The sequence below is a fragment of the Prosthecobacter gellanilyticus genome, assembly GCF_007992435.1.
GTDB classification, from domain to species: Bacteria; Verrucomicrobiota; Verrucomicrobiia; order Verrucomicrobiales; family Verrucomicrobiaceae; genus Prosthecobacter; species Prosthecobacter gellanilyticus.
This window is the reverse complement of sequence record NZ_BKAG01000058.1, coordinates 1-43,382: the sequence shown is the minus strand read 5'-3', so window position 1 is coordinate 43,382 and position 43,382 is coordinate 1. Positions and strand designations below refer to the sequence as shown.

The following is a 43,382-nucleotide window of genomic DNA, read 5'->3' as shown; positions in this document are numbered from 1 at the left end:
GGACGCTCCGCGACTTCGGCACCAAATACGAACGGCGTGGTCCGGGGACCACGCCGTTGATTTTGAAATTAAATTTCGTTAGGTGAGAGGGGGATTATTCCTCGCCTTTCCAGGAGCCGAAGCTGGCGCCGGACTCGATCCACTTCTTGATGAGGGCCTGCTTGTCGGCGGCGATGCGGTCGCCCTTGCCTTCAGGAGGCATGGCCATGTCGTCAGAGTCTGGAAGAGCCATGGTCTTGAGGAGCCAGGAGGCGTCGGGCTTGCCAGCGACGACGTTTTCATTCGGGTATTCTTTGCCACCCTTCATGATCAAGGCAGCGCCATCGAGACGAAGGCCGCCTTTGGGCTTCTTGATCTTGCCGTTGTCTTCTTTTTCCTTCTCGTGGCACTTGAAGCAGTTCTCCTTCAGGATGGGGAGGATTTGCTTTTCAAAGTCGACAGCGTCCTGGGCGGTGGCGACGTTCACGGTGAAGGCAGCGGCGATGGCAGCGAGTGTGATTTTCGTTTTCATTGGGTGGGTGGATTTGAATTTTGTTCTCGGCGCGTGATTTGGTCAAGCACGAGGAAGCTCCATCTCGACGATCAAACCGTGCGGTTCATTCGAACTTAAGCTGGCGCTGCCTCCACAAGTTTCTACACAGGTCTTTACGATGGCGAGCCCCAAACCGCTGCCACCGGTTTGACGATCGCGGCTGGTATCGACACGATAGAAGGGCTCAAACAAGCGTGGAAGGCTCTCCGGCGGGACACCGGGGCCGTTGTCGGCAATGCGCAGGCGGATGAGATCACCACGGCGAGAGGCGGTGACTTCGATGTCGCTTTCCGGGGCGTGCAGACGGGCATTGCGGAGGATGTTGCCGATGGCGCGACGCAGGAGATCTGGGATGCAGCGCACGACGAGATCCGCAGAAACAGTGACGCGGAGCTTTTGTGCGGGAATGGCTTCAGTGCCAGCGACTTCATCAATGAGCGAGAGCAGCGGGACGTTCTCCGCGGGCTTCGCGGCGGAGGCGATGGTGGTCCTGGAGAAGGAAAGCAACTCGTGAACCAGCGCGGACATCTGGCGCAGTTCATCACGTGCATCGGCGAGACGAAGCGCATCGGTATCGGTGAGGCGCTCCTCAAGGATACCGAGACTCATTTCCATTCTGGCCATGGGACTGCAGAGCTCATGGGCGATGTCGCCGAGGAATCGCTTTTGGCCGCGCACGATGCCATCGAGCTGAGCGGCCATCTGGTTCACGGCGTGGGAAAGACGGCCGAGTTCATCACTGCGGTTTTCAGGCACGCGGACATCAAACTGACCACGGGCGATCTGCTCGGTGGCGTGCATGTTGGCCCGGACACTGCGGGTGATGCCGCTGACGAAGGGCAGCCAGAGCAAGGCAGACACGGCCATGGCTCCGAAGAGAGCAAGGAACCAGGGTTTCACATCAAAGAAAAGACCGCCGCCAGTGATGCGATCTGTGACGATCATGAGGATGAGGGGGCCGTCACGGCGATTCCAACCGGGAACGAGCGGGAGGCGGATGCCGGTGTAGTAGACGGGCGGTGTGCCCACGGGCAGCATGAAGGTGCCGAGCTTCACCGGCATGATGGTATTCAGCTCGTCAAAGCGCGGGCCGTCATCCGGGCCTGGAGGAGGACCGATGCCGAGGGGGAAGTCACGCCCGAAGAGAAGGGCCTCAAGGTCATCGCGCGGCGGAGGTGGAGGTGGTCGATCTCCATCTGGCGGCTCATTCCCATCGCGTGGCGGCGGACGGTGAGCCAGCTCAGGGTGCATGTCGGCAAGCAGGCGCTGAACGTTGTCTGGCATCTCCACCTCGGCTCCAGCGATGCGGCGCGCAGGAACTGTGGCGATCAAGGCCTTCACGCCATGGCGTTCGCCGAAACCTTTGAGCATCGGGTCCCAATCCGCACGCTTCATGGTGCTGATGACGGCGTGCATCTCACGGCCGATGGTCTGGAGGCGGTCACCGACGATGCCGCCGAGCGCGCCCTGCATGCCTTCACGAAACTGCCACTGCAGCACGAACCAGAATGCCCCGGCAAGCACGAGGACATTCACCAGCAACCAAAGAAGGATGCGGGAGTAGAGATTAAAAAAGCGGCGGGGCATGGAGGCTGAATGCCTCTCAAGCTACTCCGCCGCTCGAGGGTGTTGCAAGAAGCAGGACTAATTATTCCTGTAGCAGCACGAAAACACCCATTTTGTTACCCACCACGACGTCCATCTTGCCGTCCTTGTTCACGTCGCCTGGGGTGACTTCGGTGCCGACACCGCTGGCGTCGTCGATGAGATGCGGGATGAAGTCGGCGCCGCCTTTGCCATCGCGCTTGATCTCGAACCAGTAGAGGACAGGAGCGGCCATGGGCTCGTCATCCTTCAGCGGGCCGTGGGCCCAGCGACGCTTGCCAGTGACGAGGTCCAGGACGCCGTCGCCATTGATATCAGCGAGCTGCATGGCGTGGAGCTGGCTGAACTTCACACCAACTTTGCTCTCCTCCACGGTGGCGCCCATGAGGTCATGACGCTCAAAGGTGCCGTCTTTCTTCTGCTCGAACCAGCCGAGGCCGTAGCCGTGGGCGTCGTAGCTGCTGATGACGTCGTTGAGCTTATCGCCATTCACATCATAGACGAGAATGAAGCTGCCGCCGCGCATGCCTTCCTTGGTGAAGAGCGCGGGGTGGAACTCCCAGTCGCTGTCCTGGGTGGTGTCTGCGGGCTGCTCGCGCCAGCCTTCCTTGTCGAGGATGTCGGGGCGGCCATCGCCATTCACATCGCCGAAGCCATAACCATGAGTGTAGCGGAAGTATTTCTTGTCGTTGTCATCGCTGACGGGGGTGATGGGGCGGAAGCGGGCCTTGCCGAAGGGGTTCTTCCAGTCGATCTCGGCATAACCGAGACGGCCGCCTTTGGAGGGCTGGGCGCCGCTGCTGGTGTGGCAGATGATCTCGGGTTTGCCATCGCCATTCATGTCACCCAGCGTGGGGGATTCGTTGTCGGTGATGTCAAAGATGGTGTGGCGGGTCCAGTCGCCACCTTTGCCCTGCGGGTTTTCAAAGACCCAGGTTTCCTTGCCGGGCCAGGAGAAGGCCAGGATGTCATGCCAGCCATCGCCATTGAAGTCGTAGGTGTAGGTGAGGAAGAAGTCGCTGTAGGTCTTCGCGGCGTCATAAGGCTCCTTTTCGAACTTCGGGGCGAAGCTGATGCGCTCTTTGAACTCCGGGCCTTTCCAGATGAAGCGGCCGGAGCAGATGTCGTTGTGACCATCGTGATCGAAGTCGGCGAAGTGGGCACCTTCGGCCACGAACTCATTGGAGAGGGTGATCTTCTTGAACTTGATGTCGGCTGCCGGAGACAAGGCGGCGGCGAGGGCGAGGAAAGGCAGGATGAGACGCATGGCGTGAGGTTGGGGAAAACAGAACAACCCCACTCAGCGCGATATTGCTTTCGGAGACAAGAAAAAGCTGTGGCTCAATCGCGTGACAAAACAGAGGTCGGCAGAGAGCGGAACAGAAGCGGACAAGAGTGTCCGCACTCCCCTCGACGTGGGCGCGAATGAAGAGACTGGAGTGAGGTCACATCAACACTGCGTTCGCGACGGCTGCGGATTCGGAGATCCGCGCTCCGTTGGCCGTGCAGACGGCGCCCCATTTTACTCTACTTTACGCGCTTCCAGACTTCCTGCCAGGGGTTGCCCTGGCCGATGAGGGTGAGGCGGTCGGAGTCGAGCTTGAAGGTGAATGTGAAGGTGCGGCCGATGAGGTCGGAGGAGCTGGAGTTGGCGTATTCGACGTGCTCGGCATAGGAATCACCATTGACGGTGAAAGTGCCGCCGTGGCGGACGAGGATGTGGCCGGTTTCGGCATCGGCCTGGGTGACGAGCCAGCGCTTGCCGCTGATGACTTTGATGCCGGCACCCTTCTCCGGAGTGTCCGGGGCTTCGCCGGGTTTGCCGAGCATGACCCAGGTGCCGGTGAGATCAGCGGAGGTGGGTTTGGAGTCCTGCGCGAGGGCGGTGAGGCTGAAGACGATGAAGAAAAAGGTGAGGCAGGTTTTCATGGCGGGACTTCAGGATTTCGAGGAGGTGGCGAGGCGCGAGAGCAGGCGGCGGAAGGAGTCCAGGACGATCTCAGACATTTTCCTCTGGGATTCCTGGGCGAGATCGAACTGGATCATCTGCTCCGGGGTGAGGATGTCTTTGGCGAGGATGATCTCATCACTCAACGGAGGGAGGATGCCGGCATCGTGGCTGACTTTGAGGACCAGAGAGTCATCTGCGGGGCCGGTGGGTTCAGCGGAAGCGCGGGCCGTGAGGGCTGCATGCAGACGATCTTTCTGCGCGGATTCGAGGCTGATGACGTCTTCAATGACACGCAGGGAGGAGTTCACCCTGTCCTCGATGCTGCGCTCGCGGGCTCGCTGAGAGGCACGGCGCCATGCTTCGGACCGATCATTGCCGAGGGCTTCGAGCATGGCTTCATCGAGCGCAGCCCTGGCAGCGGCGACGCCTGCTTGATAGGCCTCTGGGGACAAGCCGCCGTGGACGCGTGCTTCAGCCCGGGCGATGATCTTGGGCATGGCGAGCCGCCTCACGGCCGAGACCTCGGCAGGAGTCCAGTCGAGGACGCGCTGCCACCTGGAAATCTCGAGCTCGGCATCATTGCGGCTGAGTTCACGTTTCAGTTCGGGCTGCCGTGCCTTCAACTCGGACTCGAAGCGCTGCACGATCTGGGGCGGAGGTTCGCTGAGAACTGGCGCTGAGCCAGGCGGTGGCTGGACAGGTTTCGCTGATGTCTTCGCGGCCGAAGAGTGGGAAGAGGCTGGCTTCGCGGAGGGTGCGGGCGAGGCATGAAGCACGTCCCGCCGATGCAGGTAGAAGGCGGCACCAAGCAGCAGGATGAGCAGGGCTGGAAGGTGGGGCTTCATTGGGCCGGAATGGATTGAAGATGATCGAGAAGCAGCTTCAAACCGAGAGGCTTGAGCTCTTCATGGACGTCATGAACCATCTTTTGGTTAAGCTGGAGAACGCGGAGCTGATCCGCCGTGAGCACGGTGGCGAGCAGGTCCTGGTCCTCATGCATGGCGACCTCGGCACGCTGGAGGGCAACATTAAAATTCGCCTGGTGCTGAAAGCCTTCGCGGACCTGCTTAAGGGCGGTGCTCGCAAAGGTTTGGAAGAGGGCTTCCTTCTGATCCTCCGTCATGTCGATGGCCTCGGTGAAGTGCGCGAGAGTGCGGGCGGCAGCGCTTTCCGCAAAGGCGATCTCCTGCCCGGCCATCCAGGTTTCAAAGGCCTTGGCCTGGTCTTCGGGAAAGTTTGCCCGGACATACTTCACGCAGGACTCCTGAGGCGTCTTCACGCCAGGATGAGTCGTTGCATTGCCCTTGTCATCGAAGGTCGGCATGACGATCTCGCGCTTCATGAACTCGGTGTAGGCGATACGCTGGGCATCGGTCCAGCCGAGTGCTCCGGCGGTTTTCAAGGCCTGCTGCGAGACGGTCGTGGTGAGGATGAGACGGAGGAATTTATCCTGAAACTCTTCACTCACCGTCTCTCCCGAGGTGGCAGCCGAGCCGAAGGTCGCAGGCATGACAGCCGAGCCTGAATGATCCGCAGCGTTTTGAGGTTTGGGCCGAGCGACGCTGCTGGAAGTCGATGGGATCGGAGCGGTGAGTTCCTGATGAATCACGGGAATCACGACGAGAGCGAGAGCTGCCGCGGCGGAGAGGACGGCTTTCGTCGTGCTGGAGAGCGTGGCGAGGGTGGTCCCGGCCGTGGTGGCTTTGGGGAGTGTGCTTGCCAGCATGCGTGCGGCGACGGCGAGGGCAGCGATACCTGCGGTGGCGGAGGAGGAAGTAGGGACCAAGGTTGCGCCAAGACCTGCAGTGAGGGCAGTGGCCGGGACGATGATTCCGCGACGTTTCAAGGCAGTGCTAAGGCGGTCGATGGCGCGGCCTGCCTGCTGGCGGAGGGCTGCATCACTGCGGCCGAGACGTTCGGCGAGATGCTTGAAGCTGGCGCCTTCGTAGAAGCGCAGGAAGATGAGCTCGCGGTCGGTTTCCTGAAGATCATTCAGAGCGGCATCAAGCACGGGAAGAGCCTCGTGCAGCGGATCCTCCGCGGAGGATGAGGTGAAGGAAGTCGTGGTCATCTCAGCGGCATAGGCTTCGTGTTTGCTGTCAGTGCGCCATTGCTGACGGATGAAGCGTTTGGCCTGAGTGGCGGCCACGCGATGCAGCCAGGCACCGAGAGAGGTCACGCCAGTGAGAGCAGCGGCACGGCGGGCGAGCTCGGCAAAGACGATCTGCGCCACGTCCTCCGCCCCCTGCCCTGCCACGCGACCCGCCACGGCGCGCACCATGGTGGCGTGACGGCCGACGAGCTGCTCGAAGGCGCGGAGATCCCGATGCTCGGCATAGGCGCGGAGCAGCACCGCGTCATCGGCTTCGGGAGAAGAGGTGGGATTCGTCTGCATCACGGAAATTGTTCCCGCCCGGCATCTTATGTGACAGAAAAGATGTGGGGGAAGGAATTTCCGAAGATCTATGGGGGAAGAGCGTTCCGACGTGGCCAGTTCAGTCCGGAGTAGAAACGTCCACGCTAAAACTCAGATCAGTTTTGCGTTTGGGGGTTCACCAAAAGTGGGTTTGGCACGATCAGGTGAACGGCAATGAAACCACAAACATCACACGAGTAATTCATTCGCACCTCCACCTCAGGCTGATCAAGTTTCGCCGGGAAGAAGAGTCCGATCTTCTGAGCATTCGGCACGCCAGTGATCATGCCCGAATTCGGTGGTCGATCGATCCTGCCAGTATAGACAACTTTTGGATCTTCGGGAACGTAGCGAGCGCTCATTGGAATCACCTCAACCAGGGTGATCTTATTGGCCAATAGAAGTGCCTCCGGCAAGTTATCCGGGGTATGCGCTGCTTTTGCCACGGGATCTGCAAAAGGCCGCACATACTTCACGACAAAGTCCTCGGTGATGCTCTCGGCTGCAATCTCGCGGTCTGTTTTAGGTGGCACGGGGGCGCACGAAACGACCCAACCCATCGCCGCAAAACAGAGAAGTAGTTTACCTCGACTCATCGTGAAGCCGCCATGCTCAGCGGCCGGATGGGCTGACTCGGACAAATTTGAATCTCGCTTGATCGGGCCGTTTGTAATCGAGGCGAATGTTCGAGATCGTCAGGTACTTGTCGCCCTGCAATTGGAGGGTGCCGATGGGCCTTTTGAACTTGGGCATCTCATTTCCACCTTCGACACGCAGCACGAGAGCGCCGTCCTTCAGCGAGTAGTTCCCAAAGTAGTCCTTGTAGGTGCCCCAGGGTTTGAAAGTCACGGAGAACCCACCTTTGTGCAGGTGCAGTTCCTGAATCTGACGCCCTGAACCACCCACCTCCCTCCAATAACCATGCTCCGGCTGGGTGTGTTTATAGCCTGCGTAAGGATTGTCTGCGGTGGGGCCAGGTTGCGCGCATCCGGCCAGCGTCAACGCGCTGGCAAGCATCAGGAGCAGATAGGATTTTCGGAGCATAGGTTTTCTCAAAGTGGTATGAAGCTAGCAGAAGGGCATCCTGCGGGACAAGCTCCAAGATCGACTTAGCGAATACGTCCTGCCATCCTACTAAGGTGGCAGATGAGGTGATAGCATCTGGCCAGCATGAGGCTTCGGGAAGAATTTCCAACTTCACCGCTGCAAGGGTATCCGGGCGCGCCACGTTGACTGCCTCCCCATGATCCGATCTGTCCTCCCTGCCCTGCTGTGCACCAGCGTCCTAGCCCTCTCCGCCCTCCAAGTCCGCGCCCATGAGGCTGGCAAGCAGATGGCCGAGGTGGCGAACCTCCTCCTGTCCGTGCTCACCCCCGAGCAGAAAGCCAAGGCAACCTTCAAGTTTGACGATGAAGAGCGCATCAACTGGCATTTCATCCCGCGTGAGCGCAAGGGCCTGCCGCTGAAGGAAATGACGCCTCAGCAGGAGCTGCTGGCGCATGCGCTGCTGAACACCGGCCTGGGTTTCCGAGGCGCAGCGAAGGCGGTGACCATCATGTCCCTGGAAGAAGTGCTGTGGCAGATGGAAGGCGCGAAGGCTCCGGATGAAGCAGGCAAGGCCGCGGTGCGTGCGAAGCGTGATCCTGAGCAGTATTTCGTGAGCATCTTTGGCACGCCTGAGATGAAGGGCACCTGGGGCTGGCGCATTGAGGGGCATCACCTGTCCCTGAACTTCACGATCCAGGACGGCCAGCTTCTGCGTGCCTCGCCGACCTTCTTTGGCACAAATCCGGGTGAGGTGCGTCAGGGTAATCTGATGGGCCTGCGTGTGCTGGGCAAGGAAGAGGATCTGGGTCGTGAGCTGGTGAAGAGCCTGAATGATGAGCAGTGGAAGAAGGCGCTCTTTGATGCTGTGGCTCCGAAGGAGATGATCACCGCCGCTGAGAAGCGCGTGAATCCGCTGAAGCCTGAAGGGGTGTCCAATGCGGACATGACCGCTGAGCAGAAGGCGAAGCTGAAGGAGATCATCACTGAGTATACGGACCGCGTGCGTCCAGAGATCGCCGCTGAGCTTTGGGCGGAGATCGACAAGAGCCCGGTGTTCTTTGCCTGGGCTGGTGGCAAGGAGCGCGGCGAGCCGCACTACTACCGTGTGCAGGGCGCAAGCTTCCTGATCGAGTATGACAACGTGCAGGGCGAGGCGAACCATCCGCACAGCGTGTTCCGCAGCTTTGAAGGCGACTTTGGCCGTGACATCCTGGCTGAGCACCACAAGGAAGCGCACGGGAAGTAAGAGTGCGCTGATTTATTTTTTGTTATGCGAAAGGGGGCTGACGTGAGTCAGTCCCCTTTTTTGTGGGGATGTGGGAGTTCGGAGATTTGGCGTGTTTGCAACGCTTCTCGCGCCCTTCCAGGGCGCGAACCTAGCAGCGAATGCGGTTCGTCGAAATCCAGGGGTTCCGCTGCACCGCTTCGCGGTTTCGCTCCACCCCTGGCTACCTGCTGGCGAGCCTCCGGCTCGCGAGACGGATGAGGCGATGCTGCATCGTTTGTTAGTCCAATGACGATCTGATCATGGGGATGATCTATTTGTGGCGATGCCGTGCTCTTTGTGACGGCATTGACGGCTCACTCCGAGGGTTCCATGGTGGCGTGCATGGAGCGGTTGCTTTCCTTCATGCGGGGATCGGCGCCGTAGTTCTCGATCTGATCAACCCGGAGCTCGGCGAGCTCCTTGTGACAGGTGGCGACGATGACGCGGCCGCTTTCATCCACCTCACAGGCCATCTTGTAAGACACCTTGATTCCATAGCCAAAAATGGCGGTGAGCATCTCCACCACATAGGCATAGGTGTGCAGATCGTCATCATGCAGGATGACGTGATACGGCGGTTCGAGCTCAGGCTGAATCTGAACCTGAGTCTTCGGCTGGGCAGGCCTGGGTGCCACCAGCGGTCCGGCCCCTTTCGGGAAGGACACGGCAGAGTGCAGAGGCGCAATCGTCATAGGCGCATCATGTACCCAAAATGAGCCGTCCTCAAGGGCAAGGAGGCCCGAGCTTTAGATCAGCTCTCCTCCCGGCTCACTTCAGCTCGTGGACTTCGGCGTCCTTCTGCTGGGCGAGTGTTTTGATGAGCTGGGCGGCGGGTTGATAGGGTCTGGGGAAGGCAAACTCCAGCAACTGGGCGGCGTGGTCGAAATCTCCGAGTTCCCGGCAGATCTCGGCGGCGGTGAGGCGCTGGTTGGCGTTTGATTCATCCAGCAGGCGGAGAAGCTTTTGAAGATTCTCACGGTCCTTCAGGATGTCGGCTTCGCCATGGCGGACGGGATCGTTCGTGGCCCACCAGAGGCGCATGCGGACGTAACGTTCCTTTTCTTCGGTGGATGCCTCACCGCTGGCGAGCAACTGCTGAAGATCCTGCAGAGAAGGTTCATTGGCGAAGGGCACGCCCGGGAATTCGTTCGAGTCTCCCCAGGGCACCTCGGTGGCGACTTCCTCGCACTCGTCTGTCCAAAACAGCTCACCGCTCTGAGGGTGCCGGCGCAGCCAGCTATCGTCCGGCATGAGCGGGGCCACACGCTTGCCATCCGTCCAGAAACGGGCACCGGCAGTGCTGCCTGAATTCAGCGACTCGATCTTCACGAGCGAACCACTGCGTGTGGTTTTCAATACTTTGTTAGGTCCAGGTGTCATGGAAGGTCAGCGGGTGGATGGACAAGCGGGTTCGCGAACCCTCTTGTGTGACTAAATATTTAACGAACACGCGGACTAGGCACTTAAGACTTTGTCATTAATTCGTGATTCCTGAGCGGGAGGTTCGTTTCATCCGGAGGTGGAGTGGATCTCCCATCCCACGCTGAAGCGTGAACAACGTACTCTACCTCAGTTCAGCGAAGCCGCAAAAGACGGCGGAACTCTCGGGGGGACGAACGGGGAGGGGCTGGTCGTTATCCAGATGGTCGCGGCAGATGGTGAAGAAGTCTGCCTCAGTGCTGACGCGGCGGATGCGGAACTCGAACTGGCCATCATCAATGCCGGTGGTGATGTAGACCATGTAGCGCTTCATCTTCTGCACATGTTTGGTGCGGTCCGGATGCGGATGGAAGACGGCGGTGTGCTCGTAGAGCAGATGGATGTACTCCAGGAGGTCGCGGCGTGAGGGCCAGGGCGCCTGGGTGCCTTCCCAATGGGCGCGCATCTGGGAGAAGATCCAGGGATGGCGGATGGCGCCGCGGCCGATCATGAGGCCGGCGGCCTGGGTCTGGCGCAGGTAGGAGAGGCCGGTGGGCACGTCGACGACATTGCCATTCGCAATAACGGGGCAAGGCATGGCGTGCACGGCCGTGGCCACGCATTCGGGATGCACCGGGGTCTTGTAGGCATCCTTCACGGTGCGGCCGTGGATGGTGAGCATCTGGATGTCATGCTTCAGGAAGACCTCCAGAAGGCGGGGGAACTCCGTTTTGTCCGTGAAACCGACACGGCATTTGACGGTGAAACGGCCCTGAATGGCACCGCGGAGGGCGCGGAGGATTTCATCGACACGGTCCGGCTGGCGGAGGAGACCGCCGCCGGCATCCTTGCGGCACACAACGGGGGCCGGGCAGCCGAGATTGAGGTCGATGCCTGCAACGGGGTATTTTTCCAGCAGCTTGGCGTTGCGGACCAAGGCGGGCACATCCTGCCCGATCATCTGGGCGATCACCGGGCGGCCTGTCTCGTTCTCCGTGATGGAACGCAGGATGGAGGGGTCCAGGGTGGAGTCTGGCGTGATGCGGAAGTACTCCGTCACGTAGAGGTCAGGGCCGCCATAGCGGGCCATGAGCCGCATGAACGGCAGGTCCGTGACGTCCTGCATGGGGGCGAGGACGAGGGCTGGGCGGTTCTCTGGCAGCAGCAGCATGAGACGATATCAATCAACAAACAAGCCCCGTCCTGACGCGCAGGGCGGGGCTGGCTTGAAAAAAGAAAGGGCTGAGGACTACTCCTGAGCGGCGATGGTCAGCACCTGACGGCCTTTGTAGTAGCCGCAGGATGGGCAGGCCACGTGACCTGGAACGGACGTGCCGCACTCAGGACAGGTCTTCAAGGAAGGGGCGCGCCAGCGGTTGGCTCCCTGACGGAGACGTTGACGGCACTTGGATTGACGGCGTTTCGGATTGGCCATGTTCTGGGAAGGGGGGCGCTAGTTTTTCAGATTATCGAGGGCGGACCAAACTCCTTTGCCCGTGCCAGGCGTCTCAGGCGCCAAGGGAGATTCAGTGGCATCGAAACGACCTTCGGCAGGACAGTCGCGCGGATCAACGTTACCATCTTCACAGCGCGGGAAGTTTGGAAGGGTGAGCAGAATGTCTTCCCTTATAGCGTCTGTCAAGTCGATGATGCCTTCCTTTTCAATTGGCACCTCGGTCACGTAGTCAGGGATGTCGACGCGCTGGCGGTAGCGCTCGAGACAGCGACCGCACTCAAGGCTGAATTCGGCCTCCACGGAGCCGGTGATGACGAGGTTCTCGTCATCACGGATGACCTGGAGGTCATAGGTGAGCGGGGATTCGGCGCGGGCGGTGTCCGTCTCCGGAAGCGCAAAGAAGGAGGCTAGCTCCGTGCCCTGAAGCTGCTTGCCATCTCCTGGGAGGTGGCGGAGGTCGATGTGGAAAGGATTCATAACGTGAAATAGCTGGGAGGACTTTACCCATCAATCGGGAGCCTCGTCCAATAAAACCCGGCCCCCGAATCCTGTATTCAACGCCCCAAACACAGGAAGGGATCTTTTTTCCAAACAATGCGGGAAAGATCCGTTACAGAATAAGTGACCCTCTCCTTAGGTCTATCTCCCCCTATGAAATCACTCTTTGTGACCCTCCTGATCCTGGGTGCCGCTTTCCTCGGTTACGATTACTTCCTGGCCCGCCCCTGGGACCGGGTGGTTTTTGAGAAAGGCCCCCGCCCTGCCACCGGTCCGTCTGCGCTGCCGACGCACACGATCGAGGACGACGGCCCGGCCCCGGGAACGACTCCCACGGCCCCTGCGGATGCTTCCGTGGCCAAGACGGATGCGCCGAAGAGTGATGAGAAAAAGGCCGATGACTGGCAGCCTACGATCCCGAAGATCCCGACGAATGAGTTTGTGGTGCCGACGATCCCGACAGCAGAGGCGGTGACGAAGAACTGGACGATGATCCCGAAGCAGGCCTTCCCGCGCCCGGTGGTGCTGAAGAAGGATGTGGTGGTGAAGATGAGCGTGGGTGGATCCACCCTGCGCGCGGGCGCCACGGCCCAGGCCATGGCCGCGGAAAATGGCACCCTGGTCATCGCTCCCACGGTGACCTCGCCAGCACGCGGCACGATCCCGGTGATGGACACGGATTTTCCGGAACAGATCCAGAAGGCCTACGCGAAGTGGAAGGTGGAGCGCATCGAGCAACTGCGGCAGGCCTGGGTGAATGCGAAGACCCGCATCACCGAGCCCGGGAAGGACAACAGCACGATGTCCAACGGCCAAGGCGTGGGCTTTGACGCGGCAGGCAAGCCGAAGCAGAACTCCGATGGCAGCTACAATCTGCTGCTGGCGGTGATCTCCACCGGACGAGTGACCGATGTGGATCCCAAGAAAGTCACGCACTGGAGCCTGCCAAGGCAGGACACGATCGATGGCAAGCCAACGTGGGTGGTGGATGTGACCTACTCCACAAGCACGATCTTTGGCCTGATGGATGTGCCGAGTCATGCGCACATCCGGGATAACCAATTGATCCGCTGGATCTATGATTCGGGCGAGCCCGTGCCGTAAAGTTGGTTAATCCTCCGGGGCTTGATGGAGCAAGCGGATGCCGAAGCGACCGAATTCTGACGGATGAAAAAGGTCTACTTCGCCATCTTTCGCAGCTCTTTGCGCGACAGAGGCTTCGGCGCGGTCGATGGATAGGCTGCGCCGAACTCGCCAAAGGGCTGCTTGAGCGGGGCAAGCACCTCTTTGAGCTTTGCCTTCATGTCAGCGAGCAGCGCCGCATTCGCGGGATCAGCCGCCACATTTTTGGTGTCCTGAGGAGCCGGGCCGCCGCCGATCTCGAACAACTGGTCCGCGTCGAACTGAAAGGGAAAGTCGTCGATGGACTTCATGTAGTTGTTTCCCTGCGTGTGCCAGCGCCATGAGTTCCGGGCGAACTTCCACTGTTCAGGCGTGAGCGTTTTTTTGAACTTCTCGAAGAACTGCTCCGCCTTTGGTGTCATGTGCGGGAAGACTCCGGTGCGCTCCACTTCATCAATCCTGGCCTGCACATCAGGCGGATAGCGGAGGGCGACGTATTTCCATTTGTCAGTAACGACCGCGCGCGTGTGGCCGTTTTCCAGCATCAGGCCATCCCGCCACGGTGCGTCCGCGTCAGCGAGCACGGGCAGGATGGTGCGGCCATCGAGGATCATGCCCGTGGGTGGCGTGATGCCGCAGGCGTCGAAGATCGTGGGAGCGAAGTCCGTGTTTGCGACAATGCGGTCGCAGACGGAACCTGGCTTGAAATGCTGCGGCCACATCATCAGCAAGGGCACACGTGCGCCGCCTTCATAGAGCGTTTCCTTGCCGCGCTGGTTGTTGTCAGAGAAGACCACGAGCAGCGTGTTATCGAGCAGCTTGAGTTCTTCGAGTCGATTCACCACGGCACCAATGCCGCAGTCGAGCCAGTGCATGCCAAACTGCTGTGCGGTCTCTGCGCCGGCGGCTTTCGCGGTGTCATAGATCACTTTGCGTGAGGGCATGGGCACCTTCGGTGCTTCGGGCAGCAGACCGCCCTCGGTCACGCGGCCGTATTTTGCGTAGTCTTCCAGCAAAAGCTGAGGTTTGATCGGCAGATGCAGGAGATGCGTGGAGAGATAGAGGAAGAAGGGTTCCTTCTGGCTTTGGTCGATGAAGTCCAGCGCGCCTTTCACCTCGGCTTCCATGTTGTGATCGTAGTTGGTGCCGTGAAGTTCCACGCCCTTGAACTGTGATGAGCGGAAGTCCAGCGGAGCGGCGACGTAGTCGAACCCACGCTCCTTGATGCGCCCGGTCAGCCAGGCGCTGCGCTGCTTGAGCCAGCCATCCGCCTCCGCCCCGAAGACATCGCCGTCTTTACCGGGGAAGCGGCCATATTTCTCTGCCTCGAGATGATATTTGCCGACGAAGCCCGTGCGGTAGCCGGCCTGGTGCATCACATTGGGCAGGTTCGGCAAATCTGTCTCCAGCACGGCGTGGCCACCGGCCTCGTCCTCCTCGGCTGCGGCGGCATCAGCACCGGCCGGGCGAGCGCGTGAGGCGTAGCGGCCGCTCAGACAGGTGTAGCGGCTGGGCACGCACAGCGGCGTGACGGCATAGGCCCGCGTGAACTTCACGCCACGCTCGGCGATACGATCCATATGCGGTGTGAGACTGGTGCCGCCGTAACATTTGCCCATGTAGCCAAAGTCCACATTATCAATGACGATGAAGACCACATTGGGAGGCGGTGGCGCTGCCGCGAATGACGAGTGACCCGTCACGCAGGTCCAGAGGAAGGCGATGGCGGACAGGCATTGTTTCATGAGTTTCAAAGAGCGCTCAGGCAGATGCATCGTGCCTCCCAAACGCCGGCAACCTGCCGAAAAATCACCATCCATGTTTTTGTTCAGCGCTGACATGGGTGTCCGGCAGTCACGAGTCGGGATAGACCCCATGTCGCGGGAGGTGGCTTCTGCGCACACTACGGTCATGATCACGCGCCGACTTCCAACCTTCTCGATGGCGACCTTGCTGGCCATCTTTGTCTCCTGTGCAGCCTGGGCCGAAGAAACGAAGAGCAAGGAGGTGACTCCACGCACGCAGGCAGGTATAGAGGCCGCGACGCGACTGCAGGTGTTCCTGGATCGTGCGGAGTTCGCTCCGGGGAAGATCGATGGGCGCTACGGGGAGTTCACGGTGAAGGCGCTGCAGCTTTTCCGCCAGTCACATGGGGAGGAGATGAAGCAGCCCGAGAAGCCAGACGGTGCGCCGGATGTGAGCGGGCTGGATCTGGCGAGTGTGGAGCCGCTTTTCACCGACTACACCGTGGTGGAGGCTGACTTAAAGGGACTGGGGGCGGTGCCTGAAAGCGTGCCTGCGCAGGCGAAGCTGAAGGCGCTGTCCTATGAAACGGCAGCGGAGCTCATCGCGGAGAAGTTTCACATGGATGTGGATTTTCTCGGCGAGCTAAACCCAGGCAAGACCAAGGACATCAAGGTAGGTGACAAGCTCCGCGTGGTGAATGTGGAGCCCTTTGACCTCGGCGCGGTGAAGGATCTGAAGCCAGGCAGTGAGCTGGGGGCGAATGACATCGAGGACGAGGGCAAGGGCAAGGATGAGCCGGTGACGACGAAGACGGCGGTGAAGGTGGATACGAAGAGCAATATGCTGAGCGTGCTGGAAGACGGGAAGCTGATCGCGGCGTATCCGGTGACGATTGGTTCGGAACAGACGGAGTCACCGGTGGGTGACTGGAAGGTGCGCGGTGTGGCGAAGATGCCTAACTTCCGTTATGACAAGAAGATGCTGAGCAAGGGTGAGCGCAGTGACCAGTTTCACATGCTTAAGCCAGGTCCGAACAATCCGGTGGGGGTGGTGTGGATCGCGCTGAACAAAAAGGGCATCGGCCTGCACGGCACGAACTCACCGGATGCCATCGGGCGTTCCGCCAGTCATGGCTGCGTGCGGCTGGCGAACTGGGATGTGGTGCGCCTGGCCGCGAAGGTGAAGGCCGGGGTGCCGGTGGCGATTCATTGACCGGGATGGGCCATGTCCTGCGGATTCCGCTGATTTTCAGCAAAGAAAAGGTGCCCCTCGTTCGCTATAGGGGGATTACCAACCATGCTGCGAAGTCTCTCTTTCGTCTTCCTTGCCGCCAGCCTGCTCCATGCGCAGGAGGCGGACCGCCAAAACTACAAGTCGCCCTATTCGGTGAAGTTCAGCTTCCCGGAGGAGGAATTGGTGGGGGATCTGGCGAAGGGGCCGCGCAGTGAATCGAAGAACCAAGCGGAGGTGCCCTATGCGGAATGGTATGATGCTTCGAAGCAGGGGCGCTGGGGTTACTGGGGGCCTTCCGCCAAGCACTATGATCCACCGGCGGGGTTTGCCTCGAAGAGCGCGGACTGGCTGCGTGAGCGGGTGATCGCCACAGGGCTGAAGTTCACAAGCTACAGCTACCAGCATCATCATGTGCCGGACTGGGAGCCGCCTGCGGACTGGCCGAAGGATGCTGAACAAAAAACGCCGGCGGCCAAGGGGCTGGACTGCAGCAACTTCACGGCATTCGTTTACAACCTGGCAATGGGCATCAAGCCGACGGGCGCGATCGGTGACCAGGCGGAACTCACGACGATGCCTGGCCCGGGCAAAGGACGGAACATTCCGGTGAAGAGGATCGAGCTGCCGGCGGATCATGCGGACTATGAAAAGACGCTGATGACGGGTGATCTGCTCTATGTGAAAAGCAGCCGCGGCAATGTGAGCCATGTGGTGATCTGGGTGGGCAAGATCGGCCAGGCGCCGGAGAGTGTGCCGCTGATCCTGGACAGCACGGGCACGGGACTCAAGGACAGCAACGGCGTGCTCATTCCGGATGGCATCTATCTGCGCCCCTTCCGCCCGACGACCTGGTATTTCCGACAGGCCAGCCATGCGCTGCGCATCATCCCCGACGGTCAGGACAAGGACAAGAAAGCCACGCGATGAAACCTACTTCCCTTTTGCTCATTCCCCTTTGCATCGCTGCTGCGAACACAGCGACAGCACGTGATGCGGAGACCTCCACGGACAAGGATCGCGTGGATTTCCTAACCATCGTTGATACCAAATTCGCCAGCTGGGATGCAGATACGGATGGTGAGCTGGAGCGCGGTGAACTGGACAAGCTGGTGGCGGATCGTGAGATCCTGGGGGATCAGGCGGCTGCCGTGGCGGCGCTGAAGCGGGCTTCACGCTACAAGAAGATCGAGCTGCCGAAGTTCACGGCAAAGGCGATCCATGAACTGGCGGAGAAGAAGCCTGCGAAAGACTGGCCGAACCTGGCCGCGATGTATGCGAGCGGTGTGAAGCGCCTGGCGAAGGTGCAGCAGCGTGTGCTGTTTGCCTCTGGCAAGCCAAGGCTGGAGACGGTGCATCAGGGACCGATGGGGAACTGCTTCAGCCTGGCACCGCTGGGGGCGATCGCGCAGGGAAGGCCCGAGTACATCGTGGATGAGATGATCAAGCCGCTGCCGGACAACCGCTATGAGGTGAAGCTGGGCAAGAAGAAGGTGACCGTGGATGCCCCGACGGATGCGGAGCTGGCGATGACGGCGGGCAATGAGTCTGACGGCATCTGGGTGAATGTGTATGAGAAGGCGGCTGGTGAGGCGCACAATGAGCTGAAGCCCGAGGAAAAGCGCGAGAGCACGGGTCTGGATGCGCTGAGCAAAGGTGGCAGCGCGGGCACTCAGCTGGCGTTCATCACCGGGCATGAGATGTATCGGCTCTCCTGCAAATTCGCGAAGGAGGAGAAGATCTCGAAAGAGGAGTTTGATCAGAAGCTGAACGAGATTCGCGAGGCACTGAAGTCCGCCACGAAGGAGAAGCGGCTGATGACCTGCGGCACGGTGAAGGCCACGATCCCGGGCATCACGCCCGGTCATGCCTACGCGGTGCTGAGCTATGACGCCGAGAAGGATCTGATCCGTGTGTGGAATCCGCATGGTGACACGCGCACGATCAAGGGTGAGCCGGGGCCGGCGAATGGGTACCCAATGACGGACGGGGTGTTTGACATGCCGCTGCCGGTCTTCGTGAAGGAGTTTGCCGGACTGGCTTTTGAGATTCTGCCGAAGTCTTGAGGCTTTGGGGAGGACGGAGGCTTTCAGCGAACCTTCGAAACGCTTTGTTGGTTAGGCAGTTCGTGCGCTTTTACGGCGGTTCCCGGTCGCTTCGCGACCTTCACAGCCGAGGTTCACCAACGTCTTTAGAACGTGAGGTGCCACGCTTTTGAAAAGCGCGCTTATAGGTCCAGCATGTCTTCCATCACGCGCTTGGGGATGGCGCCGACTTCGCGGCGGATCTCCCTGCCGTCTTTGAAGGTGATGAAGGTGGGAATGCTCCTGACGGCGTGCTGATTGGAGGCGCCGGGCTGGTCGTCGATATTGATGCGCACGACGCGGGCCTTCGTGCCGATCTCGCGCGAGAACTCCTCGACCAAGGGGCTGACTTTTTTGCACGGCGGACACCAGTCAGCGTAAAACTCGACCAGCACGGGCACTTTGGAGGTGTTCAGCGTCCACAGGAGGGAGCCGCCATTCTCGGACCTACTGGAAGGGCCGGTGGGGAGGGAGGTATCAATCATGATCCAGCCCCCCCACGCGATGAGGCCCGTCACGGCCCACATTCCAATATTTCCAGAATTCATAGCTACATAATTCCAGAAGAGGTCCTTTTAACCAAGGTGGGAGTTGTAACGGTTTTCTAAGATTTTAGCCAGGAATGGGCACCCATAGCTGGGCTTGGAAATAGTCCGAACCCCTTACTTGATTCCCTTTTTCTTGATCTCAGCTCAACTCAGATTCTGGGACATCCAGGTGCGCATGAGATCGAGGGCCCGGGCGCGGTGGCTGAGCTGGTTTTTCACCTCGGGGCTGAGGACGCCGAAGGTATCGGCGAAGCCATCGGGCTGGAAGAGGGAGTCGTAGCCGAAGCCGCCGCTGCCCTGCTCGGTGAGGCGGAGCTGGCCTTCGACCGTGCCGTGAGTGACGTGGAGGGCCTTGCCATCCAGCGCGAGGACGAGGCAGCACCGGAAACGACCGGGGAAGGTGGCAGGAGGGAGTTTGCTGAGCTCGGCTTTCAAGCGGGTGCGGTTGTCGGCATCCGTGGCATCAGGGCCGGCATAGCGGGCGGAGTAGACGCCAGGCTCGCCATGGAGGGCATCGACCTCCAGACCGGAGTCATCAGCGATCACGTAGAGGCCGGGGAGAGCGGTGCTGGCGGCCTCGGCTTTGAGGATGGCATTCGCCTCGAAGGTGGTGCCGGTCTCCTCCGGCAATGTCACGTGAGGATGTGCGCGCAGGCCCTGCACGTCCCACGGCGCGCCGAGCATGGCGGCGACTTCCTGGACTTTGTGAGCGTTCGAGGTGGCGAAGATGAGGGCGGGCATGATGAAGAACAGATGATGGGGAGATGCGGTGGCACAAATCCAAATCTGTGTTTTCTCCATCGCTGCCGCTGCTTCGTATCTCCCCTGCCCTCTCATGCCGTCTCTGCTAACCGTCACACATCGCCAAGGTATTTATCTGCCGGAGCCTGACCTGTGGCTGGATCCGCACTTTCCGGTGAAGCGCGCCTTCATCTCGCATGCTCATGCGGATCATGTGGCGCGGCATGCGATGACTTTTTGCTCGGAGCTGACCCTTCATCTGATGAAGGAGCGCTATGGACTGAACAAGGACGCGGTCTTTCATGCGCTGCCGATGCGTGAGGTGCATGAGGTGGACGGATGGGAAATGCGGCTGCTGCCGGCTGGTCACATTCTTGGTTCGGCGATGCTGCACCTAACCCGGAAGAGTGATGGCGCGACGCTGCTCTACACGGGGGACTACAAGCTGAGGCAGGGTTTGAGCTCGGAGAAGTGTGAGCTGCTGGAGGCAGACACGCTGATCATGGAGACAACCTTTGGCCTGCCGCAGTTTCATTTCCCACCGATCGCGGAGGTGATCGCGCAGATGCTGAAGTTTGTGCGTGAGACGCTGGAGGACGGTGGCATTCCTGTGCTGCAGGGATACTCGCTGGGCAAGGCGCAGGAGATCCTGTGCGCGCTGAACGAGGCGGGGTATCCGGTGATGCTGCACAAGGCCGTGTGGGAGATGACGGAGGCCGTGAAGGATGTGCTGGGCAAGGTGCCGGAGTACAAGCTCTTTGATGCGGCGCATGCGAAGGGGCATGTGCTGCTGTTTCCACCGAGCAACAGGAAGTCTCTTGCGCTGAAAAAGCTGAAGGTCTGCCGCACGGCGATGATGACGGGCTGGGCGATGCAGCCGGGAGCGCGGTATCGCTATCAAGTGGATGAGATTTTTCCGTTGAGTGATCATGCGGACTATCCGGAGCTGCTGGATACCGTGCAGATGGTGAAGCCGAAGCGGGTGTATCTGGTGCACGGGTACACGCAGGAGTTCGCCGCGGATCTGCGCGCGCTGGGGTATGAGGCGTGGACGCTGGAGAAGGCGGACCAGATGGAGCTTCTTTTTGGCGAATCGCGTGCGACGAGCTCGAGCGAGCCTGTGGACATGATGACCGTTTCGTCTCTTGCAGATGCGGAGCACGCCGGGTTTTCGCAGTGGGCGGCGGTTTGCGCGAAGACGGCAGAAGAGTCCTCGAGGCTGAAGAAGATCGAGGTGCTGTCCACATATCTGCGCGGACTGCCCGAGGAGGATCTCATCAAGGCCACGCGGTATTGCTCAGGCATGACGAGTGATCCGGCGGCGGGCGAGGTGCCGCTGAACACAGGCTGGTCGCTGATCCGGCGTGCGCTGCAGATGGTGAGCGGGGTGAGTGATGTGGAGTATCGTGCCATCTCGCGCAGCCAGGCGGACACGGGGCGCACGGCCTATCTGGTGCTGCAACGCGCAGCGCTGAAACCGCAGGCGGTGTCGTTGGAAGAGATCGCGGTGCTCTTTGACGGATTGAGACATGCGAGCAGCCAGGTGGCACGGGTGGATCTACTGCGAGAGACGCTGATGAAGCTCTCCGCGCATGATGGATCCTGGCTGGTGCGGCTGATGACCAGTGAGCTGCGCATGGGCTCCAAGGAAGGCTTGATCGAGGAGGCGGTGGCCGCGGCCTTTGACCAGAAGGCAGATGATGTGCGCGAGGCGGCGATGCTGTGTGGCGATATCGGCCGCGCGGCGAGCCTGGCGAAGGCGGGAAATTTGGAGGAGGCCAAGCCGAGGGTGTTTGTACCGATCAAGATGATGCTGGCTTCACCGGAGGAGACGGCGAACGGGATCTGGGTGAGGATGACTGAGGGTGAGGCAGGTGCGGTGGATGCTGCAGTGGCGGATGGGGAGGTCGTGTTTGAAGCAGAGGGGCAAGTGGAGGTATCGGACCGTCTTGAAGATACTGGAGCTTTGGAGACTTCGACGAGACAGGTTACAAACCTGTCCCACTCTGTTTGGGTGGAGGACAAGTATGATGGGATCCGGGCGCAGGTGCACAAGGTGGGAGAGCGGGTGGAGATTTTCAGCCGGGATCTGAAGCCGCTGGGCGGGCAGTTTCCGGAGGTGGTGCGTGCGGCACAGGGCCTGAAGGCGGATGTGATTTTGGATGGAGAGATCATCGCGTATGCCGAGGGGAAGAAGCTGACGTTCTTTGATCTGCAGAAGCGCCTGGGACGGAAGGATCAGGGAGATCTGTTCCTGGCGAGTGACATCACCGTCAGGTATGTGGTGTTTGACCTGCTGTGGCTGAACGGCGATTCCCTGCTGGAAAGTTCGTTAGCGGATCGGAGGGCTGCCCTGGAGATGCTGATGATGCCGGAGGGCATGGGCTTGATCGTGGTGGAGAAGGCGGCGAACGCGGAGGAGATCGAGGCGCTGTTCATGGCGGCGCGCCGGCGTGGGAATGAAGGGCTGATCGTGAAGGATCCGGCGAGCGCCTACAGTCCCGGACGACGCGGCAAGGCCTGGCTGAAGCTGAAGAAGGCTTTTGCGACGCTGGATGTGGTGGTGGTCAAAGCCGAGCAAGGCCATGGGAAGAGATCCCATGTGCTGAGTGACTACACGTTTGCCGTGCAGGATGAGAACGGAGTGCTGCGGGTGATTGGCAAGGCTTACAGCGGGCTGACGGATGCCGAGATCGAGGAACTGACGGAGCACTTCACAGCGAACACGCTGGAGGAGAATGGGCGTGTGAGGTCGGTGGTGCCAGACACGGTGCTGGAGATCGCGTTTGATTCGATCCAGGCGAGTTCACGACATGACAGTGGTCTCGCGATGCGGTTCCCGCGAATCAAGGCGATCCGCAAGGACAAGACGCCTGCAGAGATCGATACGCTGGCCTATGCGCGGAAGCTGGCGGGAGTGTGAGGCCGCTGCGCTCGCCGATTCAAAATGACATTCTTTTCGAGAACTGGTCTAAGCGAGAGCGGGCACCGATTCCATGTGCTCGACAAACCATTGGGAGGCGGCTTCGGCGACGAGTTCAAGCGCCCCGGGCTCGCTGAAGAGGTGTGAGGCGCCGGGAATGATGCGGAGCTCGGTCTCGCAGCGCATCTCAGCGCGCGCCTGCTCGTTCAATCTTGTGCCCCCCTCGTCTTTTTCTCCGACGATGAGCAGTGTGGGTGACATCACTTCCGCCAGTGATTCATCACCCGCGAGATCAGGCCGCCCCCCACGTGAGACGACAGCGGCGATTCTGTCTGCCTGCTGGGCGGCGACCTGCACGGCCACAGCGGATCCAGTGCTGCTGCCGAAGAAGCCGAGCGGCAACGCGGCCAGTTGCGGCTGGCAGTCCGCCCATGTGCAGGCATCCTCCAGACGATCCGCTAGAAGCGGGATGTCAAAACGATGCTGCCGGGAGGAGGAGTGGTCCTCCTCCTCTTCCTCGGTCAGAAGGTCGATGAGCAGCGTGGCCAGGGATGCTTCATGCAGGACCTCGGCGACATAGCGGTTACGCGGGCTGATGCGGCTACTGCCACTGCCATAGGCGAAGATGACCAACCCGACCGGGTCGTCGGGCAGACGTAGCGTGGCCTGGATGAATTTGCCATGACGGCAGCAAATGCAGATTTCAGAACTCATAGGGTGCAAGAATAGGTTTCTGGAAGTTCTTCCTTCGCCCTAGAAAGGATCGACGGGGAGACCGGCGACCGCCGCAGGCCGAAGCACGGCTCATCCAACCGCTCACGCCGGTTCGATGCCACTGCCAAAGCTTGTGCCCAAGATGTCAGGGGGGAAGACACTGCCACTCCGAGCATTCGGCGCGGAGACGCGCTGTGGGTGGGTGTTTCCTGCCAGGGTTTTCCCTGATTTGGGGATACGGGGGATGAGGGAGGGAGCCTAACAAACAATTATTCCTGAGAGAGACTGCTGCTTTTGAGACGAGGACGCTGTCCAAAGGGGCCTCTTGGGTCAGTTGGACGGAAGCGGGTTTCGGGCAGTGTGATGGGCCCGGGAAAGGGCTCTTCTCTTGATGAACACATCTGCATCTACTGAATTTGAAGCGATGCTGGCATCCGAAGCTGTGTCGACGATGACGCTGATCTCGAATGAGGCTCGCCGAGCGAGGACCGCGCCTCGGACTGCGGACCGCTTGCCTTTCGCTGGGTCTTCGTTACCGGGGCCTCCAGGACGCGGACACCGACTGGGGGAGAGACGACACCTCGGTCGAGGGAGATCCAGGTGAATCCGACCAGATCCAAGTTGGTTTCACCGTCCCTATCCAAGGCCTCGGACGGCAAGGAAGTGGACGGTCTTCCGTCAAAGCATCGGGCTGCGGGCGCATGGGGCTCAACTTTCGGAGAAAAGTTGGTAACGTTCGCCGATCCAACCGGTATTTACCTGTTAAGAAAACAAGTCCTACGTTCAATGAACTAAAGCCAAGAACTGCCAGGAAGGACCATCAATACCCTACAAATATCGTAAGCAAATAAATGTCTTGCTACGAAAGAAGCTATTTGTTAAAATTATAACCATGAGCGAAATTCCATTTTCTCATAAGGTCGAGGCAGAGGACGGAGATCCCCTGCTCAAACAACCCTGCGGCTTTACCGTGAAGGCTGCGGTCCTGGACAACCGCCGCAGGCTCATCATCGAAGGCTGGTTTCATGCAGCCGCGCGTGATGCCGAAGGGGGGACCCTGTCCCCGTTCCTACCCCGTCAGTTCCCTTTTGAGAATGATGGGGAAGAGATCGACGGCGCGTGTTTGCTTCAGTTCGAACGCGGGACGTTCCCGATTACGCAGGCGTTTTATTGTGCCAATACTCACCACGTCAACATCACTCGAGAAATCCCCCAGAAACTGCACCGAACGCCGCGACACATGGTTTAGGGAAGACCGGAGGAGTGAGGGAATCCGAGTGAATCCGACCTGATCCAGGCTCTTTTTTCACAGGAGCATTGGAGATTTGGAGATATTGGGGCGCGGGCGTTCTTCCAAGGAGCGAGGGGTGGCGCTCAGTGCATTCAATTTGGGAAACCAGCTTCGTGAGGCGCACTCAGCGAATCCAAGTCAATCCAACCTGATCCAGGTTATTTGAGCCCATCAAGCTCGATGATAGCCACACTCATCCTCAGTTCAGCACATGGCTTTCTTCATCTCGGCGATCAGTTGATCGGTGGTCCACTGATTGCCGTCGAAGACGCGCTGGATGCGGCCTTGGGCATCAATGACGATGGTGCGGAGGTTGTGGTCGATCAGGCCGTCCTTCTGGCTGACCATGAGACCGAAGCGTGAGCCCCATTTGAGTACCGCTTCTTGTTCGGCGGTGTTCTATCAATCCATGAACACTCCTCTTTCCCGTAAAGAATTTCTTCTGAGCCTGCCTGTGGCATCGGCGGCGTTTCTGGGAAGCTGCAAGAAGGACACGACGGCCGAAGTGACAGCAGACGGTCTGATGAAGGTCAAGCTGGGCTACATGGGCCTCACCTGCGAGGCTCCGCTGTTTATGGCGATGGAGCTGGGCTTCTTCAAGGAACAGGGGATCGAGGTGGAGAAGATGAAGGTCGAATGGACGCAGTTCAAAGACGTGATCAACCTGGGTGGCATCCACATCGGCCAGCAGCCGGTGATGATGTTTCTGAAGCCGATCCAGGAAGGCCTGAACATCAAGATGACCGCCGGTGTGCACAAAGGATGTCTGAGGGTGCAGGCGCCGAAGGGCGGAGCGATCTCCAAGGTGGAAGATTTGCGCGGCAAACGCATCGGCGTGCCAGGCATGGGAACACCACCCTTCATCTTCGCCAACCGAACACTCTCCAGGCACAAGGTGGATCCACGGACGGAGATTGAATGGCGTGTCTTCCCTTCCGGCGAACTGGGTCTGGCACTGGAAAAGGGCGAGGTGGATGCGATCGCCAACTCGGAGCCGATCGGCTCGCTGATGATGGCCTCTGGCAAGGTGCAGAACGTGGCCGACCTGGGTGTGGACACGGAGTATGCTGACGAGTACTGCTGCAGCATCATGATGAACGCGGCCTTTGCGGAGAAGAACTCCAAGGCCGCAGCAGCAGCGACGAGGGCGATCCTGAAAGGCGCCAAGTGGGTGTCCGTGAATCCTCATGCAGCAGCGCGTTTGTCCATCGAGAAGGGCTATCTGGCCTCGAACCCTGAGCTGAACGCCCAGGCTCTGGGGGCGCTGCCCTTTGAGCCCATGGTGAGCGGCGGCCGGGAGGCGTCAAAGCCGCGGCGGAGGACATGATGGCCATCGGCATGCTGAGCCCGACGACAGACATTGAGGCCATCACCAATCAAATCTACGTGGAGTTTGAAGGTGTGAACGATGCGTGGCTGAAGACGCTGGAGGTGCCGAAAGTGGCCGGCGGCCAGATCCACGCCGACCAGCTGGAGCGCGTGGCGATGGAGATCCGGACCATCGGCGCGCCTGCGTATGTGCAGACCTGCTGCACAAGCCCTTCCATGATTGTTGCGAGATGAATTCTGAAGTTTCCCCAACGGCAGCCACTCCAGAAGTCTGGCCTGAATTGAATCAAAGGGCACCCACGCTGACCTGGCGCAACGGGCTGAACCTGCCTCTTGCTGCAATTGTCGCGCTCATCGTGCATCTGGTGGTGGCAGGCGAAGAGCCTGCGATGGAGACGCAAAACTACTCGCTCTTTCTTGGCGGGCTGGCAGGCATCGGATTTCTCCTTTTCGTCCTGCAGTTCAAGCTGAGCGGTCTCCGCCGCTGGCTTCGCGAGACAGGTCCTGTCCTGGCGGGTGGCATTGTGTTCCTGGCGGTTCTTGAAGGGGTGACCACCGGTCTGCGCCTGCTGCCCCTTCCCTATTTCCCGAGTCCTGCGCGTGTGCTGCAAAGCATCATCACGGACCGTGGAATGCTCTGGAACAGCACCTGGCATTCGCTCTTTCTGCTGGCCAGCGGATATGCGCTGGGTGTGATGGCTGGCTTGGTTTCCGGTGTGTGCATCGGCTGGTTTGCGCCTGCGCGTTACTGGGGCATGCCAGTGCTGAAGGTGGTGGGGCCGATTCCTGCCACAGCGTGGATTCCGCTGGTGCTTGTGCTCTCGCCATCAGCGCTGTTTTCCGCGATCAGCCTCATCGCCCTGGCGGTGTGGTTTCCAGTGACGATGCTGACTTCATCAGGCATCTCGAACACACGCGCCTCTTATCTGGATGTGGCCCGCACGCTGGGTGCGAAGCCTTCGTATCTCATCTTCAGCGTGGCCATTCCGGCGGCGATGCCTAACATCTTTTTAGGTCTCTTCATGGGTCTCGGCGCGGCCTTCCTGACACTGGTGGTGGCTGAGACGGTGGGTGTGAAATCTGGCCTCGGATGGTATCTCGGCTGGGCCAAGGAGTGGGCGGAGTATGGCAAGGTCTACTCTGCGCTGGTGGTGATGGCGGTGTTCTTCTCCACCATCATGACGGCACTTTTCAAGGTGCGTGACCGTGTGCTTGTCTGGCAGAAAGGAACGATCAAATGGTAATGGCTGCATCTCAGACATCGACAACTTCCAATGTCACTGCCGAAGGCTCGTCCTTGCGCGTGTGTGATGTGAGCAAGCGCTTCCTCAGCCCTGATGGCACGGAGTTCATCGCTCTGAAGTCCGCCTCGCTGGAAGTGGGCTCGGGCGAGCTGGTCTCGCTCGTAGGTCCGAGCGGCTGCGGGAAGTCCACGCTGCTGCGATTGATCGCCAGCCTGGACACACCGAGCGCGGGAGAACTGCTGGTGGGCACCGAACCGATCACGGGTCCTGAAGCGAGCCGCGGGCTGGTCTTCCAGGATCCGAATCTGTTTCCCTGGCTCACAGTCCGCCGCAATGTGCAGGCTGGTCTGGTGGCCCGGGGTGTGCTGCAGCAGAAGGCGCATGAGGTGGATGAGTACATCCGGCTCGTGGGACTCGAAGGCTTTGCGGACAGCTTTCCGCATCATCTGTCAGGTGGCATGGCGCAGCGTGTGGCGCTGGCCCGTGCGCTGATCAATCATCCAAAAATTCTTTTGCTGGATGAACCCCTGGGAGCGCTGGATGCCTTCACCCGCATGCGCATGCAGGACGAGGTGCTGCGGCTGTGGCAGACACGGCGCACGACCATGCTTTTTGTTACGCATGACATCGATGAGGCCATCTACATGAGTGACCGCATCGTGATCATGTCACCACGCCCAGGGCGGATCGAGCGCATCATCGATGTGAACCTTCCGCGTCCGCGGCAGCGCAGCAGTCCTGAGTTTTTGAAGCTACGTGGAGACATCCTGGAGCTGCTGGACTTCTCCCATCACACAGACGCTTGAGAGAGCGGGGTGGTGGGGTGGTTTGAGCTCACTCTCAGAGTGAGTTTGATCTCCATTTGAAGAGGCAAGGCGAGGCTTTCGCTGCTCTCTACCAAATGCCTTGTGGTGTGCACAGGCTTGTCCGCCTTGTCGATCCATGGGTGTGCCATTCGAAGCCGGGCGGCAATAGGTGGAGCCCATCCTTCGCTCTGCGAGCTTCGGAGGTTGTTCTTCGTCTTGGTGAGGTCGGCGAAGAATGGCGGTGAGGGAGGGATTCGAACCCTCGGTAGCGGATAAGGCTACGCATCTTTAGCAAAGATGTGCTTTCGACCACTCAGCCACCTCACCAAAACGTACCCGCGCTTGGCGGGTGAACGAGCGTTATCTATCGCGATGCCATTCGTGACGTCAACGCAAAAAAACACCGGGTGAGGATGAAAATATCACACTAGGCCCGATCAGGCTTGGCAAAGAGACCCGTCCCCCTTCAAACTCGATATATCCGGGGCACGGTGCCCGTCTTTTTCTTTCACTTTCAACCTCAGAACATTCATCCCATGTCACGCAAGCTCAGCCACATCGCTCCCGACTGGTGGGACTATACCACTCTGGACAACTCTCTGATCAATGATGCCGCCCGGCTTACCGAGCGCGACCTGCGGCAGCTTTCGCGCCCCGGTTTCAAGGTGGTCATGTATGACACGCTGGAGGAGTTTTACCTGGCCGAGGCGCTGGAGTACATCCACGCCTGGCGCCAGGCCACGCCGGACAATCCAGCGGGCATCTGCGGGCCGATCGGCCCCACGGAGCAACTGCCGCTGGTGGCCCGTCTGATCAATGAACTGGGCATGTCCATCAAGGACGGGCACTTCTGGGGCATGGATGAATGGTATGATCCAGACACGAAGAAGGAAGTGAGCATGGATCATCCACTGTCCTTTGAGAAGGCGGACCGTGAGATGTGCTTTGACCGTATCCAGAAGAAGCTGGTGATGCCGGACACGCAGCTGCATTTCCCAAAAGCGGACACGGCGCCGTTCATCAAGAGCTGGAGCTCGGGTGTGCGCTGCATTGTGATGCAGGGCGGCCAGGGTGACATCAAGCACTGGGCTTTCAATGATCCGCTCAAGCGTACCGGCAAATGGAAGAACGAGCCACCACCTGCGGCAGAGTATCGAAAACTAGGCACGCGCATCGTGGACCTGCACCCGATCACACTGGCGCAGAATGCGCGCACGTCTGGCGGCGGGAACATCACCATGGTGCCGAAGATGGCGATCACGGTGGGGCCAAAGGAAACCTGGATGGCCGAGAAGGTGAGCATCTGGCATGCGGGCAAGCATGACAACCCGCTGGGTCAGCGCCTGACGGCGCTGATGATCTCGAAGCGCCTGGTGGACAGCAGCGTGCCGATGTCACTGCTGGCGGATCATCCGAATGTGCAGTTCAACTACTTCCGCGGCGGCCTCGGCGAGGTGGCGGTGGAGATGCATTGATCAGCGATCTTTGAATGAAGCGTGTCTCGGTGACGGGACACGCTTTTTCGTGGAGAGGTTCTTTAACCACGAAGAGACACGAATGATGGAGCCGGCAGGGATGAGGCGTGACGCTTTTCACCACAGAGGTCACAGAGGGACACAGAGGCTTAGAGAGAGGACGCGCTTGTGTTTCTCCATGCCAAGAATTTTCGCATCACCTGTTAGGCGCGCACGGGATCCTTTGAAGATGGAGGACGCTGGGTGCGCACGAGAGCGGTGTCGACGAGGCACGGTTGCTCCCAGCCTCTCTGCCACCGCACTCCGGGACGCTATCGCAACTTCGGGGCTGTGTTACTTCGCTGTGCGCTGGTCTTTGGGCAGCCAGCTGATCTCATCAGCCGGGTTCTTGCCGCCACCGGGAAGGATGTCTCCCGTGTCCTTGAGGGTCACGAAGACGAAGAAGCAAAGGAGACCGAGCACGCAGGCAGTCTGGATGAACTCAAGGATGCGTCCGCGAGGTGGACGACCGCGGATGGCCTCGCCAATGCCCATGACAATATGGCCGCCGTCCAGCACCGGGAACGGCAGCAGGTTCATGAGCGCAAGGTTCACGTTCAGCACGACGCTGAACCAGAGGACCTGAAGCAGGGCTTCCGAGTCCTGAAGAAGATTGTAATACACACGGCCAATGCCGATGGGGCCGCTCATGTGGGCGGGGCTGATGTCTGAGCTCGATGTCACAAGCTTCTGAATCATGCTGACAAGTGCCTTGGCGGAACCTGAAACCTGCGCCCACACACTTGGATGCGCCAGTTTACGAGCACCGGTGGGGTGCCATTTGAAGCCGGCCAACGGCATGGTCCAAGTCGTTGGACGCTTGTCAGGCAGGCGCGGAGTGACTGTGATCGTGCTCTCCTTGCTCGCGGCACTCTCCTTGTCTTTTCGGCGAATGATGACCTGGATGGGCTGATCGGCACGGGTCTCGATGTAATCGGAGAACTGAGCCTTGTGGAGCAGGGGCTGGCCATCCACGGAAAGGAGTTCATCCTCCACCTGCAGTCCAGCATCGTCAGCAGGTCCATGGGGCATGACTTCGCCAATCATGGGCACTTCCTTGCCGGTGATGCCGATCTTGCGCAGGGGCGGACGATCAAAGATGAAGCTGAAGACCTTCTGGAACCAAGTCTTGGGCTTCTCCTCTTTCTTGTCCTCAGGTGGCCAGGCAGTAGGATCCACATCGATCGGTGCCAGAGCCTGGCCATCACGCTCGACCTTGAACTGGATGGTCTTGCCCTCACTGGAGATAACGTTCCAGGTGACGGTGTCCGTGGTCATACCCTCGAAGCGCTTGATTGGCTGGCCATCGATGCTCAGGATCTTATCTCCAGGCTTGAGACCGGCTTTGCCAGCGGGGCCATCCTTCACCACATAACCAATGGTGGTGGTGACCAAGGGCTCGCTCTCAGGCTTGCCCAGCCAGCAGACGAAAACGGCAAAGAAGCAGGCGAGCATGAAGCTGAAAAGCGGGCCGGCGAAGGCGACGATGATCTTGTCCAGCGGACTGATGGGAGGCAGGGGCTCTGTGCTGGAGCTTTCACCCTCGATGGCATCCATGGGAGCCATCTGGGGAAGCTTGACAAAGCCACCGGCCGGGATGCAGCCGAGTCCATACTGCACGCCATTGATGGTCTTCTTCCAGAGAGGCTTGCCGAACCAGATCTGGAAGGCCTCCACCTTCAGGCCCCGCCAGCGGGCGGCCAGGAAATGGCCCCACTCGTGGACGAGAATCATCAGATTGAAGACGAGCAGGACTTCGAAAATCAGGATGATGAAGTAGAGGGCTTCACCGACGGGGCCAAGGGAAGAGAGCCAGGACATGCAGGGGGGGACGAGGTCAGGGAAAAGAGCGCCAGGGGGCGTGGAAGGAGAACGGAAAGCTACCACCCACCTCCAACTCGGCAATGGGCAGATGGAGGGAACGCGAAAATCTCACATCCCGGGACTTTTACGCCTCTACATCTCCCGTTTGACCATTTGCTGCTGCACTTTGTTGATTTCCTGGTGCAGGGCCCAGATTTCTCGTTGTAGCTCGGCAATGTCTTCCGGGGTTAGGCCGGGTTGTTTGAGGTGGGTCTGCAGGCGTAGTTTGAGCATTTGCAGCCGAGTTAGCTCTAGAGCGCCAAAAGCGTGCTCCGCTGCCGCCAGCCCGCCCGAAGCACTAGATTCGTGCAAAAGCTGGTTCAGTGCGGACTCCTCGTCCGGCTGGAGGGTGGTGAGGTAGACATTCACCGCTACGGGGTCAACTGAGTCAAACTTCCCCCGCCAAACCAGAGCTAGCAACTCGGTACCAGGGACGTCCCTGAGAACCTCGTCATGCTCTTGGTGTCGCAGCCAATCCAAAACTTGGGCATCCGCCAACGCAAGACGGACAATGTCGAGAGCATTTTTGTCTTGGGCTGCGATAATTTGCTGACCAGAAGTTTGAGTCGGCTGGTCCGTTTTTGAACCCTTACGCTCTGCCTTCAATTGCGAACGCTCCACAAAATTTCTGACAACCTCTTCCGATAGCCCAAGTTTGTAGGCAACTCTCATGATGGTTGCCTGCTTTTTCACAGGTTCTGGGAACAAGTGAACATTCACTGCCATCTCTTGGACCACTTTAACCTTTTGTCCCATGTCATTAAGGTCTCTTGTGCGAGCCAAGTGCTCTAGTTGGAAATCGATGAAGTACTCGGCTGCCTCAATTCTCTTTGAAAAGGCTTCGGCACCTTCCTTCCTAAGAAGAGAATCGGGATCTTCTCCTCGCGGCAAGCCCGCTACCTTTATTACCAACCCTGTGGGAGCAAGAACCTGAAAGGCACGTTCCGCAGCCTTTAAACCTGCATTGTCCGAATCATAGCAAAGCACGATTTCGTCCGCTAAACGCTTCAAATGCTTTGCGTGCACCTCAGTAAACGCGGTGCCTTGACCAGCGATAGCGTTGGTAAAGCCAGCCTCGTGGAGCATGAGGGTATCAATCTGCCCCTCACATACAATCGTTCGTCCAGCCTTGGAGATGTTCCGCTTGGCGCGGTCAAAGCCGAAGAGGACCTTGCTCTTGCTGAAGATGGGCGTCTCAGGCGAGTTCAGGTACTTCGCCGCCTTGGCATCGGCCTGGAGCAGACGACCACTGAAGGCAATGACATCACCATTGTCATTGCGGATGGGGAACATGAGCCGGTCGCGGAAGCGGGGGTAGGCATCGCCACGCTCCTCGCTGAAAATGAGGATGCCAGCATCAATGAGGATCTGCCTGCCAAACTTCTGTTCTGTGGCCCACTGGCGCATGAGCTGGCTGTTCGTCGGTGAATACCCGAGCAGCCAGTTTTTGGCGACGGCGGAGTTGATGCCACGTCCTTTCAAATAATCCCGCGCCGCGGCAGCCAGCGGGCTTTTCATGAGCAGCTGGTGATACCACTCCGCAATCTCCTGATGCACGCGGATGAGCTGTGTGCGGTGCTTCGCCTCCTTTTCAGCATTGGCATCCCAGACCTCTTCCTGGATGCGGATGCCGGCGGAATCACCCAGGCGTTTCACGGCTTCCATGAAGGTCAGGCCCTCATTGTTCATCAGGAAGCGGAAGGCATTCCCCCCTGCCCCGCAGCCAAAGCAGTGGTAGGAGTTCGTGGAAGGCCGGACATTGAAGGAGGGGCTCTTTTCGTTGTGGAAGGGGCAGAGGCCCACCCAGTTCGTCCCGGCGCGGCGCAGCTTCACCGTACGGCCGATCAGGTCCACGATGTCTGTGGAGGCCAGGATCTGCTGGAGGGTTTCTTCGGGGACGCGGGACATGAACTGGGGAGGGACGAGAGAGCCGTGAATCCTGGCAAACTCAAGAGGGAGTGGCAAGAGAGTTGCCTAGAGGCCGGATTGACGCCAAAGACTCTCCTGTACATGCCCGCCCGCCCACGAGCTGCCCTGCCCCTCGCCTCTGCCAACGTCCCCACGAAGCAGCGGGCGGTGTATGAGGCGCTGCGGACGGAGATCCTGAACGGCGCGCTCAAACCCGGGGAAGCGATCGTGATCGACTCCCTGGCGAAGCGCTTTCAGGTCAGCATCATCCCCGTGCGTGAGGCGCTGCGCCAGCTCCAGTCTGAGCGGCTGGTGGAGATCACCCCGCACACCGGCGTGCGCGTGACCATGGTGGACGTGGCCTCACTGGGGGAGATCTTTGCCATGCTCGGCGCGCTGGAGGGCATCTCAGCCGTGCAATGCCTGCCGCATCTGGCGGAAGGTAATCTCCTGGAGCTGGAAGCGCTGCTCAAGAAGATGGAAAGCAGCGCGCAGAAGGGTGATCGCGCAGGCTTCGAAGCCGCCAACCGTGAGTTCCATCTGCTCCCCTGCCGTATCGGTGGGTTCACGAGAGTGGAGCAGACATTGCAGTCTCTTTTGACCGAGTGGGAGCGCCTGCACCGCAGCGCTTTCCCCTTGGCGCAGCCGCCTGACATGGTGGCGGCGAACCAGGATCATCGGGCCATCGTCAATGCGCTGAAAAACAAGGAGGCGGCGAAGCTCGGCCCCTTGCTGGCGAGGCACAATCAGACAGCGGTGGAGCACTACCAGAAGTTCGCAGAGACGCTGAAGTGATCGCGGAAGGCGGCATGCTGACGCCTGCCGCTGCCTCAAACCTTGGCGTGATGATTGTGCTGCTAACCCATATCTCGGCATGCTGACGCCTGCCGCTACGCCGGGTCAGAGGAGAGTGCTGTCGTCCTGCTTTTCGAGGCGGCCGATCTTCTTCTTGATGGTCTCGAGATGCACAGTCATCTCATGCAGAGCCTTGAGGCTCTCTTTCATGGTCTCCTCGTCCTTCAGATGTGGCAGGGCCGGATGGATTTTCATCATCTGCAGGGCGATGTTCTTCGCGGCTTCACGGATGTGCTGGATGGCTTCAGGACGGGTCATGGATGTACGGCGACTTTGATCAAACTTGTGCCCTCTGGCAACCACGGGAGTTGTCAGACCTTCACTCGACGGCTAAAACAGCTCATGGACCTGCGACATCTGCGCTATTTTCAAGCCGTGGCCGAGGAGCTGAGCTTCTCGAAAGCGGCTCGTCGCCTGCGCATTGCGCAACCCGCGCTCTCACGGGCCGTGCAGGAGCTCGAACAGGACATGGGCATGCAGTTGATTGATCGCAGCCGCCGCACCGTGTCTCTGACACCCGCAGGCAGTGTGCTTCTGGCGGAGACCGCCGTGGTGCTGGAGCGTCTGGATGAATCTCTGCGCAAGGTGAAGCGCACCGCCGCAGGTGAAGAGGGTGAATTGAGGCTGGGCTACATCGGCCCGCCGACCCAGATCTTCCTCGGCCGGCTGCTGGCCGAGTATCGCCAGCGTTTCCCAAAAGTATCTGTGCACCTTGAGGAGCGCACCCCGGAACGTGTCTGGGAGATGGTGGCGAAAGGACGTCTGTCCGTGGCTCTCACGCGTCCCGTGCCCGGCCAGGGCGAGCGTGCCTTGAGCACTCTTTTGCTCAGGCAGGAACCTTTGGGCATCGTGGTGCCAGGGGGGCATCCTCTCGCCGGCAAAAAAAACATCCCTTGGAAAAGCCTCGCGCAGGAGCCGCTGATCGTGCTGGCCCGGCGTGAAGGCGTGGGCCTGCATGATGAGATCCTCGCCGCCTGCCGCACCGCAGGCTTTGCGCCACGCATCGCGCAGAACCCGAGTCTCATGGGCACCGTGCTAACCTATGTGGAAGCAGGCGCCGGTGTGGGCATCGCCACGGACAGCGTGGCCGCGGCTTCCTCCATACCTCCTGGCTTGCAGTACATTCCGGTAACTCCAGAACACACCGTGCCACTGGTGATGGTATGGAATCCCGATGAGCTCAGCCCTGCCGTGAAGGCCTTTCGTGATCTCGTGAACGACTGGCTGACCAGCGGCAAACTCTGGCAAAAAGCCTGATCGCGGCGGAGCAACTTCAGCACCTCCCGAGTGGACATCCATCGGCGATGAAGCAGCTTCCCGTTCGGATGTCCTCAGTCAGCGCCAAGCAACCCCAACTCTTCCGGATCGAGAATCCTCTCTCGGCACGGCTGGGGAATGAGTTCTTTCGCGCGCTGCCGGGCGTGCCTGGCGTGTACTTCTTTTACAGTCAGACGAATGAACTGCTCTACATCGGCCAGTCACTGGATCTGCGCTCGCGGATCGGCAGCTACCGGCATGTGACACCGGAAAAAAACGCCAAACGAACTTTGCGTTTGGTGCATCGTGTTTTTCGCATCGAGTGGAAGACCTGTGACACCGCTGAGGAAGCCATCGAACTCGAACGCATGCTGCTGCTGGAGTATCGTCCGAAATTCAATCGCGCCGGCGTCTGGCAAGGCGAGCCATGGTGGCTGAAGATCAATGTCGAGGCTGGCAAGCTCATGCTCTCCCTGAGTCGTGAGGAAGGCGGCACCGGGCCGCATCCATCAGCCTTTCGTCATGTCTATGGCAGCCTGGCCAGATGCCTTTACAGGCTCACCTGGCCATCCGCACCGATCTCGACTTATCCGCATCGTTTCTTTGATGCTGCGGTGCCTTTGAATCTCTCCATCACCTTGCCTGAGTCGTCTGATCTCGTCGCGACATTGCAAAGTTACGTCACAGGAAATGCTGAGACGCTACTCACCCTGCTCGACGCCATGTCCATCGGCATCACGGAGAATGAGATGGAATACTGGAACGAGGAGCGGGAACGACTGAAGAAGTATGCGGCGAAGGCAAGGAAGCTGATGCGGAAATAAGGCCGTCACCTGATCCCATGAACGAGAGGTGGCTGAGACGTCGCTCGCTGGCGATCCATCCATTGAAGGCGGCCAATCCGTATAACCGGGTATGAAAAAGGACTCCACCCACCCCACTGAATTGACAGACAGCCTGAATCAGGTTCTCGCCGATTCCTATGCCTTGCTGTCACTAACCCATCTTGCGCATTGGAATGTCGAAGGTCAGGGCTTCTTCGCGCTGCACACAGCCTTTCAGACGCAGTATGAGGAGCTGTTCACAGCCGTCGATGAGATCGCCGAGCGTGTGCGTGCCCTGAATGCGTATGCCATTGGCGGCCTGAGCAGGCTGGCTGAAGTGGCCCAGATGGAGGAGTTTGTCTCGCCGCTCTCGCAGGAGGACTATGTGAAAAAGCTGATCAAGGCTAATGAGAAGCTGCTTTCAGACGCGGTCAAATGCCGTGACCTCGCCGGTAACACCGATGATGCCGAGACGGAGGATCTCATGATCAACCGTGTCACCCTGCATCAGAAGACCGTATGGATGCTGAAGAGCTTCCTGAAGTAACCGCGCCCACCCAACGCAACGCATGTTAGGCCGCTGCGGCTTGGGCCAGCACGCGGCCTTTCACGTGTGCCGTCACTCTGCATTCTTCGCGTTCTTCCCCTTCCCTTTGCCCTTGGCGGGCTTCTTTTCACCGCCATCGCCGTTGCCACCTTTGCCGCCGGAGGTGGGCCTAGCTTCCTCTTTTGGGAACACAGCGGCGAGGCGTGTCTTGACCTCGCTGCTGGCAGCGTCGCTGGCGAGGTTTGTCCACTCATACGGATCCTTGCTGTGATCGTAGAGTTCCTCGCTGCCATCCGCATAGCGGATGTAGCGCCACTGGCTGTCACGAGCAGCGTGATTGCCCTTGCCATGCGAGCACACAGCCACGTGGTCCCAAGCAGCTTTCGGATCTTTGAGAAGCGGCACGAGGCTGGGGCCTTTCACATGCTCTGGCAATGGCAGGCCGGTGAGCTCGCAGAGCGTCGGGTAGATGTTCGTGTAGTCCACAGAGGCGGTGCAGGATGTGCCGGGCTTGGTGATGCCTGGTGCCGTGATAGCAAAACTGGTTCGGGTGGTTTCCTCCCAAAGCGCAAACTTGCGCCAGTGCTGCTTCTCGCCGAGCGCCCAGCCGTGATCCGTCCACCAGACGATGATGGTCTTGTCCTTGCGCGGGCTGGCATCCAGACCATCGAGCAGACGGCCCACCTGATCATCGAGAAAGGAGATGGTGGCCAGATAGGCCTGCACCGCTTTCTTCCACTGATCTGACTTCAGCACCTTGGCGTGATCCCCTTCAGGACCTGCCATCTTAACGCCCGCTTTAGGAATGTCTGCCAGGTCATCTTCCTTCACGGTGGGCAGCTGGATGGAATCGAGCGGGAAGCGGTCGAAATACTCACGCGGGACATACCAGGGCAGGTGCGGTTTGACATAACCAACAGCGAGGAAAAGCGGCTTGTCTGCAGGCGCTGTCTTGAGGTGGTTGATGGCCCAGTCCGTGAGCTTGTAGTCACCCATGTCAGAGGGCTTTCCATCCACAGCGCCCCAGTCGAAATGACCACCCTTGAGGCCGTTCATGTTCTCCTCATGCTCGGCGATGCTGGGGAAGAGGCCCGCCCACTCCGTCCAGGTGTCCTTGCGGCCTTCGGCATTGATGTTGTGGTAGATCTTGCCGCCGCCGAGGGTGTTGTAGCCACTGGCCAGGAAGTGCCGGTTGATCGTGTTCACATCCTTCAGCACGCCCGCAGCAGGGTCGCCATTCGTGTAGATGCCGGTCGTCCAGGGGCGCAGACCGCTCATCAATGCGGCTCGAGAGGGGTTGCAGGCCGGGGCCGCACAGTGGGAGTTCGTAAAGGCCGTGCCGCGAGCCACCAGGCGGTCAATGTTAGGCGTCTTCGTCTGCGGATGCCCGCCCAGGTAGGAGGTCCAGTCATTGAGGTCATCCACCGCGATGAAGAGTACGTCCGGCTTGTCCGCCGCCTGGAGGGTCAGGCCGCTCAGGGCGAGCAGCAGGGAAAAGAGAAGGCGCGAGAGTTTCATGAGCCCCCATGAACGACGAAAGCCCGGCAGCCTTGCACGAGTCTGATGGCATAGACTGCACAGTCTTTGACCCACCCGACCGGGTAGCTGGAGATTGCCGAAAGAAAGATTTTTTCATGGCGGGCCGCTCTCAGGGTGACACGAGGTTTGACACCGGGCACGAACCGCAGAGAATCAGAAGCTAATGGAGGAGACGCCGGAAATCCCAGAAGAAGTTAAAAAAGAGAAAGGCCTGTGGGAAAAAACCCGCAAGTCTCTCATCGAACGTCTCAACAACTGGGAAGATCAGCGAACGTGGAATGAGTTCTACCAGACCTACTGGCGCCTGATCTACTCGGTGGCCACCAAAGCCGGCCTGACCCGTGAGGAGGCCTTTGATGTGATTCAGGAGACCATCATCGCCATCGCCCGGCAGGTGCAGAAGGGTCAATATGATCCCCGCGCCGGTTCTTTCAAAGCCTGGCTGCTGCAGATGACCCGCTGGCGTGTGCTGGATGTGTTCCGCGCCCGCAAGCGCCAGCCCTCCCTGGCCGACCAAGGCAATTCGGAGAGCGAGGAGACGAGCAATCTGGCCCTGGAGCGCCTGTCGAACGAGAAGGACAACCTCCTGGAAAGCATTTGGGACAAGGAATGGCGGGACAACATCACCTCCGCCGCCATCGAGCGAGTGAAAGCCAAGGTCTCGCCGAGACAGTTTCAGATTTTCGACTGCTACGTGATGAAGGGCTGGGGCGTGAAGAAGACCAGCGAGGCACTGGGCATCAATGCCGCCCAGGTCTATCTGGCCAAGCATCGTGTCGGTGCCCTGGTAAAGAAAGAGGTCCAGGGACTCGAAGGCACGATGCTCTGATCGGATCAATACACGATCTGCACCTCATCGCCCACATTGCAGAGGCCGAAGAACTTCTTCGCCTTGTCATAAGGCAGGCGGATGCAGCCGTGAGAGGCCGGACGGCCCGTGACGTAGCCGCTGTGCAGGCCGATGGCGCTGCAGTTCAGACGCATGAAGTAGGGCATGGCCACGTGATACAGCGTGGAGGTCCATGACCGATGTTTGTCCGTGATGACGTAGCGTCCGGCAGGTGTGTTATAACCCTCACGTCCGGTGGAGACGGAACAGGTGTCGATGATCTGGCCTTCCTTGGTCACCCAGGCACGCTGGCGGCTGAGATCAATGGTCACCAGAATTTGCGGCTCCGACTCGGGCTGACGACCAAGGATGATGCGCATGAGGAAAAGATACCCCTGAGTCGCCGCAAAGTTGATGGGGTAACGATGATACCTCGTGGTGCAGCGATCCGGCTTGGCACCCCAGCGCAGCAACTCCGCCGCGCCTTCCACATCACCACGCGCCGCGCAGGCAATCAGCGGTGTCACACCGCGATCATCCGAGAGCGCATTCTTCAAATCCTTGATGGTCACACGATCCAGCAGTTCCTTGCTCACCGGGGCAATGAAGCGAGTATTCGCATCTGCGCCTGCGGTGAGCAAAGCCCGATAAATATCCGTGCCACGGCGCAGTGAAGCCAGCGCCAGGGGAAGCTGGTTCTCGAGACCGTATTTAGTGACGTCTGCACCTCCGTGCACCAAAGCACGCACGCTGTTCGTGGCCGAAAGACGCACGGCATGACACAGCATGGTATCACCAGCAGGGGTCTGCTCATTCGGATCCGCACCGCGGGAGAGCAGTTCGCCGATCCACTCCGCGTCATCGAGCATCACCGCATACTGCAGGAGTGGCAGGCCTCCGAGATCCGGGATCACGTTATGGAAGAGGGTGGTGACGTCATCCTTCAACGGTGTCCACGTCCACTCGATCTTCGGGACCGATGGTGCCTTCGTGATAACAGGTGGAGAAGGTGGGGGAGGCGGAGGTGCTGGCAGGACCTTCATGGGCTCCACGGGTGCCGGCACGGGTGCTGGTGCTGGTGCGACCTCACGAGCCGGAGGCAGTTCCTGATTCGCAGGCAATGCCGGGCGGATCGTTTCCGGAGGAGACAAAAGGCTCTTGGGTGCCACGGATGGCTGCCTGGAAGCACTGAGCATCGGAGCTTGGAGCTGCTTCGGCGGGCTCGCCTCCGCAGGACGATGTTCATAGATCAAAATGGCCACCACCAATCCACCGATAGCAATCACCGCCGCGACGATGCCGTAGATCACGGGCATCAGTTCGTGGAGGAATCTTTGAAACCATGTAGATTTCGGAACCATCGGGGGAGAATGCTTAGCGATTCATGATCATGAGTCGAGTCACGATTTGGCAGCAGCGGGATTCTTGCCACACTGACCCTCTCATTTTTGCCTCTAGCCAGTCCACCTGATCCAAATTTTATAACCTAACCAGACATGAAACCTACCGACATCCGAGTCACCGCCGCTTCCGTTTACTTCCTGCCGGTGACCATGCGCGTGCCGCTCAAGTTCGGGCCGGAGACCGTGACCAGTGTTTCATGCCTGCGCGTGAAGGTCGCCGTCACTGATCGTGGTGGCAAGAGCGCCGAAGGCTGGGGCGAGACCCCGCTCAGTGTCTCCTGGGTCTGGCCGAGCACCCTGGCTGTGTCGGATCGCCTGCGCCGCATGGAGGAGTTCTCCAGGCGCCTCGCCCAGGAACTCGTGAGCAGCGGGCTGGAAGGCCACCCCATGGAAATTGGGGCTGATTTCATTCATGGCCCTCTGGCCGCGACCTTGAAAGCCGCGAATACGGAAGCGGGAGGGCCGGAGATGCCTTACCTCGGTTCGCTCGTGGCCTTCAGCGCCTTTGACATCGCCATTCATGATGCCTTTGGTCACCTGCTGAACAAGGATGTGTATGACACGTATGGGCCTGACTTCATGTCGCGTGACCTCAGCGCCTTCATCCACGCCGAGGAAGGCAGCGGCATTGATTTCCGCGGCCGCTATCCGCAGGACTATTTGGTGCGCGAAGCTCCGAAGCAGCTCCCCGTCTGGCATCTCGTGGGTGGTGTGGATGCATTGGAAGCCTGTGATCTCACCGGCAGCGAGCCGAAGGACGAGCATCCCCTGCTGCTAGCGGACTGGATTCAGCGTGACGGCCTGACGTGCCTGAAAATCAAGCTGCGCGGCACGGATGCCGCCTGGGACTATGAGCGCATGGTGCGTGTGGGCCGCATCGGCCTAACCAATGGTGTGCGCTGGCTGAGCGCCGACTTCAACTGCACGGTGAAGGATCCGGAATATGTGAATGCGATCACGGACCGCCTGCTTGCCGATGAACCGGAGATCTATGCGCGCACGCTGTATGTGGAGCAGCCCTTCCCGTATGATCTGGAAGCACATCAGATCGATGTGCGCAGTGTCTCCGCACGCAAACCGCTGTTCCTGGATGAAAGCGCGCATGACTGGGAGTTCGTTCGTCTCGGACGTCGTCTCGGCTGGAGCGGTGTGGCGCTGAAGACCTGCAAGACTCAGACCGGCGCGCTGCTCAGCCTCTGCTGGGCCAAGGCGCACGGCATGCCGCTGATGGTGCAGGACCTCACGAACCCCATGCTGGCCATCATCCCGCATGTGCGTCTCGCTGCGCACGCGGGGACCATCCAGGGAGTGGAGTGCAATGCGATGCAGTTTTATCCGGATGCCTCCGTCATCGAGGAGCGCATTCACCCCGGGCTGTATCGCCGTCGTGGTGGTGTGGTGGACCTGAGCACACTCAAGGGGAGTGGCTTTGGTTACCGCATTGATGAGATTGGACGTAAACTTCCTGAACCCTCGTAAGCCATGAAAAACCTTCTCTCTCTTTTCTGCCTCTGGTCTCTCAGCGCCGTCACGGCGCTGGCAGGATCGCCGAATGATGAGGCACGCTATCTGGCAGGGCTGAACATCGATGGCTCCACGCTCGAACCCTGGGCGCGGGAAGGAGCCTGGCAGCAGCATGCCTCGGAGTTTCAGCGCGCCTGGGTGGACGTGGAGGATCGCCAGCTCGGCCCCATCCGCACCTGGATGCCCGCGAACCTGAACTTCGTCTACTCGGACCCAAGCCCGCTCTTTTATCCTTTCAGCGGACCTGACATGCTGTATGCGCACGCGTTCTTTCCGAATGCCAGCACCTACATTTTGTGCGCACGCGAGCCGGTGGGAAACCTTCCTCAGATCGAGGCCCTGGATCCAGCGGTGCGCGCCGCAGCGCTCGCAAACCTGCGCAAGTCCCTGAATGCCATCCTGAGCTTCAGCTTCTTCATCACGGCTGACATGAAGAATGATCTGAATGCCACGCAGCTCAGCGGTACGCTGCCGGTCATCATGGTCTTCCTGGCACGCTCTGGCTGCCAAATTAGCAGCGTCGAGATGGTGAAACTCAGCAGCAGTGGTGACCTCACCACAGACAAGTCCAAGACACCGGGCGTGAAGATTGTCTTCCAGGGCACCACGGGCCGCACACAGACGTTGTACTACTTCACTAGCGATCTCTCGAACTGGGGCATCAAGAGCAATCCGGGCTTCATCGCCTTCTGCAAGAAGCAGGGCCGTGGCAATGGCTTCACAAAGGCAGCCTCTTACCTCATGCACATGAGCGAGTTCACCACCGTCCGTGATTTCCTGCTCACCAACACACGCAACGTCGTTCAGGATGACAGCGGCATTCCCCTGCGCTTCTTCAATGGCAATGAATGGATCATGGGCCTCTATGGCAACTACCCCGGGCCTATCGAACTATTCGCCAAGCATGACCAGCCGGATCTTCGCGATGCCTTCGCGCATCACAAGGCCGGCGACCTGCCCTTTGGCTTCGGTTATCAGTGGGGACGCGGAGTCTCCTCTTTGATCGTCGGCACCGCGTTGAGCTCCGTGCCCAAGGCAGGATCCACGGTAGAACCGGTCTCAGCCTCACCACCTGTCGGAACGCCACCGGTCGGAAGCCCACCCGTGAAGGCTGTGCCGGTGGAAGAGTGATCCTGGTTTGTGTCCGTCGGATCATGGGAGGCATTCTTCCTGCCAAACAGGTGTCGATGGGTGCCCCACCAGATGGCCGCAGGAAGCCAGATGCAAAAGCCACCCAGAATGCCGAGCGTGGCAAAGCCCACTTGAGTTAGATCCTGCGCTGCATGGAACGCGGTGAACCAAAGCTCGCCGTGAAGAGCCGCGATCACGAAAAGAACCAGCCAGCCCGCA

42 protein-coding genes and 1 tRNA gene are annotated in these 43,382 nt (G+C 59.7%); 19 read left to right on the top strand and 24 right to left on the bottom strand.

What is annotated here, in order from left to right; genetic code table 11:
* Positions 1 to 94: 94 nt before the first annotated feature.
* The 8 genes from BGE01nite_RS25250 to BGE01nite_RS25215 all read right to left on the bottom strand — a co-directional run bounded on the left by BGE01nite_RS25250 (position 95) and on the right by BGE01nite_RS25215 (position 7,548).
* The gene (locus tag BGE01nite_RS25250; protein WP_146854994.1) at positions 95 to 511 is read right to left on the bottom strand and encodes a c-type cytochrome domain-containing protein; all 417 of its coding nucleotides are present in this window, start codon (positions 509 to 511) and stop codon (positions 95 to 97) included.
* Positions 512 to 553: 42 nt separating this feature from the next.
* Positions 554 to 2,119 (bottom strand): sensor histidine kinase, encoded by a 1,566-nt coding sequence (locus BGE01nite_RS25245; protein ID WP_146854992.1) that lies wholly within the window; start codon positions 2,117 to 2,119, stop codon positions 554 to 556.
* A gap of 61 nt (positions 2,120 to 2,180) precedes the next feature.
* Positions 2,181 to 3,404 carry an FG-GAP repeat domain-containing protein gene (locus BGE01nite_RS25240; protein ID WP_146854990.1) on the bottom strand — a complete coding sequence of 408 codons (1,224 nt, stop codon included), beginning with the start codon at positions 3,402 to 3,404 and terminating at the stop codon, positions 2,181 to 2,183.
* Between the two features lie 260 nt (positions 3,405 to 3,664).
* On the bottom strand, positions 3,665 to 4,066 hold the full coding sequence (locus tag BGE01nite_RS25235; protein WP_146854988.1) for a hypothetical protein: 402 nt from the start codon (positions 4,064 to 4,066) through the stop codon (positions 3,665 to 3,667).
* Between the two features lie 9 nt (positions 4,067 to 4,075).
* A complete protein-coding gene (locus tag BGE01nite_RS25230; RefSeq protein WP_146854986.1) occupies positions 4,076 to 4,933 on the bottom strand; it encodes a hypothetical protein in 858 nt (285 codons plus the stop codon).
* Positions 4,930 to 6,483 (bottom strand): RNA polymerase sigma factor, encoded by a 1,554-nt coding sequence (locus tag BGE01nite_RS25225; protein ID WP_146854985.1) that lies wholly within the window; start codon positions 6,481 to 6,483, stop codon positions 4,930 to 4,932. Before BGE01nite_RS25225 ends, BGE01nite_RS25230 begins: the two co-directional genes overlap by 4 nt.
* A 137-nt stretch (positions 6,484 to 6,620) precedes the next feature.
* A complete protein-coding gene (locus BGE01nite_RS25220) occupies positions 6,621 to 7,145 on the bottom strand; it encodes a hypothetical protein (protein ID WP_146854983.1) in 525 nt (174 codons plus the stop codon).
* Complete coding sequence (locus BGE01nite_RS25215; protein ID WP_146854981.1) at positions 7,117 to 7,548, bottom strand: hypothetical protein; 432 nt, start codon at positions 7,546 to 7,548, stop codon at positions 7,117 to 7,119. Before BGE01nite_RS25215 ends, BGE01nite_RS25220 begins: the two co-directional genes overlap by 29 nt.
* 199 nt (positions 7,549 to 7,747) lie before the next feature.
* Here BGE01nite_RS25215 and BGE01nite_RS25210 point away from each other — a divergent pair, with 199 nt between their 5' ends.
* Positions 7,748 to 8,797 carry a DUF3500 domain-containing protein gene (locus BGE01nite_RS25210; protein WP_146854979.1) on the top strand — a complete coding sequence of 350 codons (1,050 nt, stop codon included), beginning with the start codon at positions 7,748 to 7,750 and terminating at the stop codon, positions 8,795 to 8,797.
* Between the two features lie 335 nt (positions 8,798 to 9,132).
* Here BGE01nite_RS25210 and BGE01nite_RS25205 read toward each other — a convergent pair whose 3' ends face one another.
* The 5 genes from BGE01nite_RS25205 to BGE01nite_RS25185 all read right to left on the bottom strand — a co-directional run bounded on the left by BGE01nite_RS25205 (position 9,133) and on the right by BGE01nite_RS25185 (position 12,170).
* Positions 9,133 to 9,510 carry an ATP-dependent Clp protease adaptor ClpS gene (locus tag BGE01nite_RS25205; RefSeq protein WP_146854978.1) on the bottom strand — a complete coding sequence of 126 codons (378 nt, stop codon included), beginning with the start codon at positions 9,508 to 9,510 and terminating at the stop codon, positions 9,133 to 9,135.
* A gap of 76 nt (positions 9,511 to 9,586) precedes the next feature.
* Positions 9,587 to 10,198 (bottom strand): hypothetical protein, encoded by a 612-nt coding sequence (locus BGE01nite_RS25200; RefSeq protein ID WP_146854976.1) that lies wholly within the window; start codon positions 10,196 to 10,198, stop codon positions 9,587 to 9,589.
* 184 nt (positions 10,199 to 10,382) lie between these two features.
* On the bottom strand, positions 10,383 to 11,408 hold the full coding sequence (locus tag BGE01nite_RS25195; protein ID WP_218033099.1) for a tRNA dihydrouridine synthase: 1,026 nt from the start codon (positions 11,406 to 11,408) through the stop codon (positions 10,383 to 10,385).
* Positions 11,409 to 11,486: 78 nt separating this feature from the next.
* Complete coding sequence (gene rpmF, locus BGE01nite_RS25190) at positions 11,487 to 11,672, bottom strand: 50S ribosomal protein L32 (protein ID WP_146854974.1); 186 nt, start codon at positions 11,670 to 11,672, stop codon at positions 11,487 to 11,489.
* 18 nt (positions 11,673 to 11,690) lie between these two features.
* On the bottom strand, positions 11,691 to 12,170 hold the full coding sequence (locus BGE01nite_RS25185) for a YceD family protein (protein ID WP_146854972.1): 480 nt from the start codon (positions 12,168 to 12,170) through the stop codon (positions 11,691 to 11,693).
* A gap of 174 nt (positions 12,171 to 12,344) precedes the next feature.
* On the opposite strand from BGE01nite_RS25185, the gene BGE01nite_RS25180 reads away from it, so the two are divergent.
* Positions 12,345 to 13,295 carry a hypothetical protein gene (locus BGE01nite_RS25180; protein ID WP_146854970.1) on the top strand — a complete coding sequence of 317 codons (951 nt, stop codon included), beginning with the start codon at positions 12,345 to 12,347 and terminating at the stop codon, positions 13,293 to 13,295.
* A gap of 74 nt (positions 13,296 to 13,369) precedes the next feature.
* Here the strand turns inward: BGE01nite_RS25180 and BGE01nite_RS25175 are convergent, their stop codons facing one another.
* Positions 13,370 to 15,058, bottom strand: a complete 1,689-nt coding sequence (locus tag BGE01nite_RS25175) for a sulfatase family protein (protein WP_170267056.1) — start codon at positions 15,056 to 15,058, stop codon at positions 13,370 to 13,372.
* Positions 15,059 to 15,224: 166 nt separating this feature from the next.
* Between BGE01nite_RS25175 and BGE01nite_RS25170 the strand changes: the two genes are divergently transcribed.
* From BGE01nite_RS25170 to BGE01nite_RS25160, 3 genes are all read left to right on the top strand, one after another.
* Positions 15,225 to 16,271 (top strand): L,D-transpeptidase family protein, encoded by a 1,047-nt coding sequence (locus BGE01nite_RS25170; RefSeq protein WP_170267055.1) that lies wholly within the window; start codon positions 15,225 to 15,227, stop codon positions 16,269 to 16,271.
* An 84-nt stretch (positions 16,272 to 16,355) separates the two neighbouring features.
* Positions 16,356 to 17,219, top strand: coding sequence for an NlpC/P60 family protein (locus BGE01nite_RS25165; protein WP_146854964.1), 864 nt, complete (start codon positions 16,356 to 16,358; stop codon positions 17,217 to 17,219).
* Positions 17,216 to 18,355 carry a C2 family cysteine protease gene (locus tag BGE01nite_RS25160; RefSeq protein ID WP_146854962.1) on the top strand — a complete coding sequence of 380 codons (1,140 nt, stop codon included), beginning with the start codon at positions 17,216 to 17,218 and terminating at the stop codon, positions 18,353 to 18,355. Before BGE01nite_RS25165 ends, BGE01nite_RS25160 begins: the two co-directional genes overlap by 4 nt.
* Positions 18,356 to 18,516: 161 nt before the next feature.
* On the opposite strand, the gene BGE01nite_RS25155 is transcribed toward BGE01nite_RS25160, so the two are convergent.
* Positions 18,517 to 18,858 carry a thioredoxin family protein gene (locus BGE01nite_RS25155; RefSeq protein ID WP_170267054.1) on the bottom strand — a complete coding sequence of 114 codons (342 nt, stop codon included), beginning with the start codon at positions 18,856 to 18,858 and terminating at the stop codon, positions 18,517 to 18,519.
* Positions 18,859 to 19,065: 207 nt separating this feature from the next.
* A complete protein-coding gene (gene rdgB, locus BGE01nite_RS25150; RefSeq protein ID WP_146854958.1) occupies positions 19,066 to 19,662 on the bottom strand; it encodes an RdgB/HAM1 family non-canonical purine NTP pyrophosphatase in 597 nt (198 codons plus the stop codon).
* A gap of 94 nt (positions 19,663 to 19,756) precedes the next feature.
* On the opposite strand from rdgB, the gene BGE01nite_RS25145 reads away from it, so the two are divergent.
* On the top strand, positions 19,757 to 22,585 hold the full coding sequence (locus BGE01nite_RS25145; RefSeq protein WP_218033098.1) for an ATP-dependent DNA ligase: 2,829 nt from the start codon (positions 19,757 to 19,759) through the stop codon (positions 22,583 to 22,585).
* A 48-nt stretch (positions 22,586 to 22,633) separates the two neighbouring features.
* On the opposite strand, the gene BGE01nite_RS25140 is transcribed toward BGE01nite_RS25145, so the two are convergent.
* On the bottom strand, positions 22,634 to 23,299 hold the full coding sequence (locus BGE01nite_RS25140; protein WP_146854956.1) for a dienelactone hydrolase family protein: 666 nt from the start codon (positions 23,297 to 23,299) through the stop codon (positions 22,634 to 22,636).
* Between the two features lie 892 nt (positions 23,300 to 24,191).
* Between BGE01nite_RS25140 and BGE01nite_RS25135 the strand changes: the two genes are divergently transcribed.
* Entirely contained in the window at positions 24,192 to 24,548 is a 357-nt protein-coding gene (locus BGE01nite_RS25135) for a hypothetical protein (protein ID WP_146854954.1), read from the top strand.
* 246 nt (positions 24,549 to 24,794) lie between these two features.
* Here BGE01nite_RS25135 and BGE01nite_RS29150 read toward each other — a convergent pair whose 3' ends face one another.
* The gene (locus BGE01nite_RS29150) at positions 24,795 to 24,938 is read right to left on the bottom strand and encodes a thioredoxin domain-containing protein (protein ID WP_170267053.1); all 144 of its coding nucleotides are present in this window, start codon (positions 24,936 to 24,938) and stop codon (positions 24,795 to 24,797) included.
* Between the two features lie 61 nt (positions 24,939 to 24,999).
* Here BGE01nite_RS29150 and BGE01nite_RS25130 point away from each other — a divergent pair, with 61 nt between their 5' ends.
* The 4 genes from BGE01nite_RS25130 to BGE01nite_RS25115 are packed head-to-tail and all read left to right on the top strand — an operon-like array spanning position 25,000 to position 27,969.
* On the top strand, positions 25,000 to 25,917 hold the full coding sequence (locus BGE01nite_RS25130; RefSeq protein ID WP_170267052.1) for an ABC transporter substrate-binding protein: 918 nt from the start codon (positions 25,000 to 25,002) through the stop codon (positions 25,915 to 25,917).
* The gene (locus BGE01nite_RS25125; RefSeq protein ID WP_146854950.1) at positions 25,914 to 26,153 is read left to right on the top strand and encodes a hypothetical protein; all 240 of its coding nucleotides are present in this window, start codon (positions 25,914 to 25,916) and stop codon (positions 26,151 to 26,153) included. Before BGE01nite_RS25130 ends, BGE01nite_RS25125 begins: the two co-directional genes overlap by 4 nt.
* On the top strand, positions 26,150 to 27,163 hold the full coding sequence (locus tag BGE01nite_RS25120) for an ABC transporter permease (protein WP_146854948.1): 1,014 nt from the start codon (positions 26,150 to 26,152) through the stop codon (positions 27,161 to 27,163). Before BGE01nite_RS25125 ends, BGE01nite_RS25120 begins: the two co-directional genes overlap by 4 nt.
* Positions 27,163 to 27,969: an ABC transporter ATP-binding protein gene (locus BGE01nite_RS25115; RefSeq protein WP_146854946.1), complete on the top strand. Its 807-nt coding sequence runs from the start codon at positions 27,163 to 27,165 to the stop codon at positions 27,967 to 27,969. Before BGE01nite_RS25120 ends, BGE01nite_RS25115 begins: the two co-directional genes overlap by 1 nt.
* 236 nt (positions 27,970 to 28,205) lie before the next feature.
* Here BGE01nite_RS25115 and BGE01nite_RS25110 read toward each other — a convergent pair.
* Positions 28,206 to 28,296, bottom strand: a tRNA-Ser gene (locus BGE01nite_RS25110).
* Positions 28,297 to 28,505: 209 nt separating this feature from the next.
* Between BGE01nite_RS25110 and BGE01nite_RS25105 the strand changes: the two genes are divergently transcribed.
* Positions 28,506 to 29,444 (top strand): sugar phosphate isomerase family, encoded by a 939-nt coding sequence (locus BGE01nite_RS25105; RefSeq protein WP_146854944.1) that lies wholly within the window; start codon positions 28,506 to 28,508, stop codon positions 29,442 to 29,444.
* A 333-nt stretch (positions 29,445 to 29,777) separates the two neighbouring features.
* On the opposite strand, the gene rseP is transcribed toward BGE01nite_RS25105, so the two are convergent.
* Both rseP and dnaG read right to left on the bottom strand, forming a co-directional pair.
* Positions 29,778 to 31,304, bottom strand: a complete 1,527-nt coding sequence (gene rseP / locus BGE01nite_RS25100; protein WP_146854942.1) for an RIP metalloprotease RseP — start codon at positions 31,302 to 31,304, stop codon at positions 29,778 to 29,780.
* Between the two features lie 135 nt (positions 31,305 to 31,439).
* Complete coding sequence (gene dnaG, locus BGE01nite_RS25095) at positions 31,440 to 33,254, bottom strand: DNA primase (protein ID WP_146854940.1); 1,815 nt, start codon at positions 33,252 to 33,254, stop codon at positions 31,440 to 31,442.
* Between the two features lie 102 nt (positions 33,255 to 33,356).
* On the opposite strand from dnaG, the gene BGE01nite_RS25090 reads away from it, so the two are divergent.
* On the top strand, positions 33,357 to 34,049 hold the full coding sequence (locus BGE01nite_RS25090; protein WP_146854939.1) for a GntR family transcriptional regulator: 693 nt from the start codon (positions 33,357 to 33,359) through the stop codon (positions 34,047 to 34,049).
* Between the two features lie 105 nt (positions 34,050 to 34,154).
* Here the strand turns inward: BGE01nite_RS25090 and BGE01nite_RS25085 are convergent, their stop codons facing one another.
* Positions 34,155 to 34,367: a hypothetical protein gene (locus BGE01nite_RS25085; RefSeq protein WP_146854937.1), complete on the bottom strand. Its 213-nt coding sequence runs from the start codon at positions 34,365 to 34,367 to the stop codon at positions 34,155 to 34,157.
* Positions 34,368 to 34,451: 84 nt separating this feature from the next.
* Here BGE01nite_RS25085 and BGE01nite_RS25080 point away from each other — a divergent pair, with 84 nt between their 5' ends.
* From BGE01nite_RS25080 to BGE01nite_RS25070, 3 genes are all read left to right on the top strand, one after another.
* Entirely contained in the window at positions 34,452 to 35,366 is a 915-nt protein-coding gene (locus BGE01nite_RS25080) for a LysR family transcriptional regulator (protein WP_146854935.1), read from the top strand.
* Between the two features lie 68 nt (positions 35,367 to 35,434).
* On the top strand, positions 35,435 to 36,190 hold the full coding sequence (locus BGE01nite_RS25075; RefSeq protein WP_170267051.1) for a nucleotide excision repair endonuclease: 756 nt from the start codon (positions 35,435 to 35,437) through the stop codon (positions 36,188 to 36,190).
* 91 nt (positions 36,191 to 36,281) lie between these two features.
* Positions 36,282 to 36,737: a Dps family protein gene (locus BGE01nite_RS25070; protein ID WP_146854931.1), complete on the top strand. Its 456-nt coding sequence runs from the start codon at positions 36,282 to 36,284 to the stop codon at positions 36,735 to 36,737.
* Between the two features lie 72 nt (positions 36,738 to 36,809).
* Here the strand turns inward: BGE01nite_RS25070 and BGE01nite_RS25065 are convergent, their stop codons facing one another.
* Positions 36,810 to 38,255 carry a sulfatase gene (locus BGE01nite_RS25065; RefSeq protein ID WP_218033097.1) on the bottom strand — a complete coding sequence of 482 codons (1,446 nt, stop codon included), beginning with the start codon at positions 38,253 to 38,255 and terminating at the stop codon, positions 36,810 to 36,812.
* Between the two features lie 184 nt (positions 38,256 to 38,439).
* Between BGE01nite_RS25065 and BGE01nite_RS25060 the strand changes: the two genes are divergently transcribed.
* On the top strand, positions 38,440 to 39,105 hold the full coding sequence (locus BGE01nite_RS25060; protein ID WP_146854929.1) for an RNA polymerase sigma factor: 666 nt from the start codon (positions 38,440 to 38,442) through the stop codon (positions 39,103 to 39,105).
* Positions 39,106 to 39,110: 5 nt separating this feature from the next.
* Here the strand turns inward: BGE01nite_RS25060 and BGE01nite_RS25055 are convergent, their stop codons facing one another.
* Positions 39,111 to 40,421: a L,D-transpeptidase family protein gene (locus BGE01nite_RS25055; protein WP_170267050.1), complete on the bottom strand. Its 1,311-nt coding sequence runs from the start codon at positions 40,419 to 40,421 to the stop codon at positions 39,111 to 39,113.
* Between the two features lie 180 nt (positions 40,422 to 40,601).
* On the opposite strand from BGE01nite_RS25055, the gene BGE01nite_RS25050 reads away from it, so the two are divergent.
* Positions 40,602 to 41,987: a mandelate racemase/muconate lactonizing enzyme family protein gene (locus BGE01nite_RS25050; protein ID WP_146854925.1), complete on the top strand. Its 1,386-nt coding sequence runs from the start codon at positions 40,602 to 40,604 to the stop codon at positions 41,985 to 41,987.
* Between the two features lie 3 nt (positions 41,988 to 41,990).
* Entirely contained in the window at positions 41,991 to 43,163 is a 1,173-nt protein-coding gene (locus tag BGE01nite_RS25045) for a hypothetical protein (protein WP_146854923.1), read from the top strand.
* Positions 43,164 to 43,382 lie beyond the last annotated feature (219 nt).

Bases quoted from the DNA above. Each gene is read 5' to 3' on its own strand.
- rdgB (WP_146854958.1), bottom strand. From the start codon at position 19,662: ATGCCCGCCCTCATCTTCGCCACCTCGAACGCTCACAAAGTCCAGGAA.
- BGE01nite_RS25090 (WP_146854939.1), top strand. From the start codon at position 33,357: ATGCCCGCCCGCCCACGAGCTGCCCTGCCCCTCGCCTCTGCCAACGTC.
- BGE01nite_RS25080 (WP_146854935.1), top strand. From the start codon at position 34,452: ATGGACCTGCGACATCTGCGCTATTTTCAAGCCGTGGCCGAGGAGCTG.
- BGE01nite_RS25065 (WP_218033097.1), bottom strand. From the start codon at position 38,255: ATGAAACTCTCGCGCCTTCTCTTTTCCCTGCTGCTCGCCCTGAGCGGC.
- BGE01nite_RS25120 (WP_146854948.1), top strand. From the start codon at position 26,150: ATGAATTCTGAAGTTTCCCCAACGGCAGCCACTCCAGAAGTCTGGCCT.
- BGE01nite_RS25175 (WP_170267056.1), bottom strand. From the start codon at position 15,058: ATGAAACAATGCCTGTCCGCCATCGCCTTCCTCTGGACCTGCGTGACG.
- BGE01nite_RS25140 (WP_146854956.1), bottom strand. From the start codon at position 23,299: ATGAGTTCTGAAATCTGCATTTGCTGCCGTCATGGCAAATTCATCCAG.
- rpmF (WP_146854974.1), bottom strand. From the start codon at position 11,672: ATGGCCAATCCGAAACGCCGTCAATCCAAGTGCCGTCAACGTCTCCGT.
- BGE01nite_RS25050 (WP_146854925.1), top strand. From the start codon at position 40,602: ATGAAACCTACCGACATCCGAGTCACCGCCGCTTCCGTTTACTTCCTG.
- BGE01nite_RS25155 (WP_170267054.1), bottom strand. From the start codon at position 18,858: ATGATTGATACCTCCCTCCCCACCGGCCCTTCCAGTAGGTCCGAGAAT.
- BGE01nite_RS25215 (WP_146854981.1), bottom strand. From the start codon at position 7,548: ATGCTCCGAAAATCCTATCTGCTCCTGATGCTTGCCAGCGCGTTGACG.
- BGE01nite_RS25180 (WP_146854970.1), top strand. From the start codon at position 12,345: ATGAAATCACTCTTTGTGACCCTCCTGATCCTGGGTGCCGCTTTCCTC.
- BGE01nite_RS25105 (WP_146854944.1), top strand. From the start codon at position 28,506: ATGTCACGCAAGCTCAGCCACATCGCTCCCGACTGGTGGGACTATACC.
- BGE01nite_RS25225 (WP_146854985.1), bottom strand. From the start codon at position 6,483: ATGCAGACGAATCCCACCTCTTCTCCCGAAGCCGATGACGCGGTGCTG.
- BGE01nite_RS25165 (WP_146854964.1), top strand. From the start codon at position 16,356: ATGCTGCGAAGTCTCTCTTTCGTCTTCCTTGCCGCCAGCCTGCTCCAT.
- BGE01nite_RS25055 (WP_170267050.1), bottom strand. From the start codon at position 40,421: ATGCCCGTGATCTACGGCATCGTCGCGGCGGTGATTGCTATCGGTGGA.
- BGE01nite_RS25195 (WP_218033099.1), bottom strand. From the start codon at position 11,408: ATGCTGCTGCTGCCAGAGAACCGCCCAGCCCTCGTCCTCGCCCCCATG.
- BGE01nite_RS25235 (WP_146854988.1), bottom strand. From the start codon at position 4,066: ATGAAAACCTGCCTCACCTTTTTCTTCATCGTCTTCAGCCTCACCGCC.
- BGE01nite_RS25200 (WP_146854976.1), bottom strand. From the start codon at position 10,198: ATGACACCTGGACCTAACAAAGTATTGAAAACCACACGCAGTGGTTCG.
- BGE01nite_RS25130 (WP_170267052.1), top strand. From the start codon at position 25,000: ATGAACACTCCTCTTTCCCGTAAAGAATTTCTTCTGAGCCTGCCTGTG.
- BGE01nite_RS25045 (WP_146854923.1), top strand. From the start codon at position 41,991: ATGAAAAACCTTCTCTCTCTTTTCTGCCTCTGGTCTCTCAGCGCCGTC.
- BGE01nite_RS25135 (WP_146854954.1), top strand. From the start codon at position 24,192: ATGAGCGAAATTCCATTTTCTCATAAGGTCGAGGCAGAGGACGGAGAT.
- BGE01nite_RS25185 (WP_146854972.1), bottom strand. From the start codon at position 12,170: ATGAATCCTTTCCACATCGACCTCCGCCACCTCCCAGGAGATGGCAAG.
- dnaG (WP_146854940.1), bottom strand. From the start codon at position 33,254: ATGTCCCGCGTCCCCGAAGAAACCCTCCAGCAGATCCTGGCCTCCACA.
- BGE01nite_RS25125 (WP_146854950.1), top strand. From the start codon at position 25,914: ATGATGGCCATCGGCATGCTGAGCCCGACGACAGACATTGAGGCCATC.
- BGE01nite_RS25240 (WP_146854990.1), bottom strand. From the start codon at position 3,404: ATGCGTCTCATCCTGCCTTTCCTCGCCCTCGCCGCCGCCTTGTCTCCG.
- BGE01nite_RS25210 (WP_146854979.1), top strand. From the start codon at position 7,748: ATGATCCGATCTGTCCTCCCTGCCCTGCTGTGCACCAGCGTCCTAGCC.
- rseP (WP_146854942.1), bottom strand. From the start codon at position 31,304: ATGTCCTGGCTCTCTTCCCTTGGCCCCGTCGGTGAAGCCCTCTACTTC.
- BGE01nite_RS25070 (WP_146854931.1), top strand. From the start codon at position 36,282: ATGAAAAAGGACTCCACCCACCCCACTGAATTGACAGACAGCCTGAAT.
- BGE01nite_RS29150 (WP_170267053.1), bottom strand. From the start codon at position 24,938: ATGGTCAGCCAGAAGGACGGCCTGATCGACCACAACCTCCGCACCATC.
- BGE01nite_RS25250 (WP_146854994.1), bottom strand. From the start codon at position 511: ATGAAAACGAAAATCACACTCGCTGCCATCGCCGCTGCCTTCACCGTG.
- BGE01nite_RS25205 (WP_146854978.1), bottom strand. From the start codon at position 9,510: ATGACGATTGCGCCTCTGCACTCTGCCGTGTCCTTCCCGAAAGGGGCC.
- BGE01nite_RS25145 (WP_218033098.1), top strand. From the start codon at position 19,757: ATGCCGTCTCTGCTAACCGTCACACATCGCCAAGGTATTTATCTGCCG.
- BGE01nite_RS25075 (WP_170267051.1), top strand. From the start codon at position 35,435: ATGTCCTCAGTCAGCGCCAAGCAACCCCAACTCTTCCGGATCGAGAAT.
- BGE01nite_RS25230 (WP_146854986.1), bottom strand. From the start codon at position 4,933: ATGAAGCCCCACCTTCCAGCCCTGCTCATCCTGCTGCTTGGTGCCGCC.
- BGE01nite_RS25160 (WP_146854962.1), top strand. From the start codon at position 17,216: ATGAAACCTACTTCCCTTTTGCTCATTCCCCTTTGCATCGCTGCTGCG.
- BGE01nite_RS25085 (WP_146854937.1), bottom strand. From the start codon at position 34,367: ATGACCCGTCCTGAAGCCATCCAGCACATCCGTGAAGCCGCGAAGAAC.
- BGE01nite_RS25060 (WP_146854929.1), top strand. From the start codon at position 38,440: ATGGAGGAGACGCCGGAAATCCCAGAAGAAGTTAAAAAAGAGAAAGGC.
- BGE01nite_RS25170 (WP_170267055.1), top strand. From the start codon at position 15,225: ATGATCACGCGCCGACTTCCAACCTTCTCGATGGCGACCTTGCTGGCC.
- BGE01nite_RS25245 (WP_146854992.1), bottom strand. From the start codon at position 2,119: ATGCCCCGCCGCTTTTTTAATCTCTACTCCCGCATCCTTCTTTGGTTG.
- BGE01nite_RS25115 (WP_146854946.1), top strand. From the start codon at position 27,163: ATGGCTGCATCTCAGACATCGACAACTTCCAATGTCACTGCCGAAGGC.